50 protein-coding genes and 1 other RNA gene (1 of these 51 only partly in view) are annotated in these 56,772 nt (G+C 71.9%); 26 read left to right on the forward strand and 25 right to left on the reverse strand.

All coding sequences use genetic code 11. The features are described 5' to 3' along the window. Positions 1-78 precede the first annotated feature (78 nt). Positions 79-771: a class III extradiol dioxygenase subunit B-like domain-containing protein gene (locus tag ACPA54_RS31960; protein ID WP_423535239.1), complete on the reverse strand. Its 693-nt coding sequence runs from the start codon at positions 769-771 to the stop codon at positions 79-81. A gap of 36 nt (positions 772-807) precedes the next feature. On the opposite strand from ACPA54_RS31960, the gene ACPA54_RS31965 reads away from it, so the two are divergent. Beyond that, positions 808-1,398 carry a histidine phosphatase family protein gene (locus tag ACPA54_RS31965; protein WP_423535006.1) on the forward strand — a complete coding sequence of 197 codons (591 nt, stop codon included), beginning with the start codon at positions 808-810 and terminating at the stop codon, positions 1,396-1,398. 78 nt (positions 1,399-1,476) lie between these two features. Here ACPA54_RS31965 and miaB read toward each other — a convergent pair whose 3' ends face one another. Further along, entirely contained in the window at positions 1,477-2,961 is a 1,485-nt protein-coding gene (gene miaB / locus ACPA54_RS31970; RefSeq protein WP_423535007.1) for a tRNA (N6-isopentenyl adenosine(37)-C2)-methylthiotransferase MiaB, read from the reverse strand. 86 nt (positions 2,962-3,047) lie between these two features. Between miaB and ACPA54_RS31975 the strand changes: the two genes are divergently transcribed. Next, positions 3,048-4,082: a TAXI family TRAP transporter solute-binding subunit gene (locus tag ACPA54_RS31975; RefSeq protein WP_423535008.1), complete on the forward strand. Its 1,035-nt coding sequence runs from the start codon at positions 3,048-3,050 to the stop codon at positions 4,080-4,082. A gap of 186 nt (positions 4,083-4,268) precedes the next feature. Next, entirely contained in the window at positions 4,269-6,461 is a 2,193-nt protein-coding gene (locus tag ACPA54_RS31980) for a bifunctional serine/threonine-protein kinase/glutamate ABC transporter substrate-binding protein (protein WP_423535009.1), read from the forward strand. A 30-nt stretch (positions 6,462-6,491) separates the two neighbouring features. Here the strand turns inward: ACPA54_RS31980 and ACPA54_RS31985 are convergent, their stop codons facing one another. Together ACPA54_RS31985 and ACPA54_RS31990 are read right to left on the reverse strand one after the other, a co-directional pair. After that, positions 6,492-7,934, reverse strand: coding sequence for a sensor histidine kinase (locus tag ACPA54_RS31985; protein ID WP_423535011.1), 1,443 nt, complete (start codon positions 7,932-7,934; stop codon positions 6,492-6,494). Between the two features lie 12 nt (positions 7,935-7,946). Next, positions 7,947-8,723, reverse strand: a complete 777-nt coding sequence (locus tag ACPA54_RS31990; protein WP_423535013.1) for a response regulator transcription factor — start codon at positions 8,721-8,723, stop codon at positions 7,947-7,949. Between the two features lie 272 nt (positions 8,724-8,995). Here ACPA54_RS31990 and ACPA54_RS31995 point away from each other — a divergent pair, with 272 nt between their 5' ends. The 6 genes from ACPA54_RS31995 (at position 8,996) to ACPA54_RS32020 (ending at position 15,645) form a co-directional block, all read left to right on the forward strand. Beyond that, positions 8,996-9,787, forward strand: a complete 792-nt coding sequence (locus ACPA54_RS31995; RefSeq protein ID WP_423535241.1) for an amino acid ABC transporter ATP-binding protein — start codon at positions 8,996-8,998, stop codon at positions 9,785-9,787. Positions 9,788-9,896: 109 nt separating this feature from the next. After that, a complete protein-coding gene (locus tag ACPA54_RS32000) occupies positions 9,897-10,799 on the forward strand; it encodes a glutamate ABC transporter substrate-binding protein (protein ID WP_345675441.1) in 903 nt (300 codons plus the stop codon). Positions 10,800-11,036: 237 nt separating this feature from the next. Continuing rightward, positions 11,037-11,681 (forward strand): amino acid ABC transporter permease, encoded by a 645-nt coding sequence (locus tag ACPA54_RS32005; protein ID WP_423535015.1) that lies wholly within the window; start codon positions 11,037-11,039, stop codon positions 11,679-11,681. After that, the gene (locus ACPA54_RS32010) at positions 11,678-12,589 is read left to right on the forward strand and encodes an amino acid ABC transporter permease (protein ID WP_423535016.1); all 912 of its coding nucleotides are present in this window, start codon (positions 11,678-11,680) and stop codon (positions 12,587-12,589) included. The genes ACPA54_RS32005 and ACPA54_RS32010 overlap by 4 nt, the downstream gene beginning before the upstream one ends. Positions 12,590-12,741: 152 nt before the next feature. After that, positions 12,742-13,689 carry a glutamate ABC transporter substrate-binding protein gene (locus tag ACPA54_RS32015; RefSeq protein ID WP_423535018.1) on the forward strand — a complete coding sequence of 316 codons (948 nt, stop codon included), beginning with the start codon at positions 12,742-12,744 and terminating at the stop codon, positions 13,687-13,689. Positions 13,690-13,944: 255 nt separating this feature from the next. Next, a complete protein-coding gene (locus tag ACPA54_RS32020; RefSeq protein ID WP_423535020.1) occupies positions 13,945-15,645 on the forward strand; it encodes an FAD-dependent monooxygenase in 1,701 nt (566 codons plus the stop codon). Between the two features lie 140 nt (positions 15,646-15,785). Here the strand turns inward: ACPA54_RS32020 and ACPA54_RS32025 are convergent, their stop codons facing one another. Together ACPA54_RS32025 and ACPA54_RS32030 are read right to left on the reverse strand one after the other, a co-directional pair. Beyond that, positions 15,786-16,895, reverse strand: coding sequence for an LLM class flavin-dependent oxidoreductase (locus ACPA54_RS32025; RefSeq protein ID WP_423535022.1), 1,110 nt, complete (start codon positions 16,893-16,895; stop codon positions 15,786-15,788). 60 nt (positions 16,896-16,955) lie between these two features. Next, positions 16,956-17,603, reverse strand: coding sequence for a TetR/AcrR family transcriptional regulator (locus tag ACPA54_RS32030; protein ID WP_423535024.1), 648 nt, complete (start codon positions 17,601-17,603; stop codon positions 16,956-16,958). Positions 17,604-17,826: 223 nt separating this feature from the next. Between ACPA54_RS32030 and ACPA54_RS32035 the strand changes: the two genes are divergently transcribed. After that, on the forward strand, positions 17,827-18,789 hold the full coding sequence (locus ACPA54_RS32035) for an alpha/beta hydrolase (RefSeq protein ID WP_345675448.1): 963 nt from the start codon (positions 17,827-17,829) through the stop codon (positions 18,787-18,789). Between the two features lie 112 nt (positions 18,790-18,901). Here ACPA54_RS32035 and ACPA54_RS32040 read toward each other — a convergent pair whose 3' ends face one another. Then, positions 18,902-19,738: an SDR family NAD(P)-dependent oxidoreductase gene (locus tag ACPA54_RS32040; RefSeq protein ID WP_423535026.1), complete on the reverse strand. Its 837-nt coding sequence runs from the start codon at positions 19,736-19,738 to the stop codon at positions 18,902-18,904. A gap of 447 nt (positions 19,739-20,185) precedes the next feature. Here ACPA54_RS32040 and ACPA54_RS32045 point away from each other — a divergent pair, with 447 nt between their 5' ends. Then, positions 20,186-20,575 (forward strand): VOC family protein, encoded by a 390-nt coding sequence (locus ACPA54_RS32045; protein WP_423535028.1) that lies wholly within the window; start codon positions 20,186-20,188, stop codon positions 20,573-20,575. Between the two features lie 7 nt (positions 20,576-20,582). On the opposite strand, the gene ACPA54_RS32050 is transcribed toward ACPA54_RS32045, so the two are convergent. Continuing rightward, on the reverse strand, positions 20,583-21,272 hold the full coding sequence (locus ACPA54_RS32050; RefSeq protein ID WP_423535030.1) for a helix-turn-helix domain-containing protein: 690 nt from the start codon (positions 21,270-21,272) through the stop codon (positions 20,583-20,585). A gap of 152 nt (positions 21,273-21,424) precedes the next feature. Between ACPA54_RS32050 and ACPA54_RS32055 the strand changes: the two genes are divergently transcribed. Both ACPA54_RS32055 and ACPA54_RS32060 read left to right on the forward strand, forming a co-directional pair. Further along, the gene (locus tag ACPA54_RS32055; protein ID WP_423535032.1) at positions 21,425-21,946 is read left to right on the forward strand and encodes a hypothetical protein; all 522 of its coding nucleotides are present in this window, start codon (positions 21,425-21,427) and stop codon (positions 21,944-21,946) included. Positions 21,947-22,072: 126 nt separating this feature from the next. After that, on the forward strand, positions 22,073-22,654 hold the full coding sequence (locus ACPA54_RS32060) for a hypothetical protein (RefSeq protein WP_423535034.1): 582 nt from the start codon (positions 22,073-22,075) through the stop codon (positions 22,652-22,654). 75 nt (positions 22,655-22,729) lie between these two features. Here ACPA54_RS32060 and ACPA54_RS32065 read toward each other — a convergent pair whose 3' ends face one another. The 4 genes from ACPA54_RS32065 to ACPA54_RS32080 form a co-directional block, all read right to left on the reverse strand. Continuing rightward, positions 22,730-24,112 carry an L-serine ammonia-lyase gene (locus ACPA54_RS32065; RefSeq protein ID WP_423535036.1) on the reverse strand — a complete coding sequence of 461 codons (1,383 nt, stop codon included), beginning with the start codon at positions 24,110-24,112 and terminating at the stop codon, positions 22,730-22,732. Positions 24,113-24,806: 694 nt separating this feature from the next. Further along, the gene (locus ACPA54_RS32070) at positions 24,807-25,916 is read right to left on the reverse strand and encodes a RecX family transcriptional regulator (RefSeq protein WP_423535038.1); all 1,110 of its coding nucleotides are present in this window, start codon (positions 25,914-25,916) and stop codon (positions 24,807-24,809) included. Between the two features lie 184 nt (positions 25,917-26,100). Continuing rightward, on the reverse strand, positions 26,101-27,141 hold the full coding sequence (gene recA / locus ACPA54_RS32075; RefSeq protein WP_345675464.1) for a recombinase RecA: 1,041 nt from the start codon (positions 27,139-27,141) through the stop codon (positions 26,101-26,103). A gap of 395 nt (positions 27,142-27,536) precedes the next feature. Then, a complete protein-coding gene (locus ACPA54_RS32080; RefSeq protein WP_423535040.1) occupies positions 27,537-27,794 on the reverse strand; it encodes a hypothetical protein in 258 nt (85 codons plus the stop codon). Between the two features lie 323 nt (positions 27,795-28,117). Here ACPA54_RS32080 and ACPA54_RS32085 point away from each other — a divergent pair, with 323 nt between their 5' ends. Next, entirely contained in the window at positions 28,118-28,729 is a 612-nt protein-coding gene (locus ACPA54_RS32085) for an NADPH-dependent FMN reductase (RefSeq protein WP_423535042.1), read from the forward strand. A gap of 228 nt (positions 28,730-28,957) precedes the next feature. Here the strand turns inward: ACPA54_RS32085 and npdG are convergent, their stop codons facing one another. Then, entirely contained in the window at positions 28,958-29,650 is a 693-nt protein-coding gene (npdG, locus tag ACPA54_RS32090) for an NADPH-dependent F420 reductase (RefSeq protein WP_345675467.1), read from the reverse strand. A 224-nt stretch (positions 29,651-29,874) separates the two neighbouring features. Between npdG and ACPA54_RS32095 the strand changes: the two genes are divergently transcribed. Beyond that, positions 29,875-30,378, forward strand: coding sequence for a YegP family protein (locus ACPA54_RS32095; RefSeq protein ID WP_423535045.1), 504 nt, complete (start codon positions 29,875-29,877; stop codon positions 30,376-30,378). A gap of 141 nt (positions 30,379-30,519) precedes the next feature. Here the strand turns inward: ACPA54_RS32095 and ACPA54_RS32100 are convergent, their stop codons facing one another. Beyond that, positions 30,520-30,747: a hypothetical protein gene (locus ACPA54_RS32100; RefSeq protein WP_423535047.1), complete on the reverse strand. Its 228-nt coding sequence runs from the start codon at positions 30,745-30,747 to the stop codon at positions 30,520-30,522. A gap of 90 nt (positions 30,748-30,837) precedes the next feature. Here ACPA54_RS32100 and map point away from each other — a divergent pair, with 90 nt between their 5' ends. Together map and ACPA54_RS32110 are read left to right on the forward strand one after the other, a co-directional pair. Continuing rightward, positions 30,838-31,686, forward strand: coding sequence for a type I methionyl aminopeptidase (gene map, locus ACPA54_RS32105; RefSeq protein WP_423535048.1), 849 nt, complete (start codon positions 30,838-30,840; stop codon positions 31,684-31,686). A 58-nt stretch (positions 31,687-31,744) separates the two neighbouring features. Further along, entirely contained in the window at positions 31,745-32,719 is a 975-nt protein-coding gene (locus tag ACPA54_RS32110; protein WP_423535050.1) for an SCO2278 family lipoprotein, read from the forward strand. A 16-nt stretch (positions 32,720-32,735) separates the two neighbouring features. Here the strand turns inward: ACPA54_RS32110 and ACPA54_RS32115 are convergent, their stop codons facing one another. From ACPA54_RS32115 to ACPA54_RS32125, 3 genes are all read right to left on the reverse strand, one after another. Continuing rightward, positions 32,736-33,443, reverse strand: a complete 708-nt coding sequence (locus ACPA54_RS32115) for a bifunctional DNA primase/polymerase (RefSeq protein WP_423535052.1) — start codon at positions 33,441-33,443, stop codon at positions 32,736-32,738. Between the two features lie 389 nt (positions 33,444-33,832). Next, a complete protein-coding gene (locus tag ACPA54_RS32120; RefSeq protein ID WP_345675473.1) occupies positions 33,833-34,075 on the reverse strand; it encodes a chaplin in 243 nt (80 codons plus the stop codon). A gap of 86 nt (positions 34,076-34,161) precedes the next feature. After that, positions 34,162-34,467 (reverse strand): hypothetical protein, encoded by a 306-nt coding sequence (locus ACPA54_RS32125; RefSeq protein ID WP_423535054.1) that lies wholly within the window; start codon positions 34,465-34,467, stop codon positions 34,162-34,164. A gap of 74 nt (positions 34,468-34,541) precedes the next feature. Here ACPA54_RS32125 and ACPA54_RS32130 point away from each other — a divergent pair, with 74 nt between their 5' ends. Together ACPA54_RS32130 and ACPA54_RS32135 are read left to right on the forward strand one after the other, a co-directional pair. Continuing rightward, on the forward strand, positions 34,542-34,670 hold the full coding sequence (locus ACPA54_RS32130; RefSeq protein ID WP_345675475.1) for a hypothetical protein: 129 nt from the start codon (positions 34,542-34,544) through the stop codon (positions 34,668-34,670). Between the two features lie 25 nt (positions 34,671-34,695). Next, positions 34,696-35,142 (forward strand): cupin domain-containing protein, encoded by a 447-nt coding sequence (locus ACPA54_RS32135; RefSeq protein ID WP_423535057.1) that lies wholly within the window; start codon positions 34,696-34,698, stop codon positions 35,140-35,142. 84 nt (positions 35,143-35,226) lie between these two features. Here ACPA54_RS32135 and ACPA54_RS32140 read toward each other — a convergent pair whose 3' ends face one another. Further along, the gene (locus ACPA54_RS32140; protein WP_423535059.1) at positions 35,227-36,630 is read right to left on the reverse strand and encodes a hypothetical protein; all 1,404 of its coding nucleotides are present in this window, start codon (positions 36,628-36,630) and stop codon (positions 35,227-35,229) included. 343 nt (positions 36,631-36,973) lie between these two features. On the opposite strand from ACPA54_RS32140, the gene ACPA54_RS32145 reads away from it, so the two are divergent. Next, the gene (locus ACPA54_RS32145; RefSeq protein ID WP_423535061.1) at positions 36,974-42,448 is read left to right on the forward strand and encodes an ATP-binding protein; all 5,475 of its coding nucleotides are present in this window, start codon (positions 36,974-36,976) and stop codon (positions 42,446-42,448) included. Between the two features lie 150 nt (positions 42,449-42,598). On the opposite strand, the gene ACPA54_RS32150 is transcribed toward ACPA54_RS32145, so the two are convergent. Both ACPA54_RS32150 and ACPA54_RS32155 read right to left on the reverse strand, forming a co-directional pair. Beyond that, entirely contained in the window at positions 42,599-43,684 is a 1,086-nt protein-coding gene (locus tag ACPA54_RS32150) for a PRC and DUF2382 domain-containing protein (protein WP_423535063.1), read from the reverse strand. A 312-nt stretch (positions 43,685-43,996) separates the two neighbouring features. Continuing rightward, positions 43,997-44,911, reverse strand: a complete 915-nt coding sequence (locus ACPA54_RS32155; protein ID WP_423535065.1) for a phosphotransferase — start codon at positions 44,909-44,911, stop codon at positions 43,997-43,999. A gap of 161 nt (positions 44,912-45,072) precedes the next feature. On the opposite strand from ACPA54_RS32155, the gene ACPA54_RS32160 reads away from it, so the two are divergent. Beyond that, the gene (locus tag ACPA54_RS32160) at positions 45,073-45,570 is read left to right on the forward strand and encodes an SAM-dependent methyltransferase (protein WP_423535067.1); all 498 of its coding nucleotides are present in this window, start codon (positions 45,073-45,075) and stop codon (positions 45,568-45,570) included. A gap of 76 nt (positions 45,571-45,646) precedes the next feature. Further along, positions 45,647-46,882 (forward strand): alpha/beta hydrolase family protein, encoded by a 1,236-nt coding sequence (locus tag ACPA54_RS32165; protein WP_423535069.1) that lies wholly within the window; start codon positions 45,647-45,649, stop codon positions 46,880-46,882. Positions 46,883-47,120: 238 nt separating this feature from the next. Here ACPA54_RS32165 and ACPA54_RS32170 read toward each other — a convergent pair whose 3' ends face one another. Continuing rightward, positions 47,121-47,993 carry an NAD(P)-dependent oxidoreductase gene (locus ACPA54_RS32170; RefSeq protein ID WP_423535071.1) on the reverse strand — a complete coding sequence of 291 codons (873 nt, stop codon included), beginning with the start codon at positions 47,991-47,993 and terminating at the stop codon, positions 47,121-47,123. A gap of 118 nt (positions 47,994-48,111) precedes the next feature. Here ACPA54_RS32170 and ACPA54_RS32175 point away from each other — a divergent pair, with 118 nt between their 5' ends. Then, positions 48,112-48,483: a MerR family transcriptional regulator gene (locus tag ACPA54_RS32175; protein WP_423535073.1), complete on the forward strand. Its 372-nt coding sequence runs from the start codon at positions 48,112-48,114 to the stop codon at positions 48,481-48,483. Between the two features lie 53 nt (positions 48,484-48,536). Here the strand turns inward: ACPA54_RS32175 and ACPA54_RS32180 are convergent, their stop codons facing one another. Further along, a complete protein-coding gene (locus ACPA54_RS32180; RefSeq protein ID WP_423535075.1) occupies positions 48,537-49,754 on the reverse strand; it encodes an MFS transporter in 1,218 nt (405 codons plus the stop codon). Between the two features lie 442 nt (positions 49,755-50,196). Here ACPA54_RS32180 and rnpB point away from each other — a divergent pair. Continuing rightward, positions 50,197-50,600: RNase P RNA component class A (gene rnpB / locus ACPA54_RS32185), an RNA gene on the forward strand. 126 nt (positions 50,601-50,726) lie between these two features. Here the strand turns inward: rnpB and ACPA54_RS32190 are convergent. Together ACPA54_RS32190 and ACPA54_RS32195 are read right to left on the reverse strand one after the other, a co-directional pair. Next, positions 50,727-51,848 carry a methyltransferase domain-containing protein gene (locus ACPA54_RS32190; protein WP_423535077.1) on the reverse strand — a complete coding sequence of 374 codons (1,122 nt, stop codon included), beginning with the start codon at positions 51,846-51,848 and terminating at the stop codon, positions 50,727-50,729. Between the two features lie 620 nt (positions 51,849-52,468). After that, on the reverse strand, positions 52,469-53,179 hold the full coding sequence (locus ACPA54_RS32195; protein WP_423535079.1) for a hypothetical protein: 711 nt from the start codon (positions 53,177-53,179) through the stop codon (positions 52,469-52,471). 17 nt (positions 53,180-53,196) lie between these two features. Between ACPA54_RS32195 and ACPA54_RS32200 the strand changes: the two genes are divergently transcribed. Together ACPA54_RS32200 and ACPA54_RS32205 are read left to right on the forward strand one after the other, a co-directional pair. After that, on the forward strand, positions 53,197-54,432 hold the full coding sequence (locus ACPA54_RS32200; protein WP_423535081.1) for an NsdA family TPR-like regulatory protein: 1,236 nt from the start codon (positions 53,197-53,199) through the stop codon (positions 54,430-54,432). Further along, positions 54,433-54,732 (forward strand): 4a-hydroxytetrahydrobiopterin dehydratase, encoded by a 300-nt coding sequence (locus tag ACPA54_RS32205; RefSeq protein WP_423535083.1) that lies wholly within the window; start codon positions 54,433-54,435, stop codon positions 54,730-54,732. Between the two features lie 719 nt (positions 54,733-55,451). On the opposite strand, the gene ACPA54_RS32210 is transcribed toward ACPA54_RS32205, so the two are convergent. Beyond that, a protein-coding gene (locus ACPA54_RS32210) for an RNB domain-containing ribonuclease (RefSeq protein ID WP_423535085.1) crosses the window boundary here: on the reverse strand, positions 55,452-56,772 show its 3' portion. 125 nt of this gene lie beyond the right edge of the window; the window shows 1,321 of its 1,446 coding nt (coding positions 126-1,446); its start codon lies off the right edge, out of view — the gene reads right to left on this strand; it ends in the stop codon at positions 55,452-55,454.

Raw genomic sequence — 56,772 nt, forward strand, 5'->3', positions numbered from 1 at the left:
CCCCGCCGCCGTATGCGTGGGTGGTGCGGGGCGCGGGTGTCGCCGGGTGCCGCCGGGTGTCCCCGGAAGTGCGGGTCGTCAGCTCCAGACGGCGACGAAGTAGCCGACGCCGTAGGGCGCTTCGTCGTAGGTCAGGCGGGCGCCCAGGCCGGCGCCGTCGGCGGCGCCGGCCATGACCTGCCAGGCGGCGCGGCCGGCGACCCACAGTTCTTCGGACAGGTCGGGGTCGAGCCCGGCCAAGGCGAGGGGGTCGGCGTCGGCGAGGGCGCGGGCGACGGCCGCGTCGTAGGGCTCGGCGCGCGGGTCGAGGTAGCCGGGGGCCTTCTCGGTGCGGCAGGCGGAGCCGTCGCCCATGACGAGCAGGGCGGTGCGGGTTTCGCCGCGGACGAGGTCGGCGCCGGCGGCGAGGCAGTCGGCGGCGTCCGCGTCGGCGGCGACGGCGAGGCCGGAGACCGGGACGGCGACGGGGGTGCGGGCGAGCAGCCACGCGGCGACGGTGAGGGACAGCGGCAGGTCGGGGGCTTCGCCGGCGCCGAGGCGGACCGTCACGTCGACGCCGAACGGCGCGAACGATCCGGTGCCGCCGTGCGGCAGGTCGGCGGACTCCGGTGCGCTGCCCACGACGACGATCCGGTCGGGGCGGGCGGCGGCCAGCGACGCGACGGCGTCGTCGCACGCCGCGCGCAGGGCGTCCAGCTCCGGCGCGGCGCCGGCGGCGAGTTCGGGGACGAGCAACGGCGGATGAGGGCACACGGCGGCAGCAACGAGCACGGGCATGACACTACCGTCCGTGTTCTCATGGGCATCATGGCGAAGCTCACGATCATCAGGCACGGCGAGACCGAGTGGAGCCGCTCGGGCCGGCATACCGGGCGTACCGACGTTCCGCTGACTCCGGCGGGCGAGGAGCAGGCGCGGGCGGCGGGCAAGCTGGTCGCGGGGCGCACGTTCGGGATGGTGCTGACCAGTCCGCTGGGGCGGGCGCGGGAGACGGCGGTGCTGGCGGGGCTGCCCGGGGCACAGGACGAGCCGGACTTGATGGAGTGGGACTACGGCGGCTACGAGGGGCGCCGCACGGACGAGATCCGTGCGTCGGTGCCGGGCTGGCTGGTGTGGAAGGACCCGATCGTGCCGGGCGATGCGGCGCACCCGGGCGAGCAGGTCGGGGATGTGGGGGTGCGGGTCGACCGGGTGCTGGACCGGGTGCGGCCGGTGCTGGCGGCGGGCGAGGACGTGGTGCTGGTCGCGCACGGGCACGTGCTGCGGATTCTGACCGCCCGGTGGCTGGGGCTGCCGCCGGTCGACGGGCGCATGTTCGCGCTGGCCACGGCGGGGGTGTCGACGTTGGGCCACGAGCGCGAGGTGCCGGTGATCCTCGGCTGGAACCTGGGCGGCTGACCGGCGGCCGGCGCCTGCCCGCGAAAACCTGCGACGCCCCCGCCGGTCACGGCGGGGGCGTCGTACGCGTGTGCGGGGTCAGTCCGCGCAGCAGGCGCCGGTCGCGGGCTGCGGCTCGACGGCCGGAGCGCCGATCTTCGGCATACCGAGGAGGACGCCGGGAGCGGGCGCCGCGGCCTCGCCGGTGCGCTTGGCCCAGGCGTCGCCCGCGCGGGTGCGGCGCACCGCGCGGGGTGTGCCTTCGGCGAGCAGGTGGTGCGGGGCGGCGTAGGTGACCTCGACGGTGACCACGTCGCCGGGGCGGACGTCTTCGGCCGGGCGGTCGAAGTGCACGAGACGGTTGTCGGGGGCGCGGCCGGAGAGGCGGGCGGTGGCCTCGTCCTTGCGGCCTTCGCCTTCCGCGACGAGGACGTCGAGGGTGCGGCCGACCTGGCGCTTGTTCTCGTCCCAGGAGATCTCGTCCTGGAGGGCGACCAGGCGCTCGTAGCGTTCCTGGACGACGGCCTTGGGGATCTGGCCGTCCATGGTCGCGGCGGGGGTGCCGGGGCGCTTGGAGTACTGGAAGGTGAACGCGTTCGCGAAGCGGGCTTCGCGGACGACGTGCAGGGTCTGCTCGAAGTCGGCGTCGGTCTCGCCGGGGAAGCCGACGATGATGTCGGTGGAGATCGCCGCGTCGGGCATGGCGGCCCGGACGCGGTCGATGATGCCGAGGTATCGGTCCTGCCGGTACGAGCGGCGCATGGTGCGCAGCACGTCGTCGGAGCCGGACTGCAGCGGCATGTGGAGCTGGTGCATCACGTTGGGCGTCTCGGCCATGGCGGCGATGACGTCGTCGGTGAAGTCGCGCGGGTGGGGCGAGGTGAAGCGGACGCGTTCGAGGCCGTCGATCTCGCCGCAGGCGCGCAGCAGCTTGGAGAACGCTTCGCGGTCGCCCATGTCGGAGCCGTAGGCGTTGACGTTCTGGCCGAGCAGGGTGACTTCGATCACGCCTTCGGCGACGAGGGCCTCGATCTCGGCGAGGACGTCGCCGGGGCGGCGGTCCTTCTCCTTGCCGCGGAGCGCGGGCACGATGCAGAACGTGCAGGTGTTGTTGCAGCCGACGGAGATGGACACCCACGCGGCGTACGCGGACTCCCGGCGGGTCGGCAGGGTCGACGGGAACACGTCGAGGGATTCCAGGATTTCGACCTGGGCTTCCTCCTGGACGCGGGCGCGTTCGAGGAGCGCGGGCAGGGAGCCGATGTTGTGGGTGCCGAAGACGACGTCGACCCACGGCGCTTTCGCGACGATGGTGTCGCGGTCTTTCTGCGCCAGGCAGCCTCCGACGGCGATCTGCATGCCGGGGCGCTTGGCTTTCCTGGGCGCCAGGTGGCCGAGATTGCCGTAGAGCCGGTTGTCGGCGTTCTCCCGCACCGCGCAGGTGTTGAAGACGACGACGTCGGCGTCCTCGCCCGCGGACGCGCGGACGTAGCCCGCGTCCTCGAGAAGGCCGGACAGCCGCTCGGAGTCGTGGACGTTCATCTGGCACCCGTAGGTGCGCACCTCGTAGGATCGCGCGCTCATATCGAGAAGCAAGGTTACGCGGTCCCGCGGGGCCGCGGGGACGTCGGTGGCCCCTGATCCGGGGCGGGATGACGGCGGGAGGCGGCATGCGGCAACTGCCCGGGATGCGGCATGCGCTGCGGTATCTGCCGGAGCGGGTACGGCGGCGCGCGGAGGCCGGAACGCGGCGGCGGTCGCGGACGATGGCGGCCGCGGTGGCGGCGCTCGCGCTCGTGTTGCTGGCCGGCGGCCTGTGGATCAACGCCGACGACGCCCCGAAGTACCGCGGCGGCCCGGTGTCGATAGCGACCGGCGTGCCGACGGGGGTCTACCACCGGTACGGGCAGCTCCTCGCGCCGCGGCTGCGGAACAACCTGCAGGAGCGGGTGACGATCGACGCGACCGGCGGTTCGGTGGAGAACCTGGAGCGGGTGCTCGACGGCCGCGACACGTTGGGGATCGCCACGGCGGACTCGGTGGCGAACCTGGCCGCGGAGCAGCGGTCGGGGCTGCGCGCGGTGGCGCGGTTGTACGACGACTACGTGCAGCTGGTGGTGCGCCGCAATTCGCCGGTGCAGAAGCTGGAGGACCTGCGCGGCCTGCGGGTCGTGATCGGGCCGCCGGGTTCGGGGGTGGAGCTGATCGCGCGGCGGATTCTGGCGACCGTGGGCATGGATCCGGAGCGGGATCTGGCGCCGGTGCGGGCGGGGATCGGGGATGCCGCGGCGCAGCTGCGGGACGGGCAGGTGGACGCGTTCTTCTGGTCGGGCGGGCTGCCGACGGGGGCGGTGTCGGAGCTGACGTCGGCGACGGAGATCCGGTTCGTGCCGCTCGGGGACACCGCGAAGCGGCTGCGCGAGCAGTTCGGCCAGGTGTACCGGGAGGCGGTGATTCCGGCGGACGCCTACGCGGGTGGGCGGGAGGTGCCGACGGTGGCGGTGCCGAACCTCCTGGTGACGCGGGCCGACGCGGACACCGGGCTGATCCGCCGCGTGACGGGTGTGGTCATGGGGAACCGGGAGGCCATCGGGTCGGAAGTGCATGCCGCGCAGCTCGTCGATCCGAGGACGGCCGTGTTCACGGATCCCCCCCTGATGCTGCACGAGGGTGCCCGCCTCTGGTACAGATCAGCCAAGCCGTGAGATCTGCGGTCCCACGAGGCGGACGCGGCGGGTGCGGCCGCCGGGTGAATCGCTAAACCGTGATGCCCCGGACGTCGCGCGGGAGTGGGGAAATGCAAGATGCTGGGGGGTCAAGTCGACAGGTGGATGGGCGTCCATAAACTCTGAGCCCCTGTCAGAAGCACCTGGAGCACCTGGGAGGAGGGCGTGACCGCCGTGTCCGAAGGCGATGTCGGCCGTGTGCTGAACCAGCGGTACCGCCTGAGCAGGAGCCTGGGGCGGGGCGGCATGGGCGAGGTGTGGCTCGCCGTGGACACCGCGCTGGGGCGCGAGGTCGCCGTGAAGGAACTGCTGCTGCCCGCGTCGCTGGACGAGGCGGCGCAGCGGTCGTGGCTGGAGCGCAGCAAGCGCGAGGCGAGCGCGGCGGCGCGGATCCGGCACGAGAACGTGGTGACCGTCCACGACGTGTTCGAGGAGGACGGCCGCCCGTGGATCGTCATGGAGCTGGTGATCTCGCGGTCGCTGGCCGAGGTGATCCGCGGTGAGGGGCGCCTGGAGTACGCGGAGGCGTCCCGGATCGGCCTGGGGGTGCTGCGCGCGCTGCGGGCCGCGCACGCGAAGGGCGTGCTGCACCGCGATGTGAAGCCGGCCAACGTGCTGCTCGGCCTGGACGGCCGGGTGGTGCTGACGGACTTCGGCATCGCGACGTTCGTGGACGCGCCGCAGGTCACGCATGTCGGCGAGCTGCTGGGCACGCCGGGCTACCTGGCGCCGGAGCGCGCCGAGCGGTTCGCGGGCGGCCCGGCCGCGGCGGACCCGTCGTCCGACGCGGACAAGCGGACCGGGCGGTCCGGGCGCGCCGATGCGGACGAGGCGGGCGAGGCAGACGAGGTCGGCGGCGGGGCGCCGACGGCCGCGGTGCGGCGTTCGGAGACGCTCGGGATGAGCGGCGGCGTCGTGCTGGATCCGGCGTCGGACCTGTGGTCGCTGGGCGCGACGATGTACGAGATGGTCGAGGGCCGTCCCCCGTTCAGCCGGTCGTCGCCGGTGGAGGTGGTCGAGGCGGTCGTGCACCACGCGCCCCCGGCGATGCGGCATGCGGGCCCGCTGGAGCCTGTCGTGCTGGGGCTGCTGCGCAAGGACCCGGCGGCGCGCCTGGATGCCAAGGAGACCGAGGAACTGCTGACCGCGGTCATACAGGACGCGTTGGCGCCGACGTGGGGCGGCGAGGCGCTGCCCGGGCCGCGTCCCGCGGGCGGCGACACGGGTGCGCTGCGGGCCGGTCTCGGCTCGGGCCACACCGCGACGCACCGCGCGGCGCCCCGGCCCGCCCCCGCCCCGGGGCCGCCGCAGGGCCAGCCCGTGGACCCGACGTGGGCCGACGAGGCGCCCGCCGATGACAGCGGCCGGGGTGACGGGCAGGACGGCGGCGGCGGCAGTGGGCGCAGCGGGCAGAGCGCCGCCGGGAGCGGCGGGAGCGGTGCCGAGGGCGGGGGGAAGGCCCGCGGCCGGTCGCGGAAGCGGCGGCGGGCCATGGTGCTGATCCCGGCGTTCGTCGCGCTCGCGGCGATCGCGGTGTCAGTCGCGCTGGTGAGGATGGACACCGGTGGGAAGAAGGGCGATCCGCTGGCGGACCTGCGGGAGAAGTCGCCGACGTACCAGGCGATGATGCAGCGCGGCTACATGATCGTCGGGGTTAAGCCGGACCAGCCGGGGCTGAGCCAGAAGGGCCCGGACGGCCAGTACACGGGCTTCGACGACGAGATCGCCCGGATGGTCGCGGCGGACCTCGGGTTCACCGGCAAGATCCACTTCGTGGACGTGGAGACCCAGGGGCGCGAGTACCGGATAGCGTCCGGGCAGGTCGACCTGGTGGTGGCGAGCTACACGATCAACCCGGACCGGTTGCAGCGGGTGTCGTTCGCGGGCCCGTACTACGTGGCGGGCCAGGACTTCCTGGTGCGGCGCGACGACCAGGGCGCGGTGCGCCCGGAGGACCTGGCGGACAGCCGGGTGTGCGTGGTGCGCGAGTCGACGTCGGCGGCGCGGGTCCGGCAGAAGTTCCCGACGATGCAGGTCGAGGAGCGCGGCAAGTACTCCGAGTGCGTGGACGAGCTACTCAAGGGCAACGTGCGCGGGGTGAGCACGGACGACACGATCCTCACCGGGTTCGTCGCGCAGCACCCCGCGGATCTGCGGGTGCTGGGCAGCCCGTTCTCCGACGAGCCGTACGGCATCGGGGTCAGCCGCGGCGACGTGACGCTCGCGGGGGCGGTGTGCAACGCCCTGAACCGGCATATCGCCAACGGCGACTGGCGGCGCGCGTACGACGCGACGCTCGGGTCGCTGGGCCTGCTGACGCCGCGCCCGCCCAAGTGCGAGGTCCACACGGACTCCTGACCCGGCGGTCTCCTCGGAGACCGCGGCGGGTCAGCCCGCCCGGTCGACGGTGGCGGTGACGACCAGTCCCCCGCCGTCGCGGGCGGCGAAGTCGAGGGTGCCGCCGCCGGCCCGCAGCAGGGTGCGGGCGATGGACAGGCCGAGGCCGGATCCGTCGACGTTCTGGTGGTGTGCGCCGCGCCAGAAGCGGTCGCCGACCCGGCGGAGCTCGTCGGCGTCCAGGCCGGGGCCGCGGTCCGCGACGCGGATCTCCAGGCGGCCTCCGACGGACGCGACGGCGACCGTGACCTCGGCACCGTCCGGGCTGAATTTGAGCGCGTTGTCGAGGATCGCGTCGAGGGCGCTGCCGAGTGCGATCGGGTCGACGTGGCCGGTGAGCGCGCGCGGGCCTTGCTGGTCGAAGTGCTGGTCGCGGCGGCGGGCCACGGGCTCCCACGCGTCGAGGCGTTCGCGGACCAGCGCGGCGACGTCGAGTGGCACGAGGTCGACGCCGGTGTTGGCGGCGTTCTCGGCGAGCGCGAGCTGGAGGAGTTCGTCGAGGACGTGGGTGAGGCGGCGGCCTTCGTCACGGACTCCGTCGAGGGTGTCGAGGTGTTCGGCGGGCAGCGACAGGCCGAGTTCTTCGATGCGCAGCAGGAGCGCGGACAGCGGGTTGCGCAGTTGGTGGGAGGCGTCGGCGGCGAACGCCCGCTGCTGTTCGACGACGGTCTCGACGTTGTCCGCCATTTCGTTGAACGCCTTGGCCAGCCGCCGGAGTTCGGGAGGGCCCTGGGCGGCGGCGACGCGGGCGCCGAGGCGGCCCGTGGCGATCTCGTGGGTGGCCTTGTCGAGGACCTGGACGGGTTTGAGGATGGAGCCGGTGAGCCGGTTGGCGGCCAGCAGCGCGGCGAGCAGCGCGATGGCTTCGCCGGCGCCGAGGAACAACCACGTGTCGGTGATGCGGCCGCGCATCTTGTCGGTCGGCGAGTCGGTGAACGCGACGGCGACGACGTCGCCGCGGTGGATGACCGGGACGGCGACGACCATGCGCCGGTCCTGCCACGGCCAGATCTGGCCGGGGTCGTCGCTGCGGTGTCCGGCGCGGGCGGCGGCGAACGCGGCGCGGGCCCGGGGGTCGTCGGGCAGCACGTAGTCGGCGCGGGACGCCACGATGCGGTTGCCGGCCCGGTCGAAGATGGCCGCGCGGATGCCGTAGACGTCGTCGTACTGGGTCAGTTCGGCCTGCAGCGCGCCCATTTCGATGCCGCCGCGGTCGGTGCCGATGCCGCCGGTGGCCTCCGGCGCGGTGACGGCCTTGTCGTCGGCGACCATCGTGGTCTGGTAGTCGGCGGCGAACCGGGCGGTGTCGTCGATGCGGTCGCGGGCGACGTGCTGCTGGGTGCCCGCGGCGCGGGAAATCGCCAGGGGGATGCCCAGGGCGAGCAGGACGGCGGCCATGAGCGCCAGGAGCAGCGCGACGAGTCGGGTACGCACGAGCGGACCCGGCTACGGGGTGTCGGATACTCGGGCGGGCATTCCCGGGGACACGTGTGCGGGCACTCCGGCGGACACCGCGGCCGCGGTGTCGGGCACGATCCGGTAGCCGACGCCGCGGACCGTCTCGACGAGCCGCGGGTTCCCGAGTTTGGCGCGCAGCGACGCCACGTGCACTTCCAGGGTGCGGCCGCTGCCGGCCCAGCTCGTCTGCCAGACCTCGCTCATGATCTGCTCGCGGCGGAAGACCACGCCCGGGCGCTGGGCGAGCAGCGCCAGCAGGTCGAATTCCTTGCGGGTGAGCACCACCTCGGTGCCGGCCACGGTGACCCGGCGGGCCGCGGGGTCGACGACCAGGGTGTCGGGCGCGTCGTCGGGGGCTGCCGCGGGGGCCGGGAGGACCGCGGGGGTGGCGGCGTCCGGGCGGGGCTCGGGGCGGGCGCGGCGGCTGACGGCGTGGATGCGGGCGAGCAGCTCGGCGATGTCGTACGGCTTGGTCACGTAGTCGTCGGCGCCGAGATTGAGGCCGTGCACGCGGGACCGGACGTCGGCGCGTGCGGTGACCATGATCACCGGCACGGCGCTGAGGCGGCGTATTCGCGCGCACACCTCGAAGCCGTCGTGGTCGGGCAGGTTGAGGTCGAGGAGCACCACGTCGACGTCGCCGGTGAGCGCGTCGAGGGCTTCCTCGCCGGTACACACGTGCCGCACGTCGATGCCGTGCCGGCCCAGCACGGCGCGCAGGGGCCGGGCGATCCGCAGGTCGTCCTCGACCATCAGCAGCCGCATCGCGGTCCTCCTCTCGTCGGGTTCGGTGGTTCGGCTCAGCGCCCGGGCGGGGTCATCAAAGCAGACGATCAGGGTTATGCCCAGCCCCTCCCGGACCCGGCGCGCACGGTTGCCGCGCCTTGCGGACTGTCTTCCCGCGGGCGCGCGCCCGCGACCCTCCGTTATCTCCTCTTGACCTCAGGTGAAGCTCAAATCCGGGTCCGCGGCGGGGCCTTGGCCGCTTTCATGGCGGCACCACCCGATCCGGAGGAGCCGCCACCGTGACCGAAGCCATGGACCAGACGCCCTCCCTGGACAAGACCGCCGCCGGGGAGTCCGGCGGTGCAGCGGCGCCGCTGGTCGTCCTGTCGAAGGTCAACAAGCACTTCGGCGCGCTGCACGTGCTCCAGGACATCGACCTGACGATCCACGAGGGCGAGGTCGTCGTCGTCATCGGCCCGTCCGGGTCGGGCAAGTCGACGCTGTGCCGGACGATCAACCGGCTGGAGCCCATCGACGCGGGGTCGATCACCATCGACGGCCGCGACCTGCCGCAGGAGGGCCGCGAGCTGGCCCGGCTGCGGTCCGAGGTCGGCATGGTCTTCCAGTCGTTCAACCTGTTCGCGCACAAGACGGTGCTGCAGAACGTGATGATCGGCCCGGTGAAGGTGCGCGGCGAGAAGCGCGAGGCCGCCGCCGAACGGGCCCGCGCCCTGCTCGACCGGGTCGGCGTCGGCACCCAGGCCGACAAGTACCCGGCGCAGTTGTCCGGCGGCCAGCAGCAGCGCGTGGCGATCGCGCGGGCGCTGGCGATGCGGCCGAAGGTCATGCTCTTCGACGAGCCGACCTCGGCCCTCGACCCGGAGATGATCAACGAGGTCCTCGAGGTGATGCGTTCGCTCGCCGCCGAGGGCATGACGATGGTCGTGGTCACCCACGAGATGGGGTTCGCGCGGTCCGCGGCGAACCGGGTGATCTTCATGGCGGACGGCCGGATCGTCGAGGAGAACACGCCCGACGAGTTCTTCGGCAACCCGCGCAGCGACCGCGCCCGCGACTTCCTGTCGAAGATCCTGCACCACTGATCCGGCGGCGGTCGGCACCACGATCGGCCGCCGGTCCGGCCCGCCCCGGCCCGCCCCGGCCCACCCACGAGCCCCTGCAGCATCCCGTGCGACCCGAGGAGTGAGGGACATGACCCTGCGCAAGACCATAGCCGTCGTCGGCTTCTCCACCCTGGCCCTGCTCGCCACCGCCTGCGGCAAGGACGGCACGCCGGACTCCGACAAGGGAGGTTCGGCCGCGCCGCAGCAGTCGGCGAACACCAGCGTCGACCTGTCCGCGTCGTCGCCGACCTGGAAGAAGGCGAAGGACCGCGGCTACCTGGTGGTCGGCGCGAAGGAAGACCAGCCGTTCCTGGGCTACATGGACCCGGCCACCAAGGAGCGGTCCGGCTTCGACATCGAGATCGCCCGGCTGGTCTCCGCGGAACTCGGCCTGGACCCGAAGAAGATCGAGTTCAAGACCATCGCGTCGGTGAACCGCGAGACCGCGCTGCAGAAGGGCGACGTCGACATCTACGTCGGCACCTACAGCATCACCGACAAGCGCAAGGAGTCGGTCGACTTCGCCGGCCCGTACTACATCTCGGGCCAGAGCCTGCTGGTGCAGAAGAACAACACCGCGATCACCGGCAAGGACACGATCAAGGGCAAGAAGGTCTGCTCGGCGAAGGGTTCGACGCCGATCCAGAAGATCAAGACCGAGTTCCCCGAGACCACCCCGATCGAGTACGACAACTACTCGCTGTGCGTCGACAACCTGCTGAGCGGCCAGGTCGACGCGGTCACCACCGACGAGGCGATCCTCAAGGGCTACGCGGCCAAGGACCCGGAGCATCTGAAGGTCGTCGGCGACAACTTCTCCACCGAGAAGTACGGCATCGGCCTGCCCAAGGGCGACGCCGGGCTGCGCAACAAGGTCGACGACATCCTGACCGCCAAGATGGCCGACGGGACCTGGAAGTCGATCTACGACGCGACGCTCGGCAAGTCCGGAAGCCCGGCGCCGAACCCGCCCGCGGTCGAGCGCTACTGATCCGGAGCCTCGGCTGCCGCGGTGGCCGCCGGCCCGTCACGCACCGGGCCGGCGGCCGCACCGGCCGACCCCTTCCCGCTCCGCCCTTCTCGCCCGACCGTCCCGACTGCCCCCTGTCCGCTCCAGGCCAGCGAGGATCACCGTGAACATATGCCCCGACTGCCTTGACCGCCTCGGACGTTCCGACGCCGCCCGGTTCGCGGGCCCGCACGCGGCGGGCCGGAAGGCGGGTGCGCCGTGAACGTGCTCTCGGACAACTGGGACCTCATCCGCGACGGCTTCTTCACCACACTGGAACTGACGGTGCTGTGCGGCCTGGTGGCGCTGGTCGGCGGGACGCTGCTGGCGGCCTGCCGGGTCTCGCCGGTGCCGCCGCTGCGCTGGTTCGGCACCGCGTACGTCAACGTCGTCCGCAACACGCCGCTGACGCTGATCATGCTGGTCGTCGGCCTCGGATTCCCCAAGCTGAACATCCACTTCAGCTTCATCACGTTCGCGGTGATCGCGGTCGGCGGCTACACCGCCGCGTTCATCTGCGAGGCCGTGCGGTCCGGCATCAACACGGTGCCGATCGGGCAGGCCGAAGCGGCCCGCAGTCTGGGCATGTCGTTCACGCAGGTCCTGACGCTGGTCGTGCTGCCGCAGGCGCTGCGCGCGGTGGTGCCGCCGATCGGGTCGCTGCTGATCGCGATGGTCCGCAACTCGGCGATCGCAAGCGCGTTCAACGTCCACGACCTGTTCGGCACGAGCGCCGAGATGGTGGAGAACGGCGAGAACGTGCTGCTGATCTTCCTGTGGATCGCGATCGGCTACCTGCTCATCACCCTGACCATGAGCGCGCTGTTCGCCGCGCTGGAGAAGAAGCTGGCGGTGGCCCGATGACGCAGAAAGCCACCGTGCTGTTCGACGCACCCGGGCCGCGGGCCAAAACCCGCAACGCGATCGTCGGCGCCATCGGCGTCGCCGTACTGGCCGGCGCGTTCGCGTGGGTCCTCTACCGGTTCGACCAGACCGGGCAGTTCGACGCCAAGAAGTGGGATCCCTTCCAGTACTCGGGCATCCAGCAGCTCATCTTCGACGGCCTCAAGTCCACGCTGAAGGCCTTCGCGTTGGCCGTGGTGTTCTCGCTGATCCTCGGCGCGCTCCTGGCCGCGGGCCGGCTGTCGGACCACCGCCCGGTGCGGTGGGCGGCGACCGCGTTCGTCACCTTCTTCCGCGCGATGCCGCTGCTGATCCTCATCTACTTCCTGTACGTCGCCCCGGCCAAGCTGTCCGGCTGGCCGAGCTGGCTGCACTGGATGAACGACCCGCTGTGGCCGCTCGTCATCGGCCTGACGCTCTACAACGGCACCGTGCAGGCGGAGACCATGCGCGCAGGCATCCTGGCCCTGCCGCGCGGCCAGAGCGAGGCGGCGTACGCACTGGGCATGCGCAAGTCGCAGGTCATGATGACGATCCTGGTGCCGCAGGGCATCCGCGCGATGCTGCCGACCATCATCAGCCAGATGGTCGTGACGCTGAAGGACACGTCGCTCGGCTTCATCATCACCTACCCCGAACTCCTCTACACCGCCCGCCAGATCGGTGCCGTGCAGGACTACGGCCTGCCGATCATCCCGGCGGCGATCGTGATCGGGACGATCTACATCCTGCTCTGCATCGCGCTGTCCGTGTTCGCGGTGTGGCTGGAGAAGTTCCTCGGCAAGAGCCGCCAAGGCCGCCCCGCGAAGATCGAGACGCTGCCCGGCGAGTCCCTTGCCGCGGCGGCCGTGGTGAGCGGCGACCGCTGACGCCGAGCCCCCTCGCCCCCAAGTTCCGACGCCCCGCGGTGCCACCCCGCCGCGGGGCGTTGCCCCGTCCGGTCCCGCACCCTCGTCCGGATGCCCGATGATGGGCACCCGGACGAGCACGCACGGACCGAAAAAACGGGGGAAGCGGCGGCATGCGCTTGGGAAGGACGGTCGCGGCGGCGGGTGCGCTGTGCGCGATGCTGCTGGCGGCCGGTTGCGGAACCGAAGACGGCGGCGGCACGACGGGCAAGGCGGGCGCGACGAAAGGCCCTTCCGGTGCGGCCACGCCGCCATCGGCACCTCCGCAGATCGCGCCGTACCAGGCCCGGCCGGGCGTGGACCTGTCCGCGTCGCCGACCTGGGCGAAGGCCCGTGATCGCGGCCATCTGATCGTCGGTGCGAAGGACGACCAGCCGTTCCTCGGCTACGAGGACCCGGCCACCCTGCGCCGGTCCGGCTTCGACATCGAGATCGCCCGCATGGTGTCGGCGGAACTCGGGCTCGAACCGGAGGCCGTCGAGTTCCGCACGATCGCGTCGGGCAGCCGGGAGGCGGCGATAGCGAACGGCGACGTCGACATGTACGTCGGCACCTACAGCATCACCGACAAGCGCAAGGAGACGGTCGACTTCGCCGGCCCGTACTACGTCTCCGGGCAGAGCCTGCTGGTGCGCAAGCAGGAAGCCGCGATCACCGGCAAGGACACCATCCGGGGCAAGAAAGTGTGCGCGGTGAAGGGTTCCACGGCGCTGCTCAAGCTCCAGACCGATTTCCCCGAGACACAGGCGCTGTTCTACGACAGCTACAGCACCTGCGTGGAGCACCTGCTGACCGGCGGCGTCGACGCGGTGTCCACGGACGAGGCGATCCTCAAGGGCTACGCGGCCAAGGACCCCGGGCATCTGAAGATCGTCGGGCAGCCGTTCACCACCGAGAACTACGGTATCGGCCTGCCGAAGGACGACCGGGTGCTGCGGAACGCGGTCGACGACGCGCTGGAGGCACGCGAACGCGACGGCACATGGCGCCGCGCCTACGACGCCACGCTCGGCCTGTCCGGCGAACCGGCCCCGGCAGTCCCGGCCGTGCGCCGCGATTGACCCGCCCGGCGGATCCGGCGCGGCGACCCGACGGAGTGGATTTCCGACCCGGCGCCGCGCCCCTGCCCGCGGCTCCGCGGAAGCCCGTTCCGGGCGCGAACTCCCGTGCCACCGTGCGCCCCTCCCCCGCGCCGCTGCCCCCGGCCACGCGGGTGCGCGCCCCCCGTGATTCCGACAGGGCGCGAGGCGCTGTCACGCCCGCGCGCCTCCGTGCCGGATGATTGCTCTCGGAACACGAACCCCGGGAGGCTCTCCATGCCAGGCACGGCCGGCTCCCACCCGCACCGGGACTCGGTGATCGTCGTCGGCGCCGGGCCGGCCGGTCTCGCCTGCGCGCTGGCGCTCGCCCGGCACGGGGTACGCACGCTGCTGGTCGACGCGGGCGACGGCACCCCACGCGAGGGGTCGCGCTCGTGCGGTCTCGACGCGACGACCTACGCGTTCGCCGCCGGGCTGACCGGCGACCGGCTGGACGGCGCGGCGCAGCCGTGGGCCCCGCTGCGGATCCGCCGCCGCGCGGCCGCGGTGCCTCCGGCCCAGGCCGGCGCGGACGCTCCCGCGGAGCGGTACGGCGTGTCGCAGCAGCTCCTGGAAGCCGCGCTGCTCGCCGCGGTGCGCGCGAACTCGCTGATCACCACGGTGTGGCGGCACAAGGTCGACGCGGTGGACCAGGACGAGGACACCGTCACGCTGACCGCGCGCGGCCCCGGCGGGACGGTCCGCTGGCGGGCCGCGTGGCTGGTGGCCTGCGACGGGCACCGGTCGCCGGTGCGGCGCGCCGCCGGGGTGCGCTTCCCGGGCCGCCCGCGGGTCGACCGGCTGCTGTGCGCGGATGTGAAGGTCGCGCTGCCGCGCGAGCCGTGGGACGAGTCGCCGATGGAGCCGTGGCTGTTCGTCGACCCGCCGTTCCAGCGGGACGCGACGGTGCTGGCGCAGCCGCTGGCGTCGGATGTGTGGCGGCTGACGTGGCAGTTGCCGCTGGCGCACGGTGTGGCGAAGGCCGCGGACGCGACCGCGCTGATCCCGGTGCACGGCGACCCGGGCGATCCGCGGCGGACCGCGGAACGGGTGCGCGCGGTGCTGCGCGCGCTGGAGTCCATGGGGTCGGACGGCGAGGGTCCGGACGGCGCCGCGGCCGAGGATCCGGCGTACGACCTGCTGTGGACCGGCGAGTTCGAGGTGCACCAGCGGCTGGCCCGCCGGTTCCGTGCCGGGCGGGTGCTGCTGGCGGGCGACGCCGCGCACCTGGTGCACCCGAACGTCGCGGACGGCGTGGATCTGGCCCTGCAGGACGTGCGGAACCTGGCCTGGAAGCTGGCGCTGGTGCTGGCCCGGCGGGCCCCGGAGCGGCTGCTGGAGACCTACCACGGGGAGCGTCGGAGTGCGGCGCGGCGCCGATTGGCGTACGGCGAGGACGCGCTGCATTTCCTGAGCCCGCGGGGCACCGCGCAGAAGGTCGGGCGGCGGCTGACGCTGATGGGCGCGCGCAGCAAGGGCACCACGCTGCGGCGCCTGGATCCGCGGGCGCTGTTCGCGGATTCGTCGCCGGAGTACGCGGGTTCGCCGCTGCTGACGCCGGGCCGGGTGCCGGGGATCGGCGCGGTCGCCGACGACGTCGCGGTGGTGCGCGCGGACGGAGCGCGGGCGAAGCTGTCCGACTGCCTCGACCGCGGCCTGGTCGTGCTGCTGGTCGCACCCGGCATAGAGGTCTGGGAAGGCGCCCGGTGGCGCGATGCCGGGGTGATGCCCGTGCTGCGCGCCCGGTTGGCCGAACTTCCGGTGGCCACCGAACTGGTGGTGACGCCCGGCTATCCCGGCGCGGCCGCGCACACACTGCTGCTGGTGCGCCCGGACGGGTACCTCGCGGCGTGGCTGCCGCCGGGTGCCGACGACGATCTGACCGCGGCCGCGCTGCGGGCGATAGGGCGGCGCGCGCCGGAGGAGGCCGCGGCCTGACGGCCGAGTCCCGGGGCGGGCCCGCCCCGGGACATGCGGCTCGGTGTCCGGTTCTGTGTCCGGTTCTGTGTCCGGCCAGTGTCCGGCCCGGTGTACGGCTCGGTTTGTCGCCGGGCGTCCGGCTGCGCGTCCGGCCTGGGTCAGTCGCGGAACTCGGGCAGGACGTGCTTGCCCATCAGTTCGATGGAGCGCATGACCTCCTCGTGCCCGATCTTGTACGGGTTGACCAGGCACAGCAGCAGGTCGCACCCGGCGGCTTCGTAGCGCTTGGCGACCTCGACGCAGTGGTCGGGGTCGCCGACGATCGCCGAGCCGGAGTTCTGCAGGTACGAGAAGTCGAGCCGGTTGAGCGCGCCCGCGCGGCGGTGCTCCAGGGGACCGGCCGCGTAGCTGTACGAGCCCAGTTCCTCCTTCTTCTCCTCCTGCCATTCGGCGACCGAGGCGATGAGTCCGCCGCCGTGCCCGACGTACCAGACGCACGATTCGGCGGCTTCGTCGACGGCCTGCTGCGTCGTCGGCGCGCAGTGCACCATCGTGAAGGTGGCGGCCTGGTCGTTGACGAACTTGCCCGCCGGGTCGGTGCACTCGTCCAAGCCCTGGCGGTAGAGCGCGATGCGGTCGGCGAGTTCCTCCGGCGGCACACCCACGGTGAACGAGCACAGGCCGAGACCGCGGCGGCCTATTTCGCGGTGGCCTTCCGGACTGGAGGTGGCGCCCCACATCGGCGGGTGCGGCTTCTGCAGCGTGCGGGGCAGGACGCGGCGCGGCGCGCCCATCTGCCAGTACTTGCCCTGCGCCTGGTATTCGTCCTCGGTCCAGGCGCCGACGATGTGGTCGAGGGCCTCGTTCCACATCGCGCGGGTCTCCGCCGGGTCGATGTCGAAGCCTTCGAGTTCGGCGCGCGTGGAGCTGCGTCCGGTGCCGAACTCCACGCGGCCGTCCGAGATCAGGTCGAGCACGGCGGCGGACTCGGCGGTCCGGATCGGGTGGTTGTAGGGCTTGGGCAGCAGACGGACGCCGTAGCCGAGGCGGATGTTCTGCGTGCGCGCGGCGATCGCGCCGTACAGGACCTCCGGGTTCGAACAGTGCGAGTACTCCTCGAGGAAGTGGTGCTCGACCGTCCAGAACGAGTGGAAGCCCATCTTGTCGCCGAGGACCGCCTGCTCGATGGTGTTCTTGTAGGCGCGGTGCTCGCTTTCGTCGTCCCACGGACGGGCGACGGGGATCTCGTAGAACAGGGCGAACTTCATCGGTCCTCCGGTACGCGGGCGGGCAACGCGGGGCACGGGCGGGAGCCGAGGGCCAAGCACTCAGCTCGCGAAACCCCGGGTGATGAACTCGGAGACGAACGCCCGGACTTGGTCGGGGTCGTCGGGATCGAACGTGCGGGCGGGCACGGTGACCAGCGAGATGATCACCCGCATGATCCATTCGGTGGCGCGGTCCGGGTCGAGGTCGGGGCGGACCTCGCCGCGGTCCCGGGCCTCGGCGACGAACGGCCGCCAGAACCCGTGCCACGCGGCCAGCACCTGGTCGCTGTGCGCGAGCAGGAGCGTGGCGTCCTCGGATTCGCCGGGGCGGTAGCCGAGGCCGAGCTGGAGTTGCGCGGGACCCAGCGCGTGCACGTGCACGGCCGCTTCGGCGACCTGGCCGGCCAGCGTGTCGCGGCTGCGCACGAGCGGTTCCACGGCCGCCACGGTGAGCGCCGAGATCCGGGTCAGGACGGCGAGCACGAGCGCCTCGCGGTCCGCGAAGTGCAGGTACACGGTGCGGCGGGACACGCCCGCCTGCTGGGCGACGTCGTTCATGGACACCCGGCGGATGCCCCAGCGCCGGATGCAGTCGGTCGCCGCCTCGATGATCCGGTCCCGGGTCTCGGCGGCGCGCGCCGCACCCGGATGTGTCCCCGCGCCGCTACCGCGCGGGTCTTCCGCGGTGCCGCCGCGTGCCGTTTCCACCACGTCGTCCTCCGGTCGTGCCGCTGCGCAACTTCACAACTCTTGTAGAGGTGTGCAGGCGAGAAGTCCAGAGGCATCGGCTGTTGGCCCTGTCAACAGCCGATGGAGTGGCATATAAAGATCCTCACGTTCGACCTGCTCGGACCGTCCTGCCGTCGGGCCGGTCCGGGTCTGCCGATGAGCACTTCCGGCGCAAAACCGTCCGCACCACCGGAGGACCCGCATGCCCGTCGTACCTCAGATCCAGTCGATACTCGACGCCATCGCCGCCGCCCCGAAGCAGCCGGACGGGCTGTCGCTCGAGGAGCGCCGTGCCGCCGCCCACAAGGGCCTGGAGTCGGCGATCCTGGCGTTCGGCGAGGCCGCGCCTGGCGACGTGGCCAAGCGCGACGTGGCGATCACCGTGAAAATCCCCGACAACGGCACGATCCCGGCGCGCGTCTACACGCCGCCGACCCCGGCGCCGCGCGGCGGCCGCCCCGCGCACGTGTACTTCCACGGCGGCGCGTGGTGGCTGGGCACCCTCGACCACTTCGACGCCGAGTGCGCGAACCTCGCCAAGCTGACCGACTGCGTGGTCATCTCCGTCGACTACCGGCTCGCGCCGGAGTTCGCCTACCCGGTGCCGCTCGAGGACGCCGTCGCGGCGTGGGTGTGGGTCCAGGAGCGCGCGTTCAGCCTCGGCGTCAACCCGGACAAGGTGTCCATCGGCGGCGACAGCGCGGGCGGCAACCTGGCCGCGGCGGCGACGCTGGCGCTGCGCGACCGGCGCATCCCGATGCCGGTCGCGCAGGTGCTGGAGGTGCCCGCCCTCGACCTGACGCTCGGTCAGCCGTCCGTGAAGGAGAACGGCACGGGTTACCTGCTGACCGAGGAAGGCATGCGGCAGGCCGTCGAGTTCTACATCGGCAAGCACGGCGATGCGACCGACCCGTACGCGTCCCCGCTGCACGCCGAGTCGCTGCTCGGGCTGCCGCAGGCGCTGGTGATGACCTGCGAGTACGACCCGCTGCGCGACGAGGGCGAGGCGTACGCCAAGCGCCTCGCCGAGGCCGGCGTGCCGGTCGAGGTCAAGCGCTGGGACGGACTGACGCACGGCGCGGGCATGTACACGGCGCTGCTGGAGGACGCGCGGGCGTTCCGGCAGACGATCGTGGACTTCCTGCGGGGCGTGCACAAGATCTGACGGGGGCGGCGCCGCACCTTCCCTTGCGGGGGTGCGGCGCATTTCTGTCTCCGTCTCCCGCTCACTGTTCCCCGCTCCCTGTTCCCTGTTCTCCGTTCCCCGGTCTCCGCCCTCAGCCGAGCGGCGGGGTTTGCGGGACGGCGCCGGAGAGCTGTTCGTCGGGGCGGGCGCGGAGGTAGTCGGCGTACTCCGGGTGCGTGAACGCGAGGAAGCGCTCCTCGCGGATCGCCTCGAGCACGGTCTCGGCGGCGAGCGCCGGTTCGATGCCGCGGCCGGTCGTGTCGCCGAGCGCGGCTTCCAGGAACTCCGCGTCGGGGCTGGACGCGGCGGCCAACGCGGCCGGGCGGTTGCGGCCGGAGCCGGGGAGCTTGGTGTTGACGTTGCCGGGGCACAGCACGGTCGACTTGAGCTTGGAACCCTGCGCGGCGAGGTCGTGGGCGAGGGACTCGGCGGCGGCGTACGACGCGAACTTCGAGATCGTGTACGCCGACGAGTACGCGGGCACGAACAGCCCGGCCGCCGACGACGTGGTCACGATGTGCCCCTCGGTGTCCTGCGCGATCATGCGCGGCACGAACGCCCGGATGCCGTGCACGACACCCCACAGGTTGACCCGCAGCGTCCACTCCAGGTCGGCGGCGGGGCGGCCCCAGATGACACCGCCCGCGAAGACGCCCGCGTTGTTGCACAGCACGTGCACCGCGTCGAACGTGTCGTAGGCGAAGTCGGCGAGGGCGAAGACCTGTTCCTCGTCGCCGACGTCGGTGACCCGGCCGGCCGCCTCGGCGCCGCGGGCCCGCAGCAGGTCGACGGTGCCGTCGAGAGCGTCCTTCTCGACGTCCGCCACCACCACCCGCATGCCCTCGGCCGCGAACCGCAGCGCCAGCGCGCGGCCGATGCCGCTGCCGGCACCGGTGACCACGGCCGTACGCCCGGCAAAATCACGCATGATGCCCTCCCCGTCGGCCATCCCTGATTGGTGGTGCTGGGTTCTGCCGGCCTGCCGGCCTGCTGGTTCTGCTGGGTTCTCCCGGTGGTGCTTGGCGCTTCGCGGTGCCGGGTCGGGCGGCGGGCCGGTGTTCCCCGGGGTGGCCGCGTTTGCCCATACGAATCCGTATGGGCTTGCGTGCCGCGGAGCCTAGACCCTGGCGACGGGGTTTCCCAGGGGGCGGGATGCCAGCTCTGACTGGCACGGTGGGTGATGGCTTCGGGAGTGGTTTTGGGTCGGGCCGGGGGTTGCGGGTCGGGCCGGCTGCGGGGTCGGGCTCGCGTCGGCTGCGGGGGCGAGTCGGTTGCCGGGTCGCCTGCGGGGTCGGCTTCCGTGCCGGCGGCGGGCGCCACGCCGTGTCCGATTCGTTCAAGACCGCGTCGGCGGCGGGCCCGTAGCGTCGACGCCATGACTCCTCGTTTTGCCTTCATCGGCCTGGTCGTCGCGGACATGGCGGCATCGCTCGCCTTCTACCGGCGCCTCGGCCTCGACATCCCCGCATCCGCCGACGCCGAGCCGCACGTCGACGTCGACCTGCCGGGCGGCCTCCAACTGGTGTTCGACACCGAGGCCGTGGTCCGCGCCATCGACCCGAACTGGGAACCGTCCGAGGGCGGGCACCACGCCGCAATCGCGTTCCGCTGTGACGACCCGGCGGAGGTCGACAAGCTGTACGCCGAGCTGGTCGCGGCCGGGTACACCGGGCACCTGCCGCCGTGGGACGCGTTCTGGGGCCAGCGGTACGCGGTCGTGCTCGACCCGGACGGGCACAACGTGGACCTGCTGGCGACGCTCTGAACGGGTCTCAGACTCCGACGAGTTCGCCGAGCGACAACCCGGCCAGGGCTCTGACCTCGCGCGACAGGTGCGCCTGGTCGGCGTAGCCGGCGGCGGCCGCGACGTCGGCGAACGGGTTGCCCGCGTACGCGAGGTCGAGGGCCCGGCGGAGGCGCAGGACGCGCGCGAGCACTTTCGGCCCGTACCCGAACGCGGCGACGCTGCGGCGGTGCAACTGCCGGTCGCTCAAGCCGAGGTCGCGTGCCAGTTCGGCCACACCGACACCGCCCCGGAGCCGCCGCGCGGCAGCGGCGGCCACCGGATCGGGCGAACCACGACGCAGCCGCCGCGCCGCGAAGTCCTCCAACACGGCGGCGCGGTCGGGCGCCTCGGCGATCCGCTCGGCCAACGCGCGGGCGTCCGGGGCACCGTCCACCACGGCGAGCGACTCGCGGTGATCCCGAAGTTCCGACGCCGGGATCCCGAACACCGCGGGCCCCCACCCGGGCGCGAACCGCAGCCCGACGTAGGCCCCGGCGGGCCCGGGGACCACATGCGCCCGCGTATCGGGCCCGGCGACGACGAGCCCGACGTCACCGAGCCAGATCAGATCCATGCAGCCGTCGGGCAGCACCCGCGTGGTCCGCCCCCGCCGCTCGTCCGCCGACCGCGACCAGAGGACGGCGCCGGGGATGCGGGAGGGACGTTCCTGGTACACGCGACCCAGTCTGCCGCATGCGCAATCATTTCGCTCACGCGTTCGACTTCCGCCGGATCGGCGCCCCTCCCCCGGCCCGCCGTGCAACCATCCGTCGGCACCGTCGGGTCTTCCTGCCCGACGTACTTCACCGAACCGCTGGGGGCATGCTCGTGCGCCGCACCACAGCCGCCGTCGTCCTAGGCCTCGTCCTGACCACGTCCGGGTGCGGCGACAACGCGCCCTCCCACCCGGAATCCGGCGGGGCGACAACCGCGTCGGCGACCACCCCAGCCCCGAACAGCCCCTCACCACCACAGCCGCCGGGCCCCGCTACCCCACCCCGAACACCCCCCAACCGGGCAACCGCGGCCTCCATCACCGCCGCCCTCGCCCGCGCCACCCACGTCACCGACCTCGGCAACGTCACCGACGACACGTCCAGTTGCGCGTCCCGGACAGCCCCGGACGGCACCACCTGCATCCAACTGATCACCACGGACACGGTGTCGGTCTACGAGTTCCCGAACGGGACCGCCGCCGCCACCTGGGCCACAGCCATGTCCTTGGACGACGAAACCTCGTGCCAAGTCGGCTACTTGGCTCTCACCTGGACAACCCGCAACCAACACCGGACACCCCTCGCAACCCGCGACCAACTGTGCGGCCTCACCCAGTCGATGGTGCTGGCGTAGCGCGCCACAGGAGCCAGGACGTGCGTAGGACCTGGCATGTTCGGTGGCACCAGGGGTCGGTGGGGGCCCGCACACGCATCAGCGTCGGCTCGGCGCCTCGTGGCGACATGCAAGTTCGCACCACCGATGGCCGATTCGCGTCCGCGCGACAACCATCCGCCCGCTTCGTTGGTCCAACTCCCCGACAGTCGCCAACTCTGGGGGGAATTGCTCGTGCGCCGCGCACCACTCGCTGTTGCTGCCATCATCGCCGTCGCCCTGTTTGCCTCCGGCTGCACTGACGACGACACGAAGCCCGACGGCAAGGCAAGCAGTTCCACAGCACCCACGTCTGCGCCTGCGACCATCCAGGCGGCCACCACTCCGACGGGCAATGCTCCGGCCGCGTCGACCATCACGGCGTCCACGCCCGGTAAGACCCCCGCGGCCACCGGTGTGCCGCCCAAACCGGACGCCGCAACGCAGGCGAAGTACATCGCCGCGCTCAACGCCATCGACCCTGCGATCGTCAGCGGCAAGGAGGACAAGGCCGTGAGCCGCGGCCGTGATCAATGCACATCCATCGGCCAGGACCCGAAGGACCGGGCCAAGCTCGTCGGTCTGGCGAACCAACGCTTCACCGCACCGACGCACCCCGACGGATTCGGGGCCGCCACCGCGGAGAAGATCCTCGACGTCGTCCACCAGTACATCTGCCCGACATACTGACCCGGCCGCGTGACGGCCGGGGCCGATCAACGTTGCCGAGCGTGGATCACCGTCGTTCGAGTCAGCAGGCTTCGCTCAGCATTCGATGATGTTGACGGCGAGGCCGCCGCGGGCTGTCTCCTTGTACTTCGTCTTCATGTCGGCGCCTGTCTCCTTCATGGTTTTGATGGCCTTGTCGAGGGAGACGTGGTGGCGGCCGTCGCCGCGGAGGGCCATGCGGGCGGCGGTGACGGCTTTGACGGCGGCCATGCCGTTGCGTTCGATGCAGGGGATTTGGACGAGGCCGCCTACCGGGTCGCAGGTGAGGCCGAGGTTGTGTTCGATGCCGATTTCGGCGGCGTTCTCGACTTGTTCGGGGGTGCCGCCGAGGACTTCGGCGAGGCCGCCGGCGGCCATGGCACAGGCGGAGCCGACCTCGCCTTGGCAGCCGACTTCGGCGCCGGAGATCGAGGCGTTCTCCTTGAAGAGCATGCCGACGGCGCCGGCCGCGAGGAGGAAGCGGACGATCCCGTCGTCGTCGGCGCTGGGGACGGACGCGGCGTAGTGGTGCAGGACCGCGGGGATGATGCCCGCGGCGCCGTTGGTGGGGGCGGTGACGACGCGGCCGCCCGCGGCGTTCTCCTCGTTGACGGCCATCGCCCAGAGGGTCACCCACTCCATGGCGTGGCTGGCGCGGTCGCCCTCGGCGCGCAGGGCCTTGGCGGTGTGGGCGGCGCGGCGGCGGACTTTGAGGCCGCCGGGGAGGATGCCTTCGGTTTTGAGGCCGCGCGTCACGCATGCCTGCATGACGTCCCAGATTTCCAGGAGTCCGGCACGGACCTCGGCTTCGGTGCGCCAGGCCTTCTCGTTCTCGAGCATGAGCGCGGAGACGGACAGGCCGGTCTCGCGGGTCAGCCGCAGGAGTTCGTCGCCGGTGCGGAAGGGGTAGCGCAGCTCGGTGTCGTCGGGCTTGACGCGGTCCGCGCCGACGGCGTCCTCGTCGACGACGAAGCCGCCGCCGACCGAGTAGTAGGTCTTCTCCAGCACGGGCACGCCGTCGGGGTCGTACGCGCACAGGGTCATGCCGTTGGCGTGGTACGGCAGCGACCGCCGCCGGTGCAGCACCAGGTCGCGGTCCGGGTCGAACGGGATCTCGTGCGCGTCCCCGACCTGGTCGCCGAGGAGACGGAGGCGGCGGGCGCTGCGGATCCGGTCGAGGACGGGTTCGACGCCGAGCGGGTCGACGGTGCGCGGGGAGTAGCCCTCCAGGCCGAGCAGGACGGCTTTGGGAGTGCCGTGGCCGTGGCCGGTGGCGCCGAGGGAGCCGAAGAGTTCGGCGCGGACGGACGCGGTCTGGGTGAGCAGGCCTTGCGCTTTGAGCCGTCGGGCGAACATGCGGGCGGCGCGCATCGGGCCGACCGTGTGCGAACTCGACGGGCCTATGCCGATCGAGAACATGTCGAAGACGCTGATCGCCAAGACGGTGGCCTTTCCTGCGGTCGCCGGTCGGGGTGGGAACGGGCTCCCGCCCGGGATGGCTTGTGGCACCCGGGCGGATGCTCCCAGGGTATGCGGGCGGCGGCGCAGGCGGTGAGCGGGCGGTGGCCGGATGGCCGGCCCACCGGTCGCGGGATCCGAGGACGGCCGGAACAGCGCGGTTCGGCCGCGGGATCGACCACACACCGGGTCGGCTGCCCCGGGGTGCCGCCAGACGATCCGCGGCCCCCCGACCGCCGCCCCGCCCTCCGGACGCCGCCACACAGCTCCGTGGCCATGGGGCAGGGCGCACGCGCCGAGAGGGCTCGAACGAGGGCATCGGCGGGGTGCCGCGCATGCGCGGCAGGCGTGCGGACCCGGCGGTGCAAGGGCGCGGGCGCAAGTCGCGGGCGCGAGTGTGGGCGCGAGTGTGGGGCATGCCCGCGGGAGCGGACGTGGGCGCGGCGGGATCAGTGCGCTTGGTGATCGGCCTGCCGGGCCCCTGCTGTGGGCCTGTGGGTGGCAGTCGACGGTTCTCGGGTCGTGTGGCGCGGTCGTCTCGTCCGAAGGCTGCGGAACCCGGGCGGTTGGCACGTCGGCCCGCGCTGGGCTGCGCCGCGGGGCCCGCGGGCGCCATGCGGCGGTTCTCCGGGTCCGTGTGCCTGCCGTTCCTCCACCCGCCTCCGCCCGCCCCCGGTCAGTCCGGGATCTGCGGGTCGTACGTCCACGCGTCGTCGTCGACGTCGTCCTGGTCGGCCTCGGCGTCGAGGGCTTCGCGGACGACGCGGAGGGCGAGGCCTTCGGGGTAGCCCTTGCGGGCGAGCATGCCGGCGAGGCGGCGCATGCGGACTTGGCGGTCCTTGCCGCGGGTGGCCGGGAGGCGTTTCGCGACCAGGACGCGGGCGGTGGCCAACTCCTGTTCGGGATCGAGGCGTTCGACGGCCTCGGTGACCACTTCGGCGGCGACGCCGCGGTGCCGGAGTTCGCGGGCGAGGGCGCGTTTGGCGAGGCCGCGGCCGACGTGGCGGGTGTCGACCCAGGCGTGGGCGAACGCGGCGTCGTCGATGAGCTTGACCTCGGTGAACCGACCGAGGACGTGGTCGGCCACCTCGTCCGGCACGCCGCGCTGCCGCAGCGCGTCGGCCAATTGGGCGCGGGTGCGCGGCTGGCCGGTCAGCAGCCGCAGACAGATCGCGCGGGCGGCGGCCTCCGGGTCCTGATCGGGGTCGATCTGCGCCGGGCCGCGGCGGCGGGTGCGGTCGGCGGAGCGGGTGCCGCGTCCGGCGTCCGGGTCGGTGCTCTCCGCTTCGTCGCGGGTGCCGCTCGACCAGCGCGGGCCGGAGCGGCCGCGTCCGCGGCGTCCCCCACGGCCGCGGCGGGTGCCGGAACCGCCGTAACCGTCATCGGGGTCGCCGGAGGAGTCGGCGTCATCAGGGCCTTCGAGGTCGTGAGAGCGGGAGCCGGAGCCGCCTCCCGTGCCTGCCCCGTCGCGGTCCCTCCGCCCCCCACCGACCGTCGCCGCCCCGGCGAACGGGTCGTCGGCATCGGCCTCGTACGCCGACGCACGCCGGGTCCGCTGCCGCCCCCCACGCGCGGCATCGTCGCCGTCCCCCGCCGCGGACCCTCGACGCGGGCCGGTGCGGCGTTCCGTCTTCGCCCACGTGCTCGCCGCGTCCGCGGACAGCGTCGTGCCGCCCGCGAGCGCTTCGCCGAGCGAGGCGAGCGCGCGTACGCGCTCCTCGTCGGTGAGTTCCTTCGCCCACGTGTCGTTCCAGGCGGGCTCGCCGCCCGCTGCTCCGCTGCTCACGCGGCACTGCTCCTCGTGCTCCGCGGCGGAAGGCCCCCGAGCCGGGCGGCAGCCGCCCGATCCCGCCCTCCTGCCGGAGCCGTGCGGCGCGCCGTCGACGTGACCGCCGCGCGCCGCTGCTCTCGTCCGCCCCGTGCGGGGCTCGTGCGTGCTCCCCTGCGGGATCCCGCCGACCCGCGGCCGGTCAGGACTCGGCCGGGGCTTCCTCCTCGGTGGCCTCCGCGTCGACGCGCGGGCCGACACCGAGCTTTTCCTTGATCTTCTTCTCGATCTCGTTGGCGAGGTCGGGGTTGTCCTTGAGGAAGTTGCGGGCGTTCTCCTTGCCCTGGCCGAGCTGGTCGCCCTCGTACGTGTACCAGGCGCCGGCCTTGCGGATGAAGCCGTGCTCGACGCCCATGTCGATCAGGCCGCCCTCGCGGCTGATGCCCACGCCGTACAGGATGTCGAACTCGGCCTGCTTGAACGGCGCGGCCATCTTGTTCTTCACGACCTTGACGCGGGTGCGGTTGCCGACCGCCTCGGTGCCGTCCTTCAGCGTCTCGATACGGCGGATGTCGAGCCGGATCGACGAGTAGAACTTCAGCGCCTTGCCACCGGTCGTGGTCTCCGGCGAACCGAACATCACGCCGATCTTCTCGCGCAGCTGGTTGATGAAGATCGCGGTGGTCTTGGTCTGGTTCAGCGCACCGGCGACCTTGCGCAGCGCCTGGCTCATCAGGCGGGCCTGGAGGCCGACGTGCGAGTCGCCCATCTCGCCTTCGATTTCCGCCCGCGGGACGAGCGCCGCGACGGAGTCGATGACGATGATGTCGAGCGCGCCGGAGCGGATGAGCATGTCGGCGATCTCGAGCGCCTGCTCGCCGGTGTCCGGCTGGGAGACCAGCAGGGCGTCGGTGTCGACGCCGAGCTTGCGGGCGTACTCCGGGTCGAGGGCGTGCTCGGCGTCGACGATCGCGGCGACGCCGCCGGCCCGCTGCGCGTTGGCGATCGCGTGGAGCGCGACGGTGGTCTTACCGGAGGACTCGGGGCCGTAGACCTCGACGATGCGGCCGCGCGGAAGGCCGCCGATACCGAGGGCGACGTCGAGCGCGATCGACCCGGTGGGGATGACCTCGACGGGGGCGCGCGCGTCGTCGCCGAGGCGCATGACGGAGCCCTTGCCGAACTGACGCTCAATCTGGGCGAGGGCGGCGTCGAGCGCCTTCTCGCGGTCCTGTCCTGCCATCGCTGATGCCGCCCTGTCGGGTCGTGGTGTGCGCTTCATTGTCATGACGCTAACCCGTCCGACCGACATCGTGGGGCCCGCCTCGCACACCTGTGGATAACTCCGCGCCTCAAGCGTATGCGAACTTTTGTTCGATCACGACTCTGACACGCACCAAGGGGCGGGGATTCAGGCGAAAGAGGGGTGCCCGACACGGGGGTGGCGCGGGCCGCCCGGGAGGGCGTTTGGGCAGGTGGGGACGGCCGCGAACGACGCACGGCACAGGGGCGGCGCGGGGTGGGGCGAACGTCACCCGATCGAGGGATGGGGACGACAACGAAGGGTGCCGCCGAGGGGGCTGGGAGAGCCGGGAGAGCCGGGAGACAAGAAGCCGGGCCGGAGCGCCGGCCCCGCGGTCAGACGTCCCGCGACGCCGCAACCCGTCGCGGGTGGCGCGCGCGAAGAATGTAGTACCAGGCGATGTTGCCGTCGACCGCGGCCAGCAGCAGGAACGGGACGCCCAGCCAGCTGCCGTTCACGAAGGCGACGGCCGCCGCGGCCACGGCGAGCACGCAGACCACGACCGCGAGGATCGCGACGCGCGGCGTGCGAGCCGGGGTGGATCCGGCGGAAGCGGAGGCGGAGGCAGAGTCTGCGGTGGGCGGGGTGGACATGGGCCGAACTCCCGTGACGGCGGTGGCGTACACCCCATTGTCCCCGACCGGACCGCAGGCCCCGAACCCGCCCCACGGGGACCGGCGGCACCACCGCGAACCCCACACCCGGGAGGCCGGCACCACCGCCGCGAACCAGTGCGCCACGGGGACCGGCGCCACCGTCGCGAACCGCATTCCGAAACCGCCGAAGCCACCCCGAGCCGCACCCGCAGGCGCCTCACGTCGCGCCCGCAGCCGCACCCCACCGAAGAAAGTTGAAATCGAAACGACCCGGGTGTAGCTTGTTCAACGTTCAACCAGCGCTCTTCGGAGGTCCTCCCATGTCCCGCATCCTCGCCATCTCCGGCTCGATCCGCGCCGAGTCCTTCAACACCGCGGTGCTCAACGCGCTCGCCCCCTTCGCCCCCGAGGGTATGTCCATCGAGGTCTTCAAGGGCATCGACGAGCTTCCGCACTTCAACCAGGACCTGGAGGGCGACGTCCCGGCCTCGGTCATCCGCCTGCGTGAGGCCGTCCAGGCCGCCGACGGCGTCGTCATCTCCACGCCCGAGTACAACCGCGCCATCCCGGGCGTCCTGAAGAACGCCCTGGACTGGGCGTCGCGTCCGTACGGCCAGTCCTCCTGGCAGGGCAAGCCGGTCGCCGTGCTCTCCTCGTCGCCGGGCGTCCAGGGCGGCATCCGCGCGCAGGAGGAGCTGAAGGGTCAGCTCCGCAACCTGGCCGCGTACGTCGTCAGCGGCCCGGAGATCGCGATCCCCGAGGTGCACACCCGGGTAAGCGTCGACGCGCAGGCCGTCGCCACGCTGAACGACCCGGCCACCGCGGGCATGGTCAAGTACCTGCTCGAGGCGCTGCAGCTCGCCGTGGACGCCAACACCGGCGCCAACCACGTCAAGGCGCTCAACGCCTGGGCCGCGTCGCTCGCCGGCTGACCGCGTCCGCGACGGCGGCCCGGCCGGGGAGGACCGACCGGACCGGCCGGCACCGCCGCCCAACCGCGGCAACAGCAGCGCACGCAAACCGCCGAGGGCCCGACACCGCATGGTGTCGGGCCCTCGGCGGTTGCACATGGCAGCGGCGGCCGCACCGCGACCGGGTGCGTACGGCACCGGTCGCACGTCACAGCCTCACGCGGCATGCGGCATGCGGCATGCGGCAGGTCACACGTCCGTGACCCGCACCCCCGCGTGCACCTTGTAACGGCGGTTCACCGAGATCAGGTTCGCGGTGAGCGCCTCGACCTGACCCGCGTTGCGGAGCCGGCCCGCGTACACGCCGCGCATGCCCGGGATGCGGCCCGCGAGCGCCTGCACGATGTCGGTCGCCGCGCGCTCGTCGCCGAGCACCATGATGTCCGTGTCCAGCGCCTCGACGTTCGGGTCGAGCAGCAGCACGGCCGAGACGTGGTGGAACGCCGCCGTCACCCGCGACTCCGGCAGGACGGCCGCGGCCTGCTGGGCGGCGCTGCCTTCCTCGACGGGAAGCGAGTACGCGCCCTGTTTGTCGAAGCCCATCGGGTTGACGCAGTCGACGACGATCTTGCCCGCGAGCTGCCCGGCCAGCGAAGCCAGCAGCTCCTTGTGGCCTTCCCACGGCACCGCCACGATCACGACGTCGCTTTCCGCGGCGCACGTGGCGTTGTCGGTCCCGCGTACACCCGCGCCCAGCTCCGCGGCGGCGGACTCGGCACGGTCCGCGCTGCGCGAACCGATGATCACTTTCTGGCCCGCGACGGCCAGGCGGTAGGCAAGGCCGCGGCCCTGCTCGCCGGTGCCGCCGAGGACACCGACCACGAGGCTGCCGACGTCCGGCAGCTCGCGCGGGTCGCGCTGGGCGTTGGAGGGGGTAGTCATGGCGTGATCCTGCCAGCGAGGTCGTGAAGAGGCACGAGACGGCGGTCAGATGCAGCCGAGGTCACAGTCTCAATTCCGACCTAAGCCGCCATCCGCATGAATTTTCACCTTTGACACTTACCTAAAGACCCCCCAAACATGTGACAACCGGCACAAATCATGCTCTTTTGATAAGGAAATCGTTCGGCACCGGGCCGGACATGTCCCGCCCACGGGAGGCACCGATGCCGGCGAAGTTCGTGCTCAGCCAGGCGCGCACCGGGAAATACGTGTTCATGGTCGAGTCCGCCAAGGGGGCCACGCTGGCGAAGTCCCCGGCGTACGACACCAAGCGCGAGGCGATGACCGCCCTCCGCACCGTCCAGCGCATGGGTGAGGGGGGAATGGTGGACGACCGGACGAAGGCCGACGCGAAGCCGACCGCGAAGAAGACCGCCAAGCAGGTCGCGAAGAAGGTCACCGCAAAGGCCTCCGCGGCGAAGAAGACCGCGGCAAAGAAGGTCAGCGCGACGAAGGCGGCGGCGAAGAAGACGGCCGCGAAGAAGAGCTCGGCCAAGAAGACCGCGTCGACGGCGACCCCGGCCAAGAAGACCGTGGCGAAGAAGACGACGGCGAAGAAGGCCACGGCCAAGAAGGCCCCCGCCAAGAAGACGGCCAAGCGCGCCCCGGCGACGAAGAGCGCGGCGCGCAAGACCACCACGCGCAAGGCCGCGGCGCGCAAGAAGTAACGCGGGAATCAGGGCCGGAAGCGGCGTGGGAGACCACGCGGGACGTGCCGGGAACGGCCGGACCGGCGGGCGCAGGACGCACCCGCCGGTCCGGCCGTCGCCGTTCTCGTGTCCACCCGCCAGTCCGCTTCGGAGCCGCCGCTAGGCCGGCGGGTTCCCCTTCGGCCGGTCGTTCCACTCCGGGTCCCCGTCCCACGCCTCGTTGCGTTCACGGGCGATTTCCAGGGCGTGCTCGGCCTCCGAGCGGGTCGTGTACGGGCCCAGCCGGTCGAGCGCCCGGCATTCGGGGCCCTCCTCGACCTTGTTGTGCCGCACGCAGTAATACCACTCCCCCGGCTTGCCTTTCGGGCGCCGCCACAGCCTGAACATCGCGTACTCCTCTTTCCCGGGTCTCCCCCCAGGGCCGCTGAGGTTTCGCCCGTGATGATGCCCGGCCCGCGCTGGCTACACTCGCAGGTTATGGCGACTCTCGTGCCCGGCAGGCCCACCCCGATCCGCACCGTCCCCGCCGACATTCCGCGCCCGGAATACGTCGGCAAGCCGGGCCCCGCGCCCTACACCGGCCCCGACGTGCAGAGCGCCGAGACCATCGAGAAGATGCGCGTGGCCGGGCGCATCGCCGCGGGCTCGATGGCGGAGGCCGCCAAGCACGTCGCGCCCGGCGTGACGACGGACGAGCTGGACCGCATCGCGCACGAGTACATCCTCGACCACGGCGCCTACCCGTCCTGCCTGGGCTACCGCGGCTACCCGAAGACGATCTGCTCGTCGATCAACGAGGTCATCTGCCACGGCATCCCGGACACCACACGCCTGAACGACGGCGACATCGTCAACATCGACGTGACGGTGTTCATCGACGGCGTGCACGGCGACACCGACGCGACCTACCTGGTCGGCGACGTCGACGAGGAGTCTCGGCAGCTCGTCGACCGCACCCGCGAGGCCCTCAACCGGGGCATCAAGGCGGTGCGGCCGGGGCGGCAGATCAACGTGATCGGGCGGGTCATCGAGTCGTACGCCAAGCGCTTCGGCTACGGCGTCGTCCGCGACTTCACCGGCCACGGCATCAACTCGTCGTTCCACTCCGGCCTGATCATCCCGCACTACGACGACGAGCGGGCGGTCACCGTGATGGAGCCCGGCATGACGTTCACCATCGAGCCGATGCTGACGCTGGGCACCTACGAATACGACATGTGGGACGACGGGTGGACGGTCGTCACCAAGGACCGCAAGCGCACCGCGCAGTTCGAGCACACGATCGTGGTGACGGACACCGGCGCGGAGGTCCTCACGCTGCCGTAGGCAGACACATTCGGTCCCCCGCTCGACCGTCGGTCCGACCACCAGCCTGAAGGGTGCCATGGCCCTGGGACGACGCGCGGCGCGCTCCGCCGCGGCAGCGGCCACCGCGGCCGCGATCGGCATATCCGCCTCCGCCTGCATGACCGTGGACGGCGCCCGGGCGCGCGTCGCGCCCTTGGACGAACGCGAAGCCGCAAAGGTGCTCGCGGAGTTCGACGCGCGCAACAACGAGGTCTACGCGAAGCGCGATCCGGACCTCAACAAGACGATCGAGGCCGGCTCGTTCGGCGCGATCGACCAGGGCGCGCTGAAGATCCTGCGGTTCTCCGACCCGCAGCGGGCCCGGCCCACGCCTCCGGTCACCCACAACAACCCGCAGTTCTGGATCCCGCGGCCGGTGGGCTGGCCGAAGTGGTTCGCGGTGCAGAACACCCCGTCGTACGCGCAGAACCGCACGATGCTGCTCGTGTTCGTCAAGTCCGGCCCGGACGCGCCGTGGATGGCGTCGTGGGGCCCGTCGGCGAAGCCGGGCGAGCCGCTGCCCGAGCCGTACCGGGACAGCACGGGCCACGTCGAGGAGGTCGGCCTCGACACCCCGGGGCTGGCGGTCGAACCGAGCCGGGCCGCCCAGGAGTTCACCGGCTATCTCACGGACGGCAAGTCGGCGCTGTTCGCGCCCGGGGCGCAGACGTCCGAGGCCCGCAAGTCCCGCGAGGGCGCGGTGCAGGACGGCTTCGTGCGGCAGTTCGCGGACATGCCCACGACGCAGTACCGCCCGATGGCGATCCGGCTGCGGGACGGCGGCGCCCTGGTCCTGTTCGCGGTCACGCACAGCATGAAGCTGACGATGCAGCCCCCGAACACCCTCGGCGAGCTGGACCCGAGCCAGGGCGCGTTCGTGACCGGCAAGCCGACCCGCTCGGTCACCGAGCAGCGGCTCGCGGAGTACGCGGTGGCCGTGCCGCCCGCGGGCGGCGGTCAGGTGCGGGTGGTGGCGACGGCGTCCGGCGTGGTGGGCGCGGACGGCGAGTGACCGGGGCGGCCGGCGCCTACCGCCCCATGAGCCAGTGCGAGTCCGCTGCCGTGGCGCCGACCGTGTCGCACGCGTCGGTGAGCACGTCGAGGACGCGCAGCGGGTCGGGCAGCGGGGTCTCCGGCCCGCGGATCCAGCGGACCTGCGTGCCGGACGGGTGCTGTGCCGGCGGGAGCAGGACGTAGGACCCGCGGCAGTGCCAGCGCAGTCCCGGGTGCGCGTCGAGGGTTTCGGGGTGGCTGTCCAGCTCGCACGGCCACCATTCGTCCTCGTCGACGGGGGTGCCGCGGGTGGCGGTGAAGAACAGCACGCGCTCCGGTCCGCATGCGGCGACCGGGCCGGCCTCGTCGCCGAGCCGGTCGAGCGCAAGCGCGCCCGCGTCGGCGGGGACGTCGAGGACGTCGTGGGAGGTGCCGGTGACGGTGACGAAGTTGGCGTCCGGATAGCGCTCGAGCCAGCGCCGCACATGCGCCGGGTCGGTGCTCGCCTGGGTCTGCCAGGCGGACGACATCGGATGCATGCCGGGCGCCGGACAGCCGACGCGGTCGCAGGAGCATCCGTAGGCCAGCGGGTGTGCGGCCGGGCAGACCGGCCAGCCCATGCGGACGGCGTCGAGGACGAGTTCGGTGCGGCGGTCGCGCGCGGCTCCGGGGTCCTCGCGCTGCATGCGGCGCAGCCAGCCGGCCACGCGGGCCCTCTTGCCGATGTGGTCCGAACGGTCCATGGCACCCCTTCTTCCGCCTGCTGTCCATGATCCCCGACGCGCGGCGTCGTCGTGCACGACGCGGGGCGCGGCGCGGGAGAACCGAGGTAGGCCATCCCATTGTCGCGGGTCGCCGGAGCGGACCGCCGCCGCGGGTTCGCTGCCGACCGAAGCTGGCCGGATCCTGGCGACGAGGTGGCCGGAAGACGACCTGGTGTGACCGGGTGCTGCAATGCGGGCCGCCCCGCCCCCGGCGGACCGGGAGCGGGGCGGTGCGTCGCCGCCGGGGCGGCCAAGGAGGGCGACCGCGTTCGGTGGCGCGGGGACATGGTTCGGGGCGCGACGCGGCTGTCCTCCGCGCCGTCCGGAGCGACGCGGCCGGCCGGGACCGGGTGTCCCGTCCGGCGTGATCAGCCGGCGTTGACGCAGGTGTTGCCGAAGGTCGGGTTCAGCGCACCGATGACGTCGACGGTGTTGCCGCAGACGTTCACCGGGATGTGCACGGGGACCTCGACGTTGTTGCCGGAGAGCACGCCGGGCGAGTTGACGGCGGCGCCGTTCGCCTCGCTGCTGGCGTGGGCCGCACCGGCACCGGCGGCAAGGACGCCGCCGGCCACGGCCGCGAGGACGGCCGCCTTCTTCGCGTTCTTCACAATTCCTCCACGTAGAGCTGCCGATCGGGTTCGGCATCCTGCGCAACGAGGGGCTCCGCGGAGGGATACGGGATCGTTGCCCGAGTTCACCCGTTCTTCGTAGCGGCGGGCGGGGCGGCGGCCGCCGCACCGACCGACGGACCGGCCGCAGGACCGGCCGTAGGACCGGCCACGGGGAGCGTTCCGCCCGGGCGCGGCGCGGGCGGAGCGGGGAGGTCGGCCGGGGCGGGGTCATTGTCGGTCGTGTTGCCCGCCTTCACCATGAAGCAGTTGAGGCAGTGCTTCGACCAGGGTTTGCCCGGCACGTAGTCGCCGTTGTACTTCCACGCGTGCGGCGCGTCGTCGTGGCACCGGAACGGCCACGTGTTCCGCCATCCGTTGTCGTCATCCACGGGCACTCCAGCCGCAGTGTGTCGTTGGTTCTAAACTCACGGTAACGGCGTTCGCGGCGGACGGAGGGCCTTCGATGGAATGCGGCGTGTGCCAGGGCAGGAAGGGCTACTACCGGTTGGTCACCGAGCGACAGGACGGCAAGGTCGTCCAGCGGCGGGAATGGGTGGACTGCTCGACGTGCGAGGGCACCGGAGAGGCGTGAGGCCGTTCCGCGGCAGAATCCGGGGATGACCGATGTCACGATGACCCTCCCCGAGGGCGGGGAGCGGTTGCGCGGACCCGTGGGTTCGTATGTGGTACGCCTGTCGGGCGCGCAGACCGGCGGGGCACTGGCCGTTGTCGAGTACGCGCTGCCGCCCGGGGCCGTGGGTGCGGCCCCACATGTGCATCACGCGCATGCCGAACACTTCCACGTCCTCGACGGCGACATCACCTTCGATCTGGCGGACGGCGCCGTGACGTTGTGCGCGGGCGGGTCCGTGTCGGTCCCGATCGGCGCCGCGCACGGATTCCGCAACACCACGGAGACGTGGGCGCGTTGCCTGTTCCTCCTCACCCCGGCCGGTTACGAGGACTATTTCCGGGACCTGCACCGGGCGCTGGAAGCGGGCGAGACGCTCGACGGCGACCGCCTTGCCGCACTGCGTGCGAAGTACGCGACCGAGACGCTGTGAGCGGTCGGCACCTTACGGTTTCGCCGTGTGCGGGCGCGCGCCCGTGTCTGCTGTCTCGCGGGAATCGCGGCGGCGGAAGCCCGGTCAACGCTCGCGCGCGACTGCCAACGCCTTGGTCGGCCCCTTGCGAGGGACGGTGATGTCCTGTGGTCCGCCTGCCGACCGCGTGTTGGCGGCAGCTGCCGCATGCATCGCGGCGGACGTGGCGCGCGACGCGGCGGATGGCGACGGCGGCGGGGTTGCCACCGCCTGGGGGTGCTTCCCGGCGGCGGGCAGCCCCGCGCCTGCGGCGGGCAGGTGGGTCGGAGCCGGCGCGGTGACGCTCGCGGCGGCCGCCCGCACCGAGGGCCTAGGCAACCCGTAGGTGGCGGCAGTGTCGGCCGCGGGATGCAGCCGGGGAATGCCGTGCGGTGTCGGGACGCGGATCTCGGGGACGTTGCGTGGGACGTCGGCGACCCGGTCGGACACCGGTTTGGGGGTGGGATCACGGTGGCCAGGTGTGGGCGCGGCCCCCGGCTTGGCAGCTGCCACGATCGGCACGGGCTGCTGCTCCCAAGGGGGTTGCGCGGCAAGTCGTTCGCGGAGTGCGGCAAGGTTCGCCCGCCGGATCCGCGCCCGTTCCGCCTCGGCCTGGCGCTGGGTCACACCGAGTTCCGCACCCAGTCCGGCTTCACGCACGATCTCGGCGAGACGCCGGGGCGCCAGATCGTCGAAGCGCTGGACGTACTCCGTCACCCACCGGCCGAGGGCGGCGTCGGCCTTCTCCCGGTGCTCGGCCCCGGCCGCGGCGTGCAGTTCGTAGAGCAGGCTCCGGTCCGTAGCGGACAGCTTGGGGTCTTGCAAGCGCCTCTGTGCTTCGAGGAGTTCCGCCGTCGCAGTCACCTGCAGGCGGCCGGCCTCGTACAGCTCGCCGAGGTGGGGCGGCATCGCCAAGTCCGCCGCCGAATCGACCGCGTCGTACAGCCAGTCAAAGGCCTCGGGGTGGTGGCGCAGCGTGCCCGGCCCGGGGGACCTGTGGATGAAGGCCTCGTCTACATAGCGGTCGCCTGCGAGGACGTCGTCGATCGCCACGGCGGTCGAATCCGGCACCCCGCCCACGGCCTCCGACAACTGCCTCGACCATTGGGGGTCGAGGGGACCCCCCGGCGGCGCGCCCCATTCTGTGGCTTTGGTCGCTGCCCGTTCTGTCTCGGCTTTCAAAAGTTCGTGGTACTTGCCGAGCCTTTCCCGCTTCGCATACTCGAGGACCTGCCGCCGGAACATCTTGTCGGCTCGGCGCATCTCGCTGTCGGCCTTGCGGGTCCGTTTGGTCCCCCAGGCCTCCAGGCGGGGTATGGTCTCGTTCCCGTACTCCCGGTCCATGGACGATCGGAACCGAGTCAGGCCGACCATGGTGGCGCCCACCACGCGATCACGCACGGATCGGGCGTAAGCGTCTATCACCGCGGTGGGATCGCGCTGCCACGTCTCGTCCTGCGGCTCGGTCATCGATCGCCCCCGTATTCGCCGGCGGACTGCACATCGTCGCACCACGGGGCGACGGTGTGCAGCGCGGTTCACGCGGACTTGCCGGCGGGCTCCGGACGAGGCACCGCGGCGCCACCCCCCGCTCCGGCACACCGCGATCCCGCCCGGAATTCCGCCCCGGAGAGCCCTGTAAGGGCCTGTCGGCTCACCACCTTTTGTGAGATCCCTACAAAATCAGGGGCTTGGCGCGCGTGGAGTTGGCCTTGGTGTGCGAGACGATTTTCCAGCAGGGTGGGAAACCTGTGCAGGTGAAGGCCCGCCCGAGGGCTCTGCCTGCTGCGCGCAGCTCTGGGAGGCTCGGTCCGTGTTTCGTCGTATTGCCATCGTCAACCGTGGTGAGGCCGCGATGCGGCTCATCCACGCGGTCCGGGATCTCGCCGCGGAAACCGGAGCACGCATCGAGACGGTGGCGCTCTACACCGACGCCGACCGTAATTCGACGTTCGTCCGCGAAGCCGACATCGCGTACTCGCTCGGCCCGGCCGCCGCGCGCCCGTACCTGAACCACGAGGTCCTGGGACGCGCGCTCCGCGAGACCGGCGCGGACGCCGCGTGGGTCGGCTGGGGCTTCGTCGCGGAGGACGCCGGGTTCGCCGAGCTGTGCGCGCGGATCGGTGTGACGTTCGTCGGCCCGAGCCCGGACGCGATGCGCAAGCTCGGCGACAAGATCGGCGCGAAGCTCCTCGCCGAAGAGGTCGGGGTCCCGGTCGCGCCGTGGAGCCGCGGCGAGGTCGGGACGCTGGAGGACGCCCTGCGCGCGGGCGGCGAGATCGGCTACCCGCTGATGCTCAAGGCGACCGCGGGCGGCGGCGGGCGCGGCATCCGCATGGTGGCATCGCCCGACGAGCTGGCCGACGCCTACGAGCGCACCAGCCAGGAGGCACTGCGCGCCTTCGGGTCGGGCGTGGTCTTCCTGGAGCGCCTGGTCACCGGCGCCCGGCACGTCGAGGTGCAGGTCGTCGCCGACGGCCAGGGCACCGCGTGGGCGCTGGGCGTGCGGGACTGCTCGGTGCAGCGCCGCAACCAGAAGATCATCGAGGAATCCGCCTCCCCCGTGCTGTCCGCCGAGCAGGCCGGCGAGCTGAAGGCCTCCGCCGAACGGCTCGCGCTGGCGGTCGGTTACCGCGGCGCGTGCACCGTGGAGTTCCTGTACCACCCCGGCGAGAAGCTGTTCGCGTTCCTCGAGGTGAACACGCGCCTGCAGGTCGAGCACCCGATCACGGAGATCACCACCGGCACCGACCTGGTCCGCCTGCAGCTGCACGTCGCGTCCGGCGGGCGGCTGGAGGGCCCGCGGCCGGACGAGGCCGGGCACGCCGTCGAGGCCCGGCTGAACGCCGAGGACCCGGACCGCGACTTCGCGCCCGCACCGGGCCGCATCGCGCGCCTCGTGCTGCCCGCAGGCCCCGGCATCCGGGTGGACACCGGGGTCAGTGAAGGCGACGAGATCCCCGCCGACTTCGACTCGATGATCGCGAAGATCATCGCCTACGGCCGGGACCGCGACCAGGCGCTCGGCCGACTGCGCCGCGCCATGGCCGAGACCACCGTGGTCATCGAAGGCGGCGCGACGAACAAGAGCTTCGTCCTCGACCTGCTCGACCAGCCCGAGGTCGTCGACGGGTCCGCGGACACCGGCTGGATCGACCGGGTGCGCGGCGAAGGCCGCCTGGTCGCGCACCGCCACTCCGGCGTCGCCGTGGCCGCCGCGGCGATCGAGGCGTACCAGGACGAGGAGCGTGTCGAGCAGGCCCGCCTCCTCACCACCGCGTTCGGCGGCCGGCCGCAGGTCCGGCACGAGTCGGGCCGCCCGCTCGACCTGCGGCTGCGCGGCGCGGGCTACCGGGTCCGCGCCACCCGGGTCGGCGCGCGCCGGTTCCGGGTCGGCATCGAAACGGGCGGCGAGGTCCGCACGGCCGACGTCGAGCTGGAGCGCTTCGACACGCACTCCGGCCGCATCGCCGTGAACGGCAGCCGCTTCCGGGTGCTCATCGGCACCCACGGCCCCACGCACCTGGTCGAGGTCGACGGGGTGGCGCACCGGGTCAGCCTCGACGAGGGCGGCGTGGTCCGCTCTCCCGCACCCGCGCTGGTCGTCGCCACGCCGCTCGCGGTCGGCGCCGAGGTCGAAGCGGGCGCGCCGGTGCTGGTGCTGGAGAGCATGAAGATGGAGACGGTGCTGCGGGCACCGTTCAAGGCGCGTCTCAAGGAGTGCGTCGTCGCGGTGGGCAGCCAGGTGGAGACCGGCGCGGCGCTGCTGCGTCTGGAGCCGCTGGCCGACACCGAGGCCGAGGAGACCGAGGCGGCGGCGCCCGTCGAGCTGGACCTGCCGGACCGCCCCGGCGACCTGGCGGCCGCCGAGCGGGCCGCGCGCGGCCTGGAGGACCTGCGGAGCCTGCTGCTGGGGTACGACGCCGACCCGTACGACGAGCGCCGGGTCCTGGAGGACTACCTCGCGGCCCGCCGCGAACTCGCCGAGGACGACCACCGGCCGCACGCCGAGGAACTCGCCCTCATCGGCGTGTTCGCGGACGTCGCGGAGCTGAGCCGCAACCGGCCGGTCCGCGAGGACGGCGACGACCACGCGTACAGCGCCCGCGAGCACTTCCACCGCTACCTGCAGAGCCTCGACGCGGAGCGCGCCGGCCTGACCCCCGCGTTCCAGGCCAAGCTCGGCAAGGCCCTCGGGCACTACGGCGTCACCGAGCTGGACCGCACCCCGGAGCTGGAGGCCGCGGTCTTCCGCGTCTTCCTCGCCCAGCGCCGCGCGTCCGCGGACGCCGAGATCGTCGCCGCGCTGCTGCGCGAGTGGCTCGGCGAGCCGCTGGCGGACGCGTCGCTGCGCGAAGCCGTCGGCCACACCCTGGAGCAGCTGGTCACCGCGACCCAGGTGCGTTTCCCGGTGGTCGCCGACCTGGCGCGCGGCGTGGTGTTCTCGTGGTTCGCGCAGCCGCTGCTGCGCCGCAACCGGGCCCGGGTCTACGCGGACGTGCGCAAGCACCTGCGGCACCTGGACGCCGCCCCGGAGGCCGCGGACCGCGACGAGCGGATCGCCGAGATGGTGCGCAGCACCGAGCCGCTGGTCCGGCTGCTCGGCCAGCGCCTCGTCCGGGAGGGCGTGGACAACGCCGTCATGCTGGAGGTGCTGACCCGCCGGTACTACGGCAACAAGGCGCTCGTGTCGGTGGACACCCGCGAGTACGCGGGCGGCACGTTCGTGGTGGCGCAGCGCGCGGACGGCGACGTGGCGTCCACCGCGGTGCGTTTCGACGAGCTGGGCGGCGCGCTGCGGGGCCTCGCCGAGCTGGCCGACCGCAATGGCGGGCACGCCATAGACGCAGACATCTACCTGGCGTGGGAAAGCCAGCCGGACGACTTCGAGGCGATGGCCGCCGCGCTGCACGAGGCGCTCGCGGCGCAGCCGCAGCCGGACGGGGTCCGCCGGATCACCACGACGGTAGCCGGCCGCGGCGGTGCCGTGATGCACCACCACTTCACGTTCCGTCCGACGGCGGACGGGATGGCCGAGGACCGGCTGATCCGCGGTCTGCACCCGTACATCGCGCAGCGCATGCAGATGGAGCGCTGGGGCCGGTTCGACCTGACGCGTCTGCCGTCGTCGGACGAAGAGGTCTACCTGTACCGCTGTGTCTCGCCCGACAATGCCGCGGACGAACGCCTGGTGGCGTTCGCGCAGATCCGCGACCTGACGGAACTGCGGGACCAGGACGGCAAGCTCGTCGCGCTGCCGACGACGGAGAACACCATCGCCGCGTGTGTCGACGCGATCCGGCGCGCGCACGTCGCCCGTCCGTCGCAGAAGCGCTTCCCGACCAACCGCATCGTGGTCTATGTCTGGCCGCCCATCGACTTCACCCGCGAAGAGGTCGAGATGCTCGGCCGCCGGATGATGCCGACGACCGCGGGTGCCGGCCTGGAGGAGATCCTGTTCATCGCGCGCCAGCGCGACCGGGAGACGGGTGCGCTGCGCAAGGCGGCCGTGCGGTTCTCGTTCGACGCCGCGGGCGGTGCCGAACTGAGCTTCGGCGAGCCGCCGGTGGAGCCGGTCGAGCCGCTGGACCAGTACCGGCAGAAGGTGCTGCGGGCGCAGGCGCGGAACACCCCGTACCCGTACGAACTCACGGACATGATCGGCGACTTCGTCGAGCACGACCTGGACGACGAGCACCGGCTGGTGCCGGTCTCACGGGCGAAGGGCCGCAACACGGCGGGCATCGTCGCGGGTGTCGTCACCACGACGACGTCCCGGCACCCGCAGGGGGTCACCCGCGTGGTGCTGCTGGGCGACCCGACGAAGGCGCTCGGCGCGCTGTCCGAGCCGGAGTGCCGCCGGGTGATCGCCGCGATCGACCTCGCGGAGCAGATGCGGGTGCCGCTGGAGTGGTACGCGCTGTCCGCGGGCGCCCGGATCTCGATGGACTCGGGCACCGAGAACATGGACTGGGTGGCCGCGGCCCTCAAGCGGATCGTGGAGTTCACGCAGGACGGCGGCGAGATCAACATCGTCGTCGCGGGCATCACCGTCGGCGCGCAGCCGTACTGGAACGCCGAAGCGACGATGCTCATGCACACCAAGGGCATCCTGGTGATGACGCCGGACTCGACGATGGTGCTCACCGGCAAGCACGCGCTGGACTTCTCCGGCGGCGTGTCGGCCGAGGACAACTTCGGCATCGGCGGCTACGACCGGGTCATGGGCCCGAACGGCCAGGCGCAGTACTGGGCGCCGGATCTGTCGGCCGCGCACGAACTGCTGATGGCGCACTACGACCACACGTACGTCGCGGCGGGCGAGACGTCGCCGCGCCCGGCGCCGACGAGCGACCCGGTCGACCGGGACGTGTCGGACTTCCCGCATGTGGTCGAGGGCAGCGACTTCGCCCGGGTCGGCGAGATCTTCTCGGCCGCGCACAACCCGGACCGGAAGAAGCCGTTCGACATCCGCACGGTCATGCGGGCGCTGTCCGACCAGGACCACCCGGTGCTGGAGCGCTGGGCGGGAATGGCGGACGCGGACACGTCGGTCGTGCAGGACGTGCACCTCGGCGGACGCCCGGTGTGCCTGATCGGCATCGAGTCGCGGGCGGTGTCGCGCCGCGGCTTCCCGCCCACCGACGGTCCGGACGCGTACACCGCGGGCACGCTGTTCCCGCAGTCGTCGAAGAAGACGGCGCGGGCGCTCAACGCGGCGTCGGGGAACCGGCCGGTGGTGGTGCTGGCGAACCTGTCGGGCTTCGACGGTTCGCCGGAGTCGATGCGGAAGCTCCAGCTGGAGTACGGCGCGGAGATCGGGCGCGCGGTCGTCAACTTCGACGGGCCGATCGTGTTCTGCGTGATCTCCCGGTACCACGGCGGCGCGTTCGTGGTGTTCTCGAAGGCGCTGAACCCGAACATGACGGTGCTGGCGCTGGACGGTTCGTTCGCGTCGGTGCTCGGCGGCGCTCCGGCGGCGGCGGTGGTGTTCGCGGGCGAGGTCGACAAGCGCACGGCGGGCGACCCGCGGGTGACCGAACTGCACGCCCGCGCGGCGGCAGCCGACGGCACCGAACGCGCGGCCTTGCTGGCGCAGCGCGACGAACTGCAGCCGGTGGTGCGCGCCGAGAAGCTCGGCGAGGTCGCGGCGGAGTTCGACCGCGTGCACAGCATCCGCCGGGCGGTCGAGGTCGGCTCGGTCGACGCGGTGATCGATGCGGCGGAAATGCGGCCGCGGATCATCGCGGCGGTCGAGGACGGACTGAAGCGGTGGTCGGTCGGCTGATGTGCTGAACCCGAGGGCTGTGATGTGAGAGTTGCGGCCGGGGCCGGGGCGGGATTCCGCTTCGGCCCCGGCGGTTTTTCGGCGGTTTCCGTCGGTGGCGGGGGCGCGGCCCGATGTTCGGGATCCTCCGGGTCGGGGATCCGGCGCGGGCTAGTGGGGACCCTGGGCCTTGCCCTTGCCGGATTCGCCTGCTGCGTCGCCGGGCTTGCGGGGCCGGCCGGCCGCGTCGGTGAGTTCGGTGTCGATACGTTCCTTGCGGACTTCGCCCTTCACCGTCTCCTGCTCGACGTGTTCTTCGGTGGTCAGGCGCACCCGCTCGACGGGGGTCACCCGCTTTTCGACGACGGCTTCTTCGGCGTACAGGATCACTTCGTGCTCGGCCTCGGACATCTCCGGCCCAGCCATGGCCGCGTCGCGGTTGGCCTTGGTGATCGGCTCACGCTCGATCCGCACCTCGTCGTGGCGCACGGAGACGGTCTGTTCCTGCTCCTCGGTGACGACGTACTTGCGGAGCCGCGCGTGGCCGACTTCGTGGCGTTCCACACCGACGTGCATCTGTTCTTCGGAGCGGGTCATGGCGGCGCCTTCGGCTGCGGCGCCGGCGGTGCCCGGGGTGCCGGGCTTGGCTGCGGCGGTGGTGGCCATTCCGGTGGTCTTGGCAGTTTCGGTGGTCTTGGCCGTTCCGGTGGGCATAGCCGCCGCGGCGGGCTTGGTCGCGTCGGTCTGCTTGCCGGTCGTCGCCGTCCCGCCGGCTGCGGCCTTCTTGCCGTCACGCGACTTGGCCATCCCGGCCGCCCCGGCGGTTCCAGCGGCTCCGGCCGTGCCGGCGGCTGCCGCGGTGCCGGCCGTGCCGGAGGCGTCCTTGCCGCCGTGTGCCCAGCCGTCGCCGGGCTGGTTCGCGCGCTCCCACGCCGCGTCCCAGGCGATGCCGTAGTAGTCGTAGAGCCGCCGTTCCTCCTGGGCGGACAGGTGGCCGCCGGCGTCCACGTCGACGTTGGGGGCGTCCTTCACCTTGTTCTTGGAGAACGGGACCTCCATGTGGTCGTCGACGACCTGGGCGTCCCTGATCGGCACGAAGGACTCGTGGTTGCCGAACAGACCGGTCTTCACGGTGACCCACTCCGGTTTCCCGGAGGCGTCGTCGAAGAAGACGTGGCGGGCATCGCCGATCTTCTTGCCGTCGGTGTCGAAGACCGGATGGTCCACGACGTTCCTCAGTTGGTCATGGGTGATCATGCTCGAACTCCCTCCCAGACGGGCCGCCTGTGCAGGCGTATGCCAGGGCCGCGCTTGCTCGAAGGCAGTCGGCTGCCGACCGAACGCGCATGCGGCACGCTTGAGAGCTGCTTCCTGAATTCTCCCGAGTTCTCCCGAGTTTTCGCCAGGAGTGCGCGGCCCGGCCGGGCCGCCTCGGCGGACTCTGCCGATTCCCCGGGGCTCGGCGGGACCTGCACGGTCTCCTCGCCCTTGCGGCTGTCCCATGATTCCCATCGGAAACGTCCGAGTTGCGGTTGTAAGTCGACGGGGTGCGGATCGAGGCGGCTGGGTCTAGTGAATCGCCTGGGATTCCGCGTCTCGTGCGCGTGTCCGGGCCGAGGCGGCGACCGGGATCAGTTGGCGGTGGGCGCGGCCGGTCCCGCGGCGGTGGTAGCGGTGCACGGCCAGGAGCACGCATGACTCGACGATGGCGTCCGGGAGCCGGGCCCGGTCCGCGTCCGGCAGCGGTCGCAGCCGGGTGTAGCCGTCGAGCAGCAGGGTGAGCCGGGCGGGGTCGATCCGGTCCCCCGCCGGCGACTGACACAGGCCGACGGCGGCCATGCCGAGGTCGAAGACCGGGTCGTCGATCGACGCCGTCTCCCAGTCGATGACGGCCAGCGAGCCGTCCGGCCGTTCGACGAGGTTGTCCATGAACAAGTCGCCGTGGCAGACGACTTCCGCCCCGGTGTGCGGGTCTGGCAGTACCGCGGTTTCGATCACCCAGTCGCGGAACTCGCGGTCGGTGCAGGTCTCCAGGCCGGCCAGGTCCGCCTCGGCCAGCCGACGCGTGCCGGAGGGCAGGCCGGTGGCGGTTGCGGGCAGCAGGTGGAGGCGCGCGAGCAGTTCTCCGGCGTCGCGCAGCAGGCTTTCGGGCAGGGACGTGTGAACCCGCCCGGCCAACCACTGTTTCAGCATCACTTGGTGCGGGCCGACCGCGGTGACGAGCGCGCCCGAGGTGTCCGGGACGACGTCGCCGGTCGGGACGCCGAGCGCCGCGAACATCCGCGTCCGCCGCGCCAGTTCCACGGCACTGGCCGCGTCGTGGCCGTCCAGCGCCGTCAGGACGAACTCCCCTGCCGTGGAGCGGAGTCGGAAGCTGGAGTTGACGGCACCGCCGACGAGCGGCTCGGCGCGCACCTCCCCCAGCCCGTAGCGAGTCGCGAGGCCGGGCAAGTCCAGCTGATCCAGACCGGTGTATGTGGCCAACGCCCACCCCCGTGCGCGGAAGTCGTGTCGAGAAACCGCCATCCTGCACAGGCGTGGAGCGCGCCGGCTATCCGCGCGGCGCACCCCTGCCCGCTGCCAACCAGTCCACCGGTTAGCCTGACGGCGGTCACTCAAAGCCGTACTTTCCGGGGGAGTTGACGATGACGCGTGACAACGGCGAGACCCAGTCGGCGTATCGGCTGCCGGCCGGCACCGAGGATACCGACGGTTGGGCCCCGGCCGGAATCGACATCTCCCGACCCCACCCGGCGCGCGTGTACGACTACCACATCGGCGGCAAGACGAACTCTGCCGCTGACCGCGAACTCGCCGACAGGTTCATCGCGGTGGCGCCGCAGACGTCCGTCACCGCGTTGGACAACCGCGCGTTCCTCGGACGTGCGGTGCGCTTTCTCGTCGAGCAGGGCATCGACCAGTTCCTCGACATCGGCACCGGCATCCACGCGCCCGGCAACACGCACGAGGTGGCGCAGGAGATCAACCCCGACGCGCACGTGGCCTACGTCGACAACGACCCGATCGTCCTGGCGCACGCCCGAGCCCTGACGCCGGCATCCCCCGATCGCGGCCGTACCGTCTTCCTTTCCTCCAGGCGGACCTTCGCGGGCCCGAGGCGATCCGTCGCACGAATCGCCTGACGGGCAGGTCGGCTTCTCCCGGGACACGACACGCGGACCTGCGTATGCCTCGGCCCGTTTCACCGAAAGGACCGATATGACGATCCGCCACCTCAGTCGTCGTGGTTTCACTGCGGGGCTCGGCGCCACTGCGGGCCTCGGACTCGCCGGCGTTCTCGGCGCCTCGCCCGCACGTGCCGATGCGGTCGTGGCGCCGGCCGCCGGGCCCGCGGCCGGAACGCCCGCGCCGCGTCTCGTCCTGCCCGCGCCCACCGGCCGGTTCCCCGTCGGGCGCGTCGACCTGCACCTCGTCGACCACGACCGCACCGACATCTGGGCATCCGACCCGACGTCGCCGCGCGAGCTGATGGTCAGCCTCTTCTATCCGGCGGCCCCGCACGGCGGCGGCGTGATGCCGTGGCTGCCCGAGGCCAGTGGCAACCTGCTGCTCGCCGCCAACGGCATCCCCGCCGGGGCAGTAGGGCTTCCGTTCACTCATGCCCGGGACACCGCGCCGTACGCCCGCGGCGCCGGTCGCGCGCCCGTCCTGATCTACTCGCCGGGGTACGACGAAGTACGCGCGTTCGGCACCAACCAGGCCGAGGAACTGGCCTCCCGCGGCTACGTCGTGGCCTCGGTCGACCACCCCGGCGACGCCGCCGTCGTGGAGTTCCCCGACGGCCGCATGTACTACGGCGTCAAGCCGGGCGAGGCCGAGGTCCCCGTCGAAATCCGCACCGCCGACGTGCGGTTCGTCCTCGACCGGCTCACCGACATCGACCGCGGCGGCAACCCCGACGCCGCCCGCCGCCGCCTGCCGGCCGGCCTGTGCGGGGCCTTCGACCTGGGCCGCGTCGGCATCTTCGGCCACTCGCGCGGCGGCGCCACCGCGGCGTCCGCGATGTTCGCCGACCGCCGCTTCACGGCCGGGGCGAACCTCGACGGCGCGGTCTTCGGGCCTGTCGTGGCCGGCGGCCTCGACCGTCCGCAGTTGCTGCTGGAAGCGGCCGACCACGAGGCGATGACGTACGACGACACATGGCAGCAGTTCTGGCCCAACCTGCGCGGCTGGCGCCGGATGTACGTCCTGGAGAAGTCGCGCCATCTGTCGTACACCGACATCCAGATACTGATGCCGCAGATCGCCGCCCACCTCGGCCAACCGCCGGGCTCCACCGAACCGATGCTCGGCACCATCCGCCCCGACCGTGCGGTCGCCGCCACCCGCGCCTTCGTCACCGCCTTCTTCGACCTGCACCTGCGCGGCCGTGCCACCCGGCTGTTCGACGGCACGTCGGGCGCATACCCGGAGATGCGCTTCGAACTGCGCTGAGGGCCGGTCACATCCGCAGCACCACCGGCTGCCGCAAGGGACTGGACGGTTTCAAAAGTAGCTTTCCCCATAGTTTTTTCGCGATCGAAGTAGCTTTGCGGAAAGCTATGTCGCGCTCATGGGACGGCTTGATGGCCGTCGGGGCGACGCACCAGGCCGTTTCGTGCCCGCGCGGGCGCCCGAAGGTGTGGCTTGGCCGCCGTCGGGCGCCCGCGTGCACAGCCGGATCCGATTCCGCCTACCGCTTGCGCAGTTCTTCGACGAGCACCGCGTAGCTGTCCTTGCTGCGGCCGGCCGCCACCGCGCGGTCGGCCAACTGCTTGATGGCCTTCGGGAACGACGCGTCGAGTCCGACCGCCTCGGACTCGTCGATCAAGTGCTCCATGGCCGCAAGATGCGTGTCCAGCGCCGCATCGTCGCCCGGGTAGGCACCACTGTCGATCTGCTCCGCGTAACCGCCGAGCCACCCGGCGACGGTGTTCGCGGAGATCGTCGCGAGCGGTGCGAACGACGCCGCGTCCACACCCGCCGCAGCGAGCACCGCGGCACCCTGCAGGAAGCCGTTCAGCGTCCCCCACATGAGGCTCAGCACCGCCACGTCGTGCAGCGACGCCAGCCCGTGGTCGGCGCCCAGGAAGGCCGCAGCCCCGCCGATTGCCCGCAGCGTGTCCGCGTGCTCCTCGAACGCGTCCGCCGCGCCGCTGTACAGAATCGGCGTCTCGGCCGCCCCGATCCCGGACGGGACCGCGAGAATCGCCCCGTCCAGGTACGTCCCGCCGCCCCAGACGGCCAGCTCACGTGCCTCCCGGGACGTCCCCGACGTCAGGTTCACGAACGTCCGGCCCTCTCCGAACCCCTTGATCGGAACCAGGAGTTCGCGTACGGCCTGGTAATCGGAGACACAGACGACAACGAGCGGGCTCGCCGCCACCGCCTCGGCCACCGACCCGGCGACCTGCGCTCCCTCGGCGGCCAATACCTCGGCCTTGCCCGCGCTGCGGTTCCACACCGTCGTCGGGTGCCCGGCCCGCAGGAAGGCCCGCGCGAGCGCGCTCCCCATCAGCCCGAGCCCGAGCACCGTCACCGGACGGGTTGCAGCATCAGCAGTCATGACATCCCCCAACAAGAACATTCTTCGGCGTAACGCCGACCGGAATCGATGCAGCGATGCTCGACGTTCACACCGGTATGAAGGTCAAGCCGTGTGCATTCGTGGAGAGGAACGAGCCGTGCTGATCGGCGAACTGAGCCGCCGGACGGGCGTCCGGACCCACCAACTCCGGTACTACGAGAGCCAGGGCCTCCTGCAACCCCACCGAGGCCGGCACAGCGGCTACCGCGAGTACACCGACGAGGCCGTCCTCACCGTCCACCAGATCCGCAGGCTCTTGGAGGCCGGCCTCTCCACCGACGACATCGCGTACCTCCTCCCCTGCGTCACCGGCCCCGCCCCCGAGATGGCTCCCTGCCAGGAGATCGTCGACACCCTCCGCGCCCGCTTGGCCACCCTCGACGACCGCCTGAACACGCTGGCAAGCTCACGCGAATCGCTGGCGGCCTACATCAGCACGACCGAACAGCGCCTGGCCCAACCGGCCTGACTCCAGGACAATCCGCCGTCACCCGTCACCCGTCACCCGTCACCCGTCACCCGTCACCCATCGCGCCTTGCCGCCCACGCAAACACGCCTGCCAACGCGGCGGGAACGGCAGCGGCTGCCATCAGCACCGACGGCGAGGTCGCGTCCACCACGAGTCCGCCGAGCAGCGCCCCCGAGGCCAGGGTCAGCTGGAACGACGACGTGAACAGCACGGTCACGGCCTCGGGCGCATCCGGTGCGCCGCGCAGGAAGTACGCCTGCGAGCACGCCGGAACCGCGCCGTACGCCACGCCCCACACCACGAGCAGCCCGAGCGCCGCCGCGCTGTGCAACCGCCCGAGCAGCGGCAGCAGGGCCACCGTCCCGGCGATGAGGAGCGCCGCGGACATGAAGGTTGCCCGGACGCTGCGGGGGATCGCGCGCCCGGCGAGGAAGGTCCCGGCGATGCCGGCGACGCCGTACACGAGGAGGTACATGCTCACCCAGCCTCCGCCGACGTGTGCCGCGTCGCGGAGGAAGGGCGTCACATACGTGTAGGCCGCGAAGTGCGCGACCACGATCAGGGCCGTCACCCAGACGGCCGTCCGGATGCCGCGCGAGTGGCGCAGGTACCCCGCCAGCACCCGCAAGCGCACTGCCTCGCGTCCCGGCAACGCGGGAAGACTGAGCGCGACGACCACGGCGGTCACCGCCGCCAAACCGGCGAGAACCGCGAACACCACACGCCAGCCCGCGTGTTCACCCAGCTGAGTACCGAGCGGGACCCCGAGCACCGAACCGGCCGGCACCGCCGCGAAGATCATCGCGGTCGCCGCCGGCACCCGCTCCGCGGGCACCAGCCGCGGCGCGAGCGCGGCACCGATCGACCAGAAGCCGCCGATGACGATCCCGAGCAGCGCCCGCGCCGCAATCGCCAGCCAGAACCACGGCGCACACGCCGTCAGCACGTTCACCACGGCCAGCAGCACGACCAGCCCCACCAGAACGCGCCGCCGATCCGTCCGCCCGACCACGATCGCCACCCCCGGCGCACTCACCGCGGCCAGCAACCCCGGCAGGGTCACCAGCAAACCGGCAGTGCCGTCGGACACCCCGAACCCCGCCGCCATCGAGGGCAGCAGCCCGATCGGCAGGATCTCGGTGGTGACGATGACGAAGATCCCGAGCGCGATACACAACACCCCGGCCGTCCGACCACGAGGCGACGACCCGGCCACCACCCCGGAGGGCGGGGATTTCGGCGAGTCCTGGACGGCTGCACTGGCAGGCATGAACGGCCCTTCACAGACGAACGATCAACGGCGGCGCCATCCAGTACAGCCAGCGCGGCAACAAACCACCGGCGGAAATCGGCCGTCACCGCAAGGCTCGTCACCCGCTCCCGCTCGGCGGGCAAACCGGCCAGGGATACAGACGGGACGAGGCGGACCCGCCCCCAACCGAGGCGCCGAGCAGCTCACCCACCCGTACCCGCCAGCCTTCACCCCCGGCCGCGCCATGCCCCCACCTGGCGAGGCTTGCCACCCCACCCCACCCCGACGCAGACGACATACGCACCCCAGCCCGCCCCGGTCCACCCCAGTCCACTCCACCGAATCCGTCACATCGACCACCCGGCCCGAGCCCTCCGCCCACCCCTCCCCCGCAGGTCGGGCGCACCCCGCCACCAGCCGGTCCCACCTCCCCGACGCGCTATCCTTGCCGCACGGCGGACGAGCCGGCCGGGCGGCCGCGTCGGGACCTTCTCGGGTCCCGTCGAGGAACGTCCGGGCTCCACACGGCAGGGTGGTGGGTAACGCCCACCTGGGGTGACCCACGGGACAGTGCCACAGAGAACAGACCGCCAGGAGTCTCCGGACCCCTGGTAAGGGTGAAACGGTGGTGTAAGAGACCACCAGCGCCCGAGGTGACTCGGGCGGCTCGGTAAACCCCACCCGGAGCAAGGTCAAAAGGGAACCCGACAGGGCTCCTGCGCAGGCGTTCGAGGGCTGCCCGCCCGAGCCTGCGGGTAGACCGCTGGAGGCCGGCGGCAACGCCGGCCCGAGATGGATGGCCGCCTCCCCAGGCCCCGCAAGGAACCTGGGAGACAGAACCCGGCGTACAGGCCGACTCGTCCGCCGCCTACGCCTTTGATCAGCAGCCCCCGAGATCGCCAGGCCCTCCGGGCGGGTTCTCGGGGAGCGTCCTGGGGCTTTCTCCGGGAAGCCCCAGATGTTGTCACCAAGCGATGACAGCGAATCGCTTCAGCCTGCCGCGGGACACGTCGGCGGGGTCGGTCCGGAGGGCGTCCCGAACCACACACGCTGCCCGTCCGGAGTCACGGTGAGGCCGAAGCCTTCCGGCTCTGGGCGACCGTGGTCCCGGAACCACTCGGCAGCGGCGATGAACTCGTCGGCCAAGTCGTCCGGACCGTACGTGTACGTAGCAGTCGGCGCCCCAACCGCGTACGTCACCGCCGCACACGAGACGCCACCCGATCCCCTGCGGTACAGGTAGCGAGTCGTCGATCCGTCGTTTTCAAGCACGGTCGTCATGACGTCGGGCAACACGAAGCCGACGACCAACTGCATGAATCCGACGCTCCCGATGTCCACGGTCGAGGCCGGCACGTCCGACTCGCCCGACGTGGCAGCCGCAATCCACCCTTCGGGGAACGTCGGCCACGCGGTCCGCTGCGACCGGGCTTTCATGTAGCTCAGTCCCTCGGCGAACCTGCCGGACGCGCTGCCGTCGGCTGCCTTCACCAGAGCCACCAACACATCGTGCGACGGCATGAACTGCGTCCCCCACGGCATGACGATCCGTGCTCCGGTCACCGCTTGGGACAGCCATGCGGCCGGTACCGTGCGGATCCCGCAGGTAACGAACACCCGGTCGTACGGACCCCCTTCGGCATAACCGTCAAGTCCGTCAGCGGTGACGACCTGGACGTCGACGCCAACCGCGGCGAGGTTCCTCCGCGCGATACGGGCGAGGGCCTCGTCGACCTCGACGGAGACAACATGGCCGGTAGGCCCGACGCGATCCCGCAGCAGTGCCGCGGTGTACCCCGTCCCGGTGCCGACTTCCAGCACCCGGTGGCCCTCTCGGACATCAAGAGCGTCCAGCATCTGCCGCACGGTCGTCGGCATCGAACACGAGCAGGTCGCCACACGCTCCCCGGCCTCGACCTCGACGCCGTCGTTCCATTGCGTGACGATCACCGCGTCCGCATTCACCGCGGCGCGCCACCGCTCCGCGTCGACCGCCCGGTCGACGAGCACATCGTCATGGAAGGCTGCCGGGATGAACGGGCCGCGGTCACGCCCGAGCAGGGCCAAGGAGATGTTTTCCCCGACCCCGCCCGTCTGTTCCTCACGCGTCATCTTTCCTGCGCTTCCCGGGTCCGGCCGGCGGGGTCCCATCCTGCTCCGGCTTCCCCGGCGGCGGACTCGGCCGCGGGTTCGGGTCGGGCTCCGGCATCTGGTGCTCCCTTCCGTTTCGTCCTGCTTGGCTGATCAGTGCGGCGGCACCGGTGGCGGAGGAGGTGGAGGTGGCGGACACGGGATCGGGGGCTCCACGATGGGGGCGTGCGGGCCCCGGTGCCGGTCGGCGGTCATCATTCCCTCCTTCGAGCAACGCGCCGCTGTGGTTTTCCACACGGCCTTGCGCCGCTGCAGACCACCGCACCAGTTCCACGAACGGGGGCTTCGCCCTCAGCCATGACACTCGAAGGCGGAGACGGGGTGGCCTTCGTCGCGTCCACGGTCGTGCAGGTCCACACGGTGATCGCGGGATCGGTGTACCCACGCCACGCCGCGAACGACACGATCGACTCGCCACCCACGGTGTCGAGCGCGGCTTCCAAACGTCCTGGTTCCAGTTGGGCCGGATGGCCACGCGCCCGGCGGCTCGTGGTCATGAAGCACGGCACCGTGAGCCGAAGCCGCTGGGCCCTTGGCAGGCCATCAACACACTCTTCATCGCGCTGACGGTGAGCCACTGCTCAGCCCCGGACGGGATGGCCGAGCCCTGCTGCGTGAACACGCAGCGCGACCGCAAGGTCGGCACGGTCAGGGTGGCGCAGGAGCTGCGCGATGATGCCGAGTTGCGCGAGGCGCCCGTCCGAAGTGTCGAGGACGTCCGCAAACCGGTGGCGGATTTCATCGGCGACGTCGGGGACCAGGAGGCTCGTGCAGTACAGGGTGGCCGCGTCCGTGCCGACCGGGGCGGTCCCCCAGAATTCCCAGTCGAGGATGACCGGCGTCCGGGCGGTGAGATTGGACCATCGCAGGTCGCCATGGGCGGTGGCCCACGTGTGCACGGTGGTGTCCAGGTCAGGCCCGTAGACCGTGCCGAGGACTCGGTCGATCTGCTGCTGGGTCCGCGGACATCGGCCGGTCGGAACGGCGGCGAGCGCGGTCAACGATGCGCGGAGGCCGGCCCACCACGCGTCGGGCAGCCGCGGATCGGTCTGCAGGACTTCCCCGGCGGAGACAGTCGGTTCGTCCACCGGCGTCGACAGTTCGGCGCGGCACACGAACTCGCCGTAGTCGAAATCGACGTGGCCGAGCAGCCGCGGCTTCGCGACGCCCTGGCCGTCGAGGACCGCGGCCGACACCGCTCCGTCCCGCAGCAGGTCGGGCACCGTGCCGGGCGCGGCAACGAGCACGCGCAGCCACGCGGGACCATGTGGGCTGTCGACGTGCCCGGACACACGACAAGCTCCGCTCGGTGCGGGCCGAGCAGTTCAAGCAGTCCCGCGCCGAGTTCGCCGATGCCCTCGCGGCGAAGGCGGCCGAACTGGGCGAGAACGTCGGCGTGGACCCGCGGCTGATCGCGAAATGGGAGGACGGCGAAACCGGCCGACCCCGGCCCGTATACCGCCGCCTCCTCGTCGCGTTGACCCGCTGCAGCGAACACGAGCTCGGCATCGCCGCGCCGGACTCCCGCCCCGGAGTGCCATCGGAACGGCCGACCTCGCCGCCACCGGTTGCGGCCGTCGACCGTCGCCAATTCCTCACACTCACCGGTGCATCCGTCTTCGCCATACCGGCCGCCGGATGGACGCCGCAACGCGTCGACCCTGCACTCGTCGACTACTTCCGCAAGCAACTCGCCGGTCACTACGAGGCCGACATGATGCTTGGGCCTCGTGCACTCGTCGCAACCGTGGTCACGCAGTGCAACCTCATCGGCAGACTGATCGAGGAGGCAGATGCAGCCGTGCGCACAAGCCTTACCGAAATCGGATGCGCGTATGCGGCCTTCGCAGGATGGCTGTTCCTTGACGCCAGCGACGCTGCCGGCGCGCTGCACTGGCACAGTGCGGCGCTCGAACTCGGGCATCGTTCCGGCAACATCGAGGCGGTGGCCTGCTCACTGGTCGACCGCGCCATGGCACACACGGATCTCGGGGCCGGAGGCGCAGTCGTCGATCTGTGCGGGAACGCTCTGCGTTTCGCGGACCGACTGTCCCCAGAGGTACAGGTGTTCGCCCTGCAGCAGCAGGCACACGGTGCATCCTTGCTCCACAATCGCCGCGAAGTAGACCGGCTCCTCGACAAGGCCGCGCAGCTCGTCGATCGTGTCGACGTCGAGCAGTGGGGAACCGCGTGTCTTCGCACTCCCGGCTACGTCGAGGTACAGCGGGCGACTTGCTACGGCCGTCTCGGCGAAGCCATCGCCGCCGACCGACTGTGGCAGCAGATCATCCCGGCCAGCCCCAGCGTGTCCCGCCGGGACATCGGTGTCTGGACCGCCCGACATGCCCGTGCCAAGGCTCAGCAGGGCGACCCCGACCAGGCGCTCGGCATGGCCCGCCCCGCGGTGGCTCTCGCCATTGAGACGGGCTCTGCACGTGGAGCCCGCGAACTGAAGGCTCTCGCCGAGGACGTTAGGCCGTGGCACGATGCCCGGGTCGGCCGTGACTTGGCCGATGTCCTGGCACCGGTCCTCAAGGGGGCATGAATGGCTGAGGTACTCGCTCACGACGAAATCGCCGAGCGCATCCGGGACCTGTCCGGCTGGACCACAGACGGCCGAAAGATCGAACGCACCTACTCGATCACGCACATCCCAGGTGCGGCATTCGTCATGCACATTGCGGCGATCCAAGACGAGTGGGGCCACCACTCCAACGCCACCCTTGGCTACAAGACGCTGCACATTTCGATCTCGTCGAGCGACCTCGGCGGGCATGTCGCCGAGCACGACATCGAACTCGCGCGGCGTATCGAAGCAGCGGCCCCCGCCCACGGCGCGCAGTGAGGACATCGCGGCCGAGGCACGGCACCACAACCGGGTGACATCATGCCCCGCTGCCGGTAATCCCGGCTGTTGAGCGGCGTCTCAGGCGCGCGGCTGCGTTCGGCGATCAGCCACCGGTACCCGCTCACGGCTTCCACCAAAACCGTCAGCAGTACCCGTGCGATCGAGTGCAGCGAGCCTTCAATCCCGAGGCCGGCAGCGCGCCGTCGTGCACGTCGTTCTGGTACAGACCTGGCTCTGGACAGGTTTCTGGCTCTGGACAGGTTTCTGGTTCCCCAGCACGTCCCCGCCACGGGGAATGCAGCAGGAGCAGCACCGTCGGTCTCTCGGTTCGATGGCGACGATGGCGAAGCCTTCGAGCCCGAGTCTGACAGCGCGCCGCGGTTCTGCCGTCCTCAACCCCCACCCGTCGTCGAACAACGCTGGTGTTCGTAGGCGCGGGGCCGCCTTGGCGGCACCGCGCAACCCCGCGGCAAGATCGGCAACCGCTTGCACACCCGCAACCGCACCAGGGACGGAGACCGCCCCAGCTCACGCCGGTTCGAGGGCGATGATGGCGAAGCCTTCGAGCCCGGTTCGAATGGTGCGCCCCCTGAAAGGCTCCCGCAACGACAGTCGCCACACGCGTGTGAGGAGCACGGGCGAGGATGGCGTCCGCGCCATCGAGCCCGGAACTCGTCAGCACCCCACGCCGCAGCCGGCCGCCCGTCGGCGCACCCTCACCCCGGTGCGAAGCGCACCCTCCGTCGGCCCAAGTCCGCGTCTGTCAGCCGTACTCGGGCCGGTGCGCCGAGTTTCAGCCCGGGGCCCGCGAACTTCGCGCGGACGGCGGGGCGGCGCAGCTGTACCGTCCCCGCGTCCTGGCGGTCGTTGAGGTCGACGACGATGCCGTCGAAGTGTTCGCCGACGTAGGGTTCCAGGACCGCGGCCTCGACCAGGTCCACGCACTCGCGTTCGACTTCGTGGGCCTTGCGGTCGCCGGTTTCCATGGCTTTCGGGAGTTCGTGGAGGCGGCTCATCACCCAGTCGGGGATGTCCGTGCCCGCGACGAGGGCGGCGCAGACCTCCCCGGCGAAGCGGTCGACGAGGCGGCGGAGGGGCGCGGTGACGTGGGTGTACTCGTCGGCGACCGCGGCGTGGGTGGCCAGTTCGGGGACGCCCGCGTCGAAGGCGGTGTAGCCGGCGCCGCGGAGCAGGCCGGTGGCTTCCTGGAGGAACGCGGCGTTGTTGGGGCGGGCCGGGTCGAGTGCGCGGATGACGTCGCCGTATGTGGTCCCGTCCGGCCAGTCCACCTCCAGCGCCCGCGCGACCCGGCGGAGTTGCGCGAGGGCGGTGGCCGGGGCGTCGGGGAGGGTGCGGAGGATGCCGACGCCCGCGTACGTAATGAGGTCGGCGGCGGCCATGCCGGTGAGCAGGGAGATCTGCGCGTTCCAGCCTTCGGCCGGGATCGGGGCGCGGAATTCCAGGTGCCAGGTGCCGCGGGCTTCGACGACTTCCTGTTCCGGGATGGGCAGGCTGATGCCGCCGCGGTCGCGTTCGGCGCGTTCGCGGAGGAGGCCGATGTCGCGGAGCAGGGTGAGGGGTTCTTCGGCGGTGCCGGCGTCGACGGCTCGCTGGACTTCGCCGTAGTCGAAGCGCCGGCGCGAGCGGACGGTGGCGCGATGTACGTCCGTCCCGACGAGTTCGCCGTCGGCGTCCAGGTCGAGGATCCACAGGAGTGCCGGGGCGTCTTGGCCGGGGAGCAGGCTGGCCGGGCCTTCGGAGAGCACCGGCGGGTGCAGCGGGATGCTGCCGTCGGGCAGGTAGAGGGTTTCGACGCGGCGCATCGCCTCGGTGTCGATGGCGCCGCCGGGGGTGACCCAGGCGGCGACGTCGGCGATGGCGTAGTGGACGCGGTAGCCGGTGCCGCGCCGTTCGAGGTGCATGGCCTGGTCGAGGTCGCGGGATCCGGCCGGGTCGATGGTGAGGAACGGCAGGTCGGTCGCGTCGCGGCGGGTCCGGCCGCCGGGGACCGTGCGGGCCCCGGTCACCGCCGCGGCG

The sequence above is a fragment of the Uniformispora flossi genome (assembly GCF_049534875.1).
GTDB lineage: Bacteria > Actinomycetota > Actinomycetes > Streptomycetales > Streptomycetaceae > Yinghuangia > Yinghuangia aomiensis.

Excerpts from the sequence above, each read along its gene's own strand:
- ACPA54_RS32085 (WP_423535042.1), top strand. The coding sequence starts at position 28,118 with ATGTCCCGCATCCTCGCCATCTCCGGCTCGATCCGCGCCGAGTCCTTC.
- ACPA54_RS32110 (WP_423535050.1), top strand. The coding sequence starts at position 31,745 with ATGGCCCTGGGACGACGCGCGGCGCGCTCCGCCGCGGCAGCGGCCACC.
- ACPA54_RS31965 (WP_423535006.1), top strand. The coding sequence starts at position 808 with ATGGCGAAGCTCACGATCATCAGGCACGGCGAGACCGAGTGGAGCCGC.
- ACPA54_RS31995 (WP_423535241.1), top strand. The coding sequence starts at position 8,996 with ATGGACCAGACGCCCTCCCTGGACAAGACCGCCGCCGGGGAGTCCGGC.
- npdG (WP_345675467.1), bottom strand. The coding sequence starts at position 29,650 with ATGACTACCCCCTCCAACGCCCAGCGCGACCCGCGCGAGCTGCCGGAC.
- ACPA54_RS32010 (WP_423535016.1), top strand. The coding sequence starts at position 11,678 with ATGACGCAGAAAGCCACCGTGCTGTTCGACGCACCCGGGCCGCGGGCC.
- ACPA54_RS32205 (WP_423535083.1), top strand. The coding sequence starts at position 54,433 with ATGGCTGAGGTACTCGCTCACGACGAAATCGCCGAGCGCATCCGGGAC.
- ACPA54_RS32115 (WP_423535052.1), bottom strand. The coding sequence starts at position 33,443 with ATGGACCGTTCGGACCACATCGGCAAGAGGGCCCGCGTGGCCGGCTGG.
- ACPA54_RS32180 (WP_423535075.1), bottom strand. The coding sequence starts at position 49,754 with ATGCCTGCCAGTGCAGCCGTCCAGGACTCGCCGAAATCCCCGCCCTCC.
- ACPA54_RS32135 (WP_423535057.1), top strand. The coding sequence starts at position 34,696 with ATGACCGATGTCACGATGACCCTCCCCGAGGGCGGGGAGCGGTTGCGC.
- ACPA54_RS32095 (WP_423535045.1), top strand. The coding sequence starts at position 29,875 with ATGCCGGCGAAGTTCGTGCTCAGCCAGGCGCGCACCGGGAAATACGTG.
- map (WP_423535048.1), top strand. The coding sequence starts at position 30,838 with ATGGCGACTCTCGTGCCCGGCAGGCCCACCCCGATCCGCACCGTCCCC.
- ACPA54_RS31990 (WP_423535013.1), bottom strand. The coding sequence starts at position 8,723 with ATGCGGCTGCTGATGGTCGAGGACGACCTGCGGATCGCCCGGCCCCTG.
- ACPA54_RS32040 (WP_423535026.1), bottom strand. The coding sequence starts at position 19,738 with ATGCGTGATTTTGCCGGGCGTACGGCCGTGGTCACCGGTGCCGGCAGC.
- miaB (WP_423535007.1), bottom strand. The coding sequence starts at position 2,961 with ATGAGCGCGCGATCCTACGAGGTGCGCACCTACGGGTGCCAGATGAAC.
- ACPA54_RS31975 (WP_423535008.1), top strand. The coding sequence starts at position 3,048 with ATGCGGCAACTGCCCGGGATGCGGCATGCGCTGCGGTATCTGCCGGAG.
- ACPA54_RS32020 (WP_423535020.1), top strand. The coding sequence starts at position 13,945 with ATGCCAGGCACGGCCGGCTCCCACCCGCACCGGGACTCGGTGATCGTC.
- ACPA54_RS32045 (WP_423535028.1), top strand. The coding sequence starts at position 20,186 with ATGACTCCTCGTTTTGCCTTCATCGGCCTGGTCGTCGCGGACATGGCG.
- recA (WP_345675464.1), bottom strand. The coding sequence starts at position 27,141 with ATGGCAGGACAGGACCGCGAGAAGGCGCTCGACGCCGCCCTCGCCCAG.
- ACPA54_RS32140 (WP_423535059.1), bottom strand. The coding sequence starts at position 36,630 with ATGACCGAGCCGCAGGACGAGACGTGGCAGCGCGATCCCACCGCGGTG.
- ACPA54_RS32060 (WP_423535034.1), top strand. The coding sequence starts at position 22,073 with ATGGCCGATTCGCGTCCGCGCGACAACCATCCGCCCGCTTCGTTGGTC.
- ACPA54_RS32165 (WP_423535069.1), top strand. The coding sequence starts at position 45,647 with ATGACGATCCGCCACCTCAGTCGTCGTGGTTTCACTGCGGGGCTCGGC.
- ACPA54_RS32035 (WP_345675448.1), top strand. The coding sequence starts at position 17,827 with ATGCCCGTCGTACCTCAGATCCAGTCGATACTCGACGCCATCGCCGCC.
- ACPA54_RS32000 (WP_345675441.1), top strand. The coding sequence starts at position 9,897 with ATGACCCTGCGCAAGACCATAGCCGTCGTCGGCTTCTCCACCCTGGCC.
- ACPA54_RS32100 (WP_423535047.1), bottom strand. The coding sequence starts at position 30,747 with ATGTTCAGGCTGTGGCGGCGCCCGAAAGGCAAGCCGGGGGAGTGGTAT.
- ACPA54_RS32160 (WP_423535067.1), top strand. The coding sequence starts at position 45,073 with ATGACGCGTGACAACGGCGAGACCCAGTCGGCGTATCGGCTGCCGGCC.
- ACPA54_RS32150 (WP_423535063.1), bottom strand. The coding sequence starts at position 43,684 with ATGATCACCCATGACCAACTGAGGAACGTCGTGGACCATCCGGTCTTC.
- ACPA54_RS32080 (WP_423535040.1), bottom strand. The coding sequence starts at position 27,794 with ATGTCCACCCCGCCCACCGCAGACTCTGCCTCCGCCTCCGCTTCCGCC.
- ACPA54_RS32130 (WP_345675475.1), top strand. The coding sequence starts at position 34,542 with ATGGAATGCGGCGTGTGCCAGGGCAGGAAGGGCTACTACCGGTTGGTC.
- ACPA54_RS32015 (WP_423535018.1), top strand. The coding sequence starts at position 12,742 with ATGCGCTTGGGAAGGACGGTCGCGGCGGCGGGTGCGCTGTGCGCGATG.
- ACPA54_RS32170 (WP_423535071.1), bottom strand. The coding sequence starts at position 47,993 with ATGACTGCTGATGCTGCAACCCGTCCGGTGACGGTGCTCGGGCTCGGG.
- ACPA54_RS32025 (WP_423535022.1), bottom strand. The coding sequence starts at position 16,895 with ATGAAGTTCGCCCTGTTCTACGAGATCCCCGTCGCCCGTCCGTGGGAC.
- ACPA54_RS32190 (WP_423535077.1), bottom strand. The coding sequence starts at position 51,848 with ATGACGCGTGAGGAACAGACGGGCGGGGTCGGGGAAAACATCTCCTTG.